This is a genomic window from Veillonellaceae bacterium (assembly GCA_012523975.1).
Lineage (GTDB): Bacteria > Bacillota > Negativicutes > JAAYSF01 > JAAYSF01 > JAAYSF01.
Window position 1 is genome coordinate 1 of sequence record JAAYSF010000065.1, and the last position, 57671, is coordinate 57671.

A 57671-nucleotide genomic window follows, 5' to 3' on the forward strand; every position below is an offset into this window, starting at 1 on the left:
ATAGTAACCTCAGAACCACATCATCATTTAGAAACTGAGTGATGCAAATGCGTAAAAGATTGGAACAATTATTATTACGTAAACCAACTAGTGTCCTTGGCATAGATATCGGTTCTACTTCGGTTAAAATCGTAGAAATCGCCTGGAATAAGGGTAGAGCTCTTCTGAAAAACCTAAATATAGCCGATATTAAACCGGGTATCGTCAGTGAAGGTAAAATTGTCGATGTTGCCGGTATGACGGAAATTCTTAGCAGTGCTGTTGCAAATAGCGGCACTACTTGCCGTGATGTCGTAACTGCCGTTAACGGACAGGCTATCTTTATTCGTGAACTACCCTTCCCTGCAATGGAAGAGGCCGAAATGCGCGAGGCTATTAAATGGGATATGGAAAAGTATGTTCCGTATTCACAAGATAGCTATTATTATGATTTTGCGACAGTTGGCCCCGGTAATAACCTACAAGAAGTAAGGGTTTTAGTTGTAGCTGCTCCTCATGACGCTGTTGATCCCTTAGTAGCGACAGTTAAAGGCTCAGGACTAAGGCCTTTGGCAATTGATATCGAGCCTTTGGCTTTATTTCGTACATTAAAAAAAGAAGAAAATACTCTAATAATTGATATTGGTGCGAATATTACCCAGATAATACTTTATCAAAATGGCTGTCCCGTCGTTACTCGCATTTTGCCGATTGCCGGAAATCGTTTTACAGAAACTATAAGGAGCGCTCTTGATCTTGAATGGAATGAGGCTGAAAATCTAAAATTGCGCCAGCGTAATTTACTGCAGCGTTTAGATTCAAATAGTGAATTTACTACTCTCCATACTCAGCTAAATTTAATAGTCAAAGAATTAGCTAGAGATGTCAGACGAACCGTGGAGTACTATCAAATGCAAAATCGTGATGCAATTATTGAAAACTTCTATTTAACGGGAGGAGGCGCTAATATCGATAATCTGGCGCCTAATCTTGCAGCTTTGTTAGATGACGTTCCAGTATTAGAGCATAACCCTCTTGATTTTATCGATGTTTCATCTTCTTTTGATTTGACCTATATTAAGATGCTGGCGCCGCGTTTGTCGGTAGCTATTGGCCTAGGGTTGCGTGGAGGTGGAGTATAATGCTTCGGATCAACCTTCTACCGCTATCTGAAAGAAGTCCTAAATATCCGATAAAGATAATCATCGGACTGGTAAGTTGTCTTCTCCTTATTAGTTTTACTGCTATATATTGTTATAATTCTTTTATCATTTGGAACCTTGAACGGCAAATAACGGAGACACGAAATCAGTATGAACTGCTAAAACCAACCCAACAGGCAATGATTTATGCCGGAAATAAGCAGCAGACCATAAATGCAAAAAATAATATTTTGACTACCTTAACAAACGAACGTAAGCCTTGGCCGCCGATAATCAATCATTTGGCTGCTATGACTACACCGCGTGTTTGGTTTACTGAAATTAGTGAAGCTGATAAAGAAACCCTAAAGATTATCGGTATTGCAGCCGATTATCAAGAATTGGCAGCCTTCCTCCGAAATCTGGAAAAGGATAAAATGTTTGCAGATCCGATGCTAGTCCACGCTGACAGCAGTCCTAGCCAAGCTATAATAGGAACAAGATACGAAATAACCGTTAAGCTTAGGGGGATGAAATAATGAAATTAGTATTGAGTAAAGTTCCCCCTAGGTATCAGATAACACTAATTGCTATTGGAATAGCAGGGTTTATCTTAGTTATTATATTTTACCTTTTACTTCCTCAACGAGAACGCATTGATATCCTGCAAAATCAGTTCGAACTAGAAAAACAAAAAGTAGCAGTAGTAGAAGCATTTGCAACGGCACATCCGAATTCTGAACAATATTTGCTTCAACTTGATCAACAAGTAGTTCATGTCGATAGGCTGCTGCCCAATCAGCCTGATATCAGCGACTTTTTGTTACAGCTTGATCAGGCCGCTAAAGAATGCGGCGTTGAGATTGTTAATATTAAATTTTCACCATCGGTAAATAAAAAAGGTTATCGTGATATTCCCCTTGAAATACTAATATCAGGCGACTACTTCAAGACATTGAACTTTCTATCCAAAACGGAGAATTTACCGCGCTTTAATTCAATAAATAGTGTTATCACTCAGTCTCGGGACGAAGTTCTGGAAACTAAACTTACCGTAACTATCTATTGCTTTGGAGTTGCGCAAAATCAGAAACCTGCCGAGCCAGCCAAGAAATAAGGTTGGCTTTAATTTTTTAAAGGAGTGTATTTACTTATGTTACGTTTTGTTACCGCCGGTGAATCGCACGGTCCATGCCTTACCGTAATTATCGAAGGCCTACCCGCCGGCCTTAATTTAGATATAGACCAAATCAACGAAGAACTGGCAAGGCGCCAGCAAGGATATGGCAGGGGCGGGCGAATGAAGATTGAAAGCGATAAAGCCGATATTGTTTCGGGAGTACGTTTTGGCCAAACGCTTGGCAGTCCAATAACCATAATCATTAAGAACTGTGATTGGGAAAATTGGCAACAACGAATGTCCGTGGAAGGAGCAAAAACCGGCGAAGCTGTTACTAACGCTCGACCCGGTCATGCCGATTTAACGGGAGTATTAAAATATGACCGTCAAGATATCAGAGATATTCTTGAACGGGCAAGCGCTAGGGAAACCGCGGCCAGAACGGCTGTCGGAGCAATAATGAAACAATTTTTACGGACGGCAGCCAATATTGAAATCGCATCGCATGTAATTAACATCGGCGGTATTAAATTTGACAAGCCGGTAACTTTTTTTGAAATAAAAAATAACAGGTCACACGAAACCGGCTGTGTTGATCTTCAGACTGAAACTGCCATGAAAGCGCTAATTGATACAGCAAAACAAAATGGCGATACTTTGGGCGGCGTATTTGAAATTGTGGCCACAAATTTAATAGTCGGACTTGGCAGCCATATTCAATGGGATCGCCGCTTGGATACCAAGCTAACTGCCGCATTAATGTCGATTCCGGCTGTAAAAGGTGTAGAAATAGGCGATGGCTTTGAGTATGCAAATTTATATGGCAGTCAGGCCCACGACGAAATCTTTTACGAAGCGCAAAAAGGCTATTATCATAAAACTAATCATGCCGGCGGTATCGAAGGCGGCATGAGCAATGGTGAGGACATTAGAGCGCGAGCCGTTATGAAACCAATACCTACCTTAATGAAACCCCTACAATCTGTAAACATCCTTACTAAAGATTCCGTTACCGCTAATACTGAGCGCAGCGATGCCTGCGCCGTTCCGGCCGCTGCTGTTGTTGGTGAGGCCATGATGGCGATTACACTGGCTGAAGCCTTAATCCAAAAATTCAGCAGTGATAACATGACCGATTTATTAAACTCTATCGAAAGTTATAACCTGCGTTTAAGTAGGTGCTAGTCTTGAAAAATGTTGTCTTAATAGGTTTTATGGGAACAGGAAAGAGTAGTATAGGACGTTTGCTAGCCTGTCGGCTGCGGCGGCCATTTATGGACACTGATAAGAAGATTGAACGAGAGTATGGTATGACCATACCTGAGATATTCCAGCAATTTGGTGAAGTTGGTTTTCGCAGCAGAGAATCTGCCGTAGTCGCAAAATTATCACGCTATACTAATGCAGTCATTTCTACCGGCGGAGGTATTGTGCTTTCGGCTGATAACATCAGACGATTACGAGCTAATGGCGTTATTATCGCGCTTAGCGCTTCTCCTCAAACGATATTGGAAAGAACATCCCGTCGCAATAATCGGCCCTTGCTCAATCAGCCTGACCGCGAACAGACAATAATTAAATTGCTAAATGAAAGAGCGCCCCTTTACGCAGTTAGCGACTTTTCTATAGACACAACCAATTATACGCCCCATCAAGTAGTAGACAGGATAATATCTTTTTTACGTGAAGGAGGATTTTTGCGTGGCTGAACTTAAGGTTGACTTAGGTGATAATAGCTATAAAATTCACATTGGAACTGATTGGTTTTGTAATTTATGCAGTTTACTCAAGCAATTTAAATCCAGCTCTAAGGCGCTAATTGTTACAGACAGCAATATTGTGAAGCTTTATAGTGAAAAGGTTGCCAACCTTTTTCGCTCAGCTGGTATAAACGTCAAAGTTTATTCGATCAATGTAGGCGAACAGTCAAAATCAGCTTCTCAAGCCATGGAGCTATATACCAAAGCTATCGAAATGAACCTTGATCGAAAATCGCCGATAGTCGCTCTTGGCGGCGGAGTAGTTGGTGATTTAGCGGGCTTTATCGCAGCTACCTACCTGAGGGGTGTACCATTTATCCAAATTCCTACTAGTTTATTGGCTCAGGTTGACTCAAGTGTCGGCGGTAAGGTAGCTATCAATCACCCGCTAGGAAAAAACCTCATCGGGGCCTTTTATCAGCCTAAGATGGTCTTTATTGATACCAATGTTCTTACTACGCTACCAGATAGAGAACTGTATACCGGGTTAGCCGAAGTTATTAAGTATGGCATTATAGCTGACGCTAGTTTTTTTCAATATTTAAATGAAAAAAAGAATCAAATTTTAAGCAAAGATCCCTCGGTCATGACTAACATCATCCATCGATCGTGTGAGATTAAGGCAAACGTTGTAGCAAACGATGAGCGGGAAACGGGCCAACGAGCTATTTTAAACTTTGGTCATACTATAGGTCATGCTATTGAGGCTTATACTGGATATAATAAATATAACCATGGCGAAGCTGTCGCAATCGGCATGCATGGAGCTGCGTTAATTAGCTATCACATGGGTTTATGCTCAAGCCAAGTCGTTGATAACATAAAAAATGTAATTATGAATTTCCGTTTGCCTTTAAAAGCAGATAACTGCCCGATAAATGAAATAATGCCACTTCTAATCCGGGATAAAAAGGCTATTGATGGCAGAATTAATTGGGTACTTGTTAATGCCCTAGGAAAAGTGTCACTAGTTAATAATGTACCAGAGATAGTTATTAAAACTGCCCTAGATGAAATTACATAAACATTGACTTAAACTAGTAAACTATATTAGTAATGCTATTTGTAATTTTACAAATGCAGTTGGAATGGGGGATAGTTAATAATGCTAGACCGTCGAATATTAGGCGATGTACTGGATAAGGCCTTGCAGTACGGGGGCGATTTTGCCGATATATTTATTGAAAATCGATCAAGCACAATGGTTGCCTGCGAGGAAAACAGAATCGAACGAATCAGATCGGGCACAGACATTGGGGCTGGCATAAGAGTGGTTTATGGTGACACAACGGCTTATGCCTATACTAATAAAGTAACAAAAGACGATTTGTTAAAGGCAGCCAATATTGCCAGTCGAGCTGCTAAGAAAAGTCAAGTCGATGTAAATATTGATTTAAGAAAGATTCAACCTGAGCTAGATTTCAAAATAAAAAAAATGCCGAATGAAATAAAAATCGATGACAAAGTTATGGCGGTTCAAGACGCTAATAAAGCTGCTCGCTCTGTCGATAATCGTATAAAACAAGTTATGGCCGTATATGGCGATGTTGTACAAAACGTAACTATTGCAAATTCCTTAGGCCGACTTGTAGAGGATCAACGTGTACGAACCAGATTGTCAGTCAACGCCATTGCGGCTGGTAATAGTGAAATTCAGACTGGCTTTGAATCAGTTGGCACCAATCAGGGATTTGAGCTCTTAGATAATGACCAAGCCAGTAATGTTGGCAACATCGCCGCAAATAGAGCGATTACATTACTAGAGGCAAAACCGGCCCCGGCTGGAAAAATGCCTGTTGTAATGGCGGCTGACGCTGGTGGAACAATGGTTCATGAGGCGTGTGGGCACGGTCTTGAAGCAGATCTTGTTCAAAAAGGCTTGTCTGTTTATGGCGGTCAGGAGAATAAACAAGTTGCCTCCAATTTAATTACTGTTGTTGATGATGGTACAATACCGAATAAGTACGGTACTTTAAGATTCGATGACGAAGGGTTTCCAACTCAGAAAAGCATATTAATCGAAAATGGCATTCTTAAAGGTTTTATGCATGACTACCTCACGTCTAACCGTGCTGGTGTAAAGCCGACTGGCAACGGCCGACGCGAGTCCTTTGAACATAAACCCATTCCCCGGATGCGTAATACTTACATTGCTCAAGGTCAAGATGACCCTGAAAAAATTATCAAATCAATAAAAAACGGTTTGCTTGTTAAAAAAATGGGCGGCGGTCAGGTCAATACTGTAAACGGCGACTTTGTTTTTGATGTTGCCGAAGGTTTTCTAATTAAAAACGGTTCAATTTCGCATGCTGTCCGCGGGGCGACACTAACAGGTAATGGCCCAGAGGTATTAAAAATGGTCGATATGGTGGGGAAAGACCTCGGTTACACAATCGGTACCTGCGGGAAAGACGGGCAGGGAGCGCCAGTGTCGGACGCACAGCCCACTATTCGTATTCCGGAAATAGTAGTGGGAGGCACATCGCACGACTCGGATTTAAAGTGCTGCACAATACGTAGAATTTAAAGCTAAAGCGGTCAAGTGGCCGCTTTTAATTTTTTTTTATAAACGCTATTAATCTGCAAGACATGGACATAAATCCCATGGCAGCAAAAAAATGCTATTTATTAGCAGGATAGTTAATCTCCTAGTCGAATATTCTACGAGCATACAAACTTGCGGAGGTGTTAATAGATTGGCAACAACTAAGAAAAAAAAGGCAATATTCATTGTTTCTGCTATTGTAATTGCTTTACTCAGTATTATCGCGTTCCGGATCTATTCGAACCTCGCTGCAAATAAACAACGCGCAGCTAAAATGTCGCAGGGCCAGGTGGTAACGGTTGAAGTTGAAAGAGTTTCAAGACAGGATATTAGTCCGGTTTTGACCTTTTCTGCAAGCCTTGAACCTTTCTGGGTTGCAGATATTTCGTCAAAGGTTGATGGACGTATCGACGTATTGAATGTTAACGAGGGCGATATTGTTTCAGAAGGAACAATTATTGCAACTTTAGATACAATCGAGCTTCAGGCTCAAGTTGTCCAAGCAGAAGGCAATCTTTTATCTACCCAAGCAAATTTAGAACAAGCTGAACTTGAATTACGACGAACTCAGTCATTAGCTAAACAAGGTGCTATATCACAGCAGTCGTTAGATAACGCAAGGACAAAGCGCGACTTATATGCTGGTCAGGTCAGATCAGCAGTCGGGAATTTAAACTTGCTGCAGGCACGATTAGATAATGCGAATATATATGCTCCACGTGACGGTGTTGTCGTCAAACGTTATCTTCAATCAGGCGTATATACTAAAGCTGGAACAGCTATTATAAGTTTGGCTGATGTTACTTCACTCTTGGCCAAAGCTACAGTAGGTGAGGCGCAAATAGCCCAGTTGGTGGTCGGTACAAAAGTCAATGTTAATGTAGATGCACTAGGCAAAGAGTTTACCGGCGTAATTACTCGTATTTCCCCGACAGCTTCATTGCCGTCAAGAACATTCACGGCAGAAATAACAATACCGAATGATGAAGGTATATTAAAACCCGGTATGTTTGCCAAAGTCGGTGTTCCTGGACAGATGCGCCTAGGCGCAATTGCTGTTCCTGAAAAGGCGTTGGTGTTGCGTGAAGATCAAAAAACTGTCTATATAGTAACAGATGACAATACGGTCCGGCAGCGTGTTATTAAGATCGGTTTTGTGGGTAACGGCTGGGCAGAGGTTCTCGAAGGTTTACAGGAAGGTGAACAGATTGTTACGGCAGGGCAAAACAAACTGAAGGATGGTTCAGCAATTAGGCCGGCTCAATCTAAGGAAGGTGGCATTTAAATGGGTATAGGCACCTTCATTAGACGGCCGGTATTCACTGTAATGCTGGTAATGCTTTTAGTCGTGTTCGGAATCGGGTCCTATTCTTCATTAGGTATAGATTTGTATCCCGATGTTGACTTTCCCATCGTAAACGTTACCATTACATATAAAGGCACTTCACCCGAAGAGATGGAGAATTTAATTACCAAGCCTGTTGAGGATGCCGTAAGTTCTGTCGCTGGGATAAAAACACTTTCGTCGGTTTCGCGAGAGGGTACCTCGCAGATTACCGTAGAGTTTGAATTTGGTACTGATCCAAAACTCGCGGCAAATGAGGTCCGCGAAAAGGTTGCCAGCGTTCGCCGCAGGCTCCCTGATCAGATTGACGAACCAGTCGTGAAACGTCTTGATATTACTGCCCAATCAATTGTCTATTTTAGCTTGGCATCTGATTTACGCCCTCGCGGTGAAATACGCAAATTGGCTGAAGATATTGTCAAGGATGAACTCCAACGCTTAGATGGTGTGGCCGAAGTTAACGTCTATGGTGCATCATTACGTGAAATTCAGCTTTTAGTTGATCCGCAAAAACTCGAAGCTTATAATATAGGTTTTCAGCAAATTTTAGATGTTGTGAACGCTCATAACATCAATACGCCGGGAGGTAGAGTAAACGAACAAGGTACCGAGCTAACAGTTCGGACCATCGGACGTTATAAGAGCCTTGATGACATTCGAAATATTATAGTTGCCAACAATGGGGGAATGCTGGTCAGAGTCGCCGATGTTGCCACGGTAAATGACGGATGGGCGGAAGAGCGGGACTATGCTAGAACCAACGGCACACCGAGTGTAATAATTGCTGTGCAGAAACAATCTGGCACTAATACGGTTGATGTTGCCGAACGCGTTAAAGCAGAAATGAAGAATATGGAAGCTGCCGTATTGCCGTCGGATATCACAGTTACAACTGTTCGCGACAGTTCCCTTTATATTCACGACAACCTGGAAGATGTTATGATTTCACTAGTCTTCGGCGGGTTGTTGGCAGTTATGATAACATTTCTATTTCTGCAAAATACGAGAGCAACCTTAATAGGTGCAATCGCAATCCCGACATCCATAATAGCTACTTTCTTTCTAATGAAAAGCATGAATTTTACACTAAACAATATGTCTTTGATGGGCTTGAGCCTAGCAGTTGGTATTCTAATTGATGATGCTATAGTAGTAATCGAGAACATATATCGCCATATCGAAAACGGCCAGAAGCCTATGGAAGCTGCTAAAAATGGCACTAGTGAAATTGCGTTGGCTGTATTGGCGACAACGCTTTCCATTCTCGCCGTTTTTGTTCCGGTAGGCAATATGGGTGAGATTGTTGGGCAATTCTTCAAGCAATTTGGCTTAACGGTAGCTTTTGCTGTTGCGTTTTCGCTTTTTGTCGCTTTCACGTTAACGCCAATGCTATCGGCATATTGGCTAAAAGAACGTGTAGAAAGCGGAAAAAAGAAGCTCGTCGGTCCTTTTGCCTGGCTCCAAAAAATTCTTGATGCCTGGGAAAAAGGTTTTCTTATCGTTAGGGATACATACAAAGAGGTTCTTATATGGGCCCTAAAACGGCCAAAAAAGGTAGTAGCAATGGCTGTCTTATCACTCTTTCTAAATGGTCTCCTTGTACCATTCTTAGGGGTTGAGTTTCAACCCACCTATGATTCCGGAGATTTTAATATTTACTTGACGGCTCCTGCCGGCACGTCTATGGATAGAATGAAGGAATTAGCTAGCCCGATTGAGCAAGAGGTGCTTGCCATTCCTGAATTGCAATCCGCGTTTTTTACTATAGGAGCAATGCGTCAGCCTGTTTATAAAGCTACTATCGGTGTTCGTCTAGTTCCTTCGAGTGAGCGTGAACGCAGCATGTCTGAGATAATGGATACTTTGCGCGTTAAATTTAGAAGCGTTGAAGGCTTAAAGGTTTCTGTTCAGAATACTCAGGGGATTGGGCGCGGCGATTCCCGTCCTGTTCAAATAGGCTTACGCGGACCTGAACTCCAGGTTCTTTCGCAAAAGGCTCAAGAATTAGCCGAATTTATAAAAACTATCCCAGGAACCACCGATGTTGATATATCTAGCGAACAGTTCGAACCGGAGATCCATGTAAAACTGGATCCGGCCAGAGCAGGAGATGTCGGAGTTGATGCAACTTCAGTTGGAAATATAATTCAAGCCGCTTTCTTAGGTATAACGACTAATAACGAATATAATGTGGGGGACAGTGATTACAGCATTCGAGTGCAAATGTTTCCCCAAAATCGGTTGAGTTATGATGATGTTGCTAACCTTCGAGTTTCTACTAAATCTGGAAATTTTGTACGGCTTGCCGATATTGCCGACGTTAACATCTCGTCAGGTCCAACACAGATTGATCGGGAATCACGCCAACGCCAGGTAATAGTTTATGCAAATACTGTAGGCGTTTCGTCTGGTGTCGTTCTGCAGGAAATTCGCGATGGAATGCCTAATTTAAACTTACCGTTAGGATATACTTATAAATTTGTCGGCCAAGCGCAAACTATGCAGGATTCTTTTATGCAGATAGCTAAAGCTTTAGTATTGGCTATTGTACTAATCTATATGGTATTAGCGGCACAGTTTGAAAGCTTTGTCCACCCGCTTACAATCATGATTTCCCTGCCTTTTTCACTAATAGGAGCCATTTTAGGACTGCTAATCGCAGCCAAAACAGTTAATATCATGTCATTGATCGGTATGATTATGTTGATGGGTTTAGTTACCAAAAATGCCATCCTCCTGGTTGACTATACAAATCAGCTACGTGAAAGGGGAACGTCACTTACAGAAGCTCTAATTGAGGCCGGTGTAATTAGGTTAAGGCCAATTCTCATGACAACGATGGCCATGATTTTCGGTATGCTGCCTGTAGCTCTCGGGTGGGGCGCTGGAGCCGAGCTAAGATCATCAATGGGGGTCGTCTTAGTAGGCGGGTTAATCACTTCGACTTTTTTGACATTAATTGTCGTTCCACTCGTATATTTACTAATTGATCGACTCCAGCAACGATTTAAGAACCGTACACCTGAAGCATACTCAAAAAACGCTTAAAAGCTAGTAGTCTAGACAATTGGAGGCAAAGTTAAATGGTTAAAAGAATTGCTGTCTTAACTAGTGGCGGTGACGCGCCTGGTATGAATGCTGCTATCCGTGCCGTAGTTCGAACGGCCATTAATAAAGGGTTTGAGGTTTTCGGGGTTGAACGTGGCTATGAAGGAGTGGTAAACGGTCAGTTCATTCTGATGAATTCTCACTCTGTTGGCGGTACGATTCAGCACGGAGGAACCTTTTTACGTACAGCCCGCAGCGAAGCTTTCATGACGGAAGAAGGCTTTAAAACTGCCGTAAAACAGCTCAGGGATAAGTGTATTGATTATCTTGTTGTGGTTGGCGGTGATGGCTCGATGGCAGGAGCAATGAATTTGGCACAAGCGGGAATTCAAACAGTTACTATTCCGGCTACCATTGATAACGATATGTCAGGCACAGATTATACAATAGGATTTGACACTGCATTAAATACTGTACTAGATGCAACTAATAAGATTAGAGATACTGCCGCCTCACATGAACGAGTCGCAATTATAGAAGTTATGGGACGGAGCGCAGGGCACATTGCTTTGATGGCTGGCCTTGCCTGCGGAGCAGAAGTTATATTGCTGCCGGAACAGCCGGTCGATATAGATAACGTTTGTCATGGTCTATTGCGCAGCTATAAGCGCGGCAAGCTATACAGCATTGTGCTTGTTGCAGAGGGAGCCGGTAAAGGCTATGATATCGCTAAACAAATTGCTGAACGAACCAGTTTTAATCCCCATGTTACCGTATTAGGATACATTCAGCGTGGGGGAAGCCCTACAGCTATGGATAACATAATCGGCAGCCGCATGGGTGCAACAGCGGTTGAGACTATCATCAAAGATGAGGCTAACTGTCTGATAGCATATCAACAGGGGCAAATAATTACTATTCCTTATGAAGAGGTTAATAATTATAAACATGGTATTGATCCAGACGTCTATCAGCTAGCAAAGATATTATCTTCGACCTAATAATTAAAACCGTACGTATGAACGTACGGTTTTTTATTGCCTATCTGTCCTATATGTAAACATAAAGTTAGTAACTGAATACAATACAATATATGAAACATATTTAGGAGGTATCATAGTGCATAGCAATGACTTTAGTAATATGCTCACTCTAATGAGAGCTCAGAATACGTATATAAGTCAAGCTGTTAAATATATATTTTCACTATACAGTGACCTTAATCTGGCGGGTAATACTTCGTTTCAGGAGTTTGCCTTACACTTCCACACTTTTATTATAAACCATGCTAGCAGCGAAGGCTTTAGCAAAGCAATTGAAACACAGCAAGTTTGTAACTACGTTTTACTCGATAAATTATTGACAACTCAAGTTCTTACAGCTGCCGAAAACCTGGAAACGGCAATAAGTCATTTAGAACTTGTAGGACGATTAAACAATACAAGAACAAATCCAAAGCTGTTGTTGCTTAATCACAGTATTAGCTTGTTAGAAGAAACAGAACTTAAGATTATTGAGATACTAGAGAGTATTTTAGAAAATTCATGCAAAATACAGTTGCAAAATTAGATACATGACAGGATTTTTATTTATTTTGTAAAATAATAAAGATAGTAGGCAAAAACTATGCTAAGCATTTGGACATAATTTCAAGTAACGGAATTATATCTTTTTCTTAAATTTTGGGAGGCAAAGATGAATGAACTGGATAAAAAACTAGCAGCATTATATAACGAGCTTGCTAATCTAGGAAGTATTGTGATAGCATTCTCCGGTGGCGTTGATAGTACCTTTCTCGCGGCTGCAGCCAAAAATGTTTTAGGCGACAATATTGTTGCTATTACTGCGTGCTCAGATAGCTTTACCGGCCGCGAAATAGCTAGTGCAAAAGCACTAGCAAAACAGCTATCCATTAAACATATATTATTGCCAGCTACAGAATTTGATAATCCTTTATTTATAAATAATACGTCTGACCGCTGCTATTATTGTAAAAAGGAGAGATTTTTAGGCCTCTTGGAATGGGCTAGAATAAATGGCTATTCATGGGTTGCTGAAGGGAGTAATGTCGATGACCTAAAAGACTATCGCCCAGGTATGAAGGCCATTAAAGAGTTAGGTGTCATAAAAAGTCCGTTACTTGATGCAGGATTTACTAAGTCTGATATAAGAGAACTTTCGAGAGAATGGGGACTTCCTACTTGGAATCAACCAAGTGCAGCGTGTCTTGTTTCACGACTGAGCTATGGCCAAACTATTACTCCAGATAAATTAAATCAAATTGAACAATGTGAGGATTTTTTACATCCGTATTGTACCGGACAAGTTCGTGTGCGCCATCACGGTGACTTAGCACGAATTGAAGTTGACATAGCTGATATTACTGTCTTAGCCTCATCAAAACATGCTAATGAAATAACTCGATACTTTCGTAAGCTTGGCTTCAAATATGTAACATTGGATCTTGCTGGATACCGGACAGGCAGCATGAACGATAGCTTGAAGGAGGACTAAAACGTGGATGCAAACACTGTTATTGATGTTCTAAAATTATTTCGCTCCGGTACGATAAGCGAACAAGAGGCTCTTGATAAGCTGAAGATTTTACCTTATGAAGATTTGCATTTCGCTAAAATCGATCACCACCGGGCACTTCGCCAGGGGTTTCCGGAAGTTGTTTATTGCCAGGGTAAAACGGTAGAACAAGTGGTTAAAATCATGGAGGCGCTTACTAAACAAAACAATAATATTTTAGCAACCCGAGCCAATAAAGAAATGTACGCCGCCGTACAAAACATTATCCCAGACGCAGAGTATCACGAAATTGCAAGGCTTATTATTGTTAGAAGAAGCGAGCTGAATATTGATGCTGATCGCTTTATTTTAGTAGTCAGCGCCGGCACAAGCGACATTCCTGTTGCCGAAGAGGCTGCCCTTACTGCTGAAATTATGGGTAATGAGGTGAAACGCGTTTACGACGTAGGTGTTGCTGGAATCCATAGACTATTAGCTCACCAGGATATACTCCAAAAAGCTAATGTCTTAATTGTAGTTGCTGGCATGGAAGGTGCGTTGGCAAGTGTAGTAGGTGGACTAGTTTGTAAACCGGTAATAGCTGTCCCGACTAGCGTAGGCTACGGCGCGAATTTTGGGGGGCTAGCCGCTTTGCTTAGCATGCTTAATAGCTGTGCTGCAGGTATTGCAGTAGTAAATATCGACAATGGGTTCGGAGCAGGCCGCCTAGCTAGTATGATTAATAGTATGAGGTGATAGAATGAAAGCTATATATTTAGATTGTTTTTCCGGGATTAGCGGTAATATGTTACTAGGTGCCCTCATTGACGCAGGAGTTCCCGAAGATAAACTCCGGGCAGAGTTAGCTAAGTTACCAATTGATGGTTATGAATTAGTGATTGACCGAGTAGTGAAAGCCGGTATTAGCGCAGTTTACGTTGATGTACAGCTTGATCATCACCACCACGATCACAACGATGAGTATGATCATCACCATCATCATCATCATGAACATAGGCATTTACCAGATATTATAGACATAATTGATAATTCATCTTTAGACGTTAAAGTAAAAGAAACAAGTAAGAAAGTATTCCGGCGTTTAGCTGAGGCGGAGGCTAAAGTTCATGGTACAACTATTAACCAAGTTCATTTCCATGAAGTCGGCGCTGTTGATACAATCATCGATATTGTAGGCACAATTTGGAGTCTCGACTTTCTCGGGATAGAGCAAGTCTACACTTCTAAAATTCATACCGGGTTTGGCTTCATAAAATGCAGCCACGGCATAATGCCCATACCTGCACCCGCAACAGCCGAACTATTGAAAGGTATTCCTTACTATGAAGGAAGCGTCGAGCGCGAATTAGTTACACCAACCGGCGCCGCAATTATCGCTACCCTAGGTTTAGGCTACGGGTCAATGCCGCCTAACTTCCGCAGTACTAAAATCGCCTACGGTGCAGGTACTTGGGATCTCGATATGCCCAATGTCATAAGATTACATATTGGCGATATAGTTGAAAAAGCCGTTCAAACGGAGCTGATTGTTGTTGAGGCAAATATCGATGACCTTAATCCGCAGGTCTATGAGTATGCAATGGATATGCTATTAAAAATCGGCGCCTGTGATGTATGGCTAACACCAATTGTTATGAAGAAGTCACGACCAGCAACTCTAATATCGGTATTAATAAACAGACAAGATTTAGATAAAGTGTGCTCAATTCTGTTCTCTGAAACCTCTACCATTGGTGTTCGATATTATCCGGTAGAGCGTAAGGTCGCTCAGCGCGAATTTGAAACTATAAATTCACCATGGGGTACAGTCCAAGTCAAGGTGAGCAGCTATGATAGTAAAATCTGCAGCATATCGCCTGAATACAATGATTGTCGGCGATTAGCCGAAGAAAATTTTGTTCCATTAAAGAAGGTTCAACAAGTTGTTATCGATTTAGCGACAAACAAGCTAAATAGTAATTTAACGTGAGACGGTACTTAAAGTGCGTACTTATATCGCTACCCCTAGTTCACTAGTTTCGGCAAAATTAAGCATTAGTATATTGCGTTATCGTCTATATTTATCTTTGTATGAAACTATAAGTTTCAAATCGTAAAAGTCGTATTAGCAAGTAAGCAACAGCTTAAACTACAGTAATGACCGTATTATAAGGAAGTGTTACTACAATGAAAGCAAAAGCAGTAGTGCTGCTATCCGGTGGCCTTGATTCAACCGTTTGTATGGCAGTAGCAAATAGCAAAAGCTATGAATTATATCCAATAAGCTTTAATTACCACCAGCGTCATAACCGCGAATTGTCCTGCGCCCATAAAGTAGCTGAACACTACAAAGTTGCCCGACATTTAGTTATTGAAACAAATATGGAGGCGATTGGCGGTAGCGCGTTAACGGATAAGAATATAAGCGTACCGGCCGGTGATGTCACAAGGCAAGATATCCCTGTAACATATGTACCTGCCCGGAATTTGATTTTTCTTAGCTACGCCTTAGGTTATGCCGAAGTGATTGGTGCAGAGAAAATTTTCATTGGCGTTAATGCCTTAGATTATTCTGGTTACCCCGATTGTCGACCCGAATTTATTAACAAATTTCAAGATTTAGCAAATTACTCGACTACGGCAGCAGTTCAAAATAGCCGTAAAATTGTTATTGAAACGCCATTACTTAATTTATCCAAGAAAGATATTGTCCTGTTAGGCACACAGCTAGGTGCACCGCTCCATTTAACTACTAGCTGCTATAATGGAAAAGATGCTGCCTGCGGTGAATGCGACAGCTGCGTTCTCCGGCTTAAAGGATTTTTAGAGGCAGGCATTCCGGATCCGATTTTATATGAAAAGTAGGAGTGACAAAGGTGAAAGATGTTCAAAACGCAGCAGATGAACGCGGTATAGATATTCAGAAAGTTGGTATTAGCGACGTACATTTGCCTTTTTTTATAAAAACTAAATCTGGCGCAATGCAATCAGTTTTAGCCCGGATTACACTTACTGTTGATTTGCCAAAAGAATATAAGGGTACTCATATGAGCCGGTTTGTTGAAGTCCTAAGTGACTGGAGCCAAAAACCGGTATCAAGCCGGGAAATGGAGTGTATCCTTAGCGATACTATTACAAGGTTAAATGCTAAAAGCGCCCAGCTCGATATCAAGTTTAAGTACTTTATCGAGAAAAAAGCTCCGGTCAGCGGCTTGACAAGTATGCTTGACTTGGATTGTCTATTCTCGGGCACCCTGACACAAGGAGGACGCATGGATTTTACAATGGGTTTGGACGTTCCTTTTACCTCACTATGTCCATGCAGCAAAGAAATATCAGCATATGGAGCACATAATCAGCGGGGGCTGATGAAGGTAAAACTTAAACACTCTCATGGCAAATTTATTTGGATCGAAGATTTAGCACAACTTATGGAATCCCAGGGGAGCTGCCCTGTTTATCCATTGCTAAAGCGCGAAGATGAAAAATACGTCACTGAGAAAGCTTACGAAAATCCCAAATTTGTTGAAGATATACTTAGGGATTTAGTATTAGCGCTTCGCCGATTACCCTACGTGTATTGGTTCGAGATACAATGTGAAAATTTCGAGTCAATCCATAATCACAATGCGTATGCGATGCATGTCGAATTTGTTGAACAGTAAATAAAGGGTTGTGACAGATGAATTGGAAACGCTTTAAAGATCAAGCAGCTACAGTTCAAACTTGGCTCAGAGCCAATAATTATAGCGACAATAGCATTATGTACAAAATTTTTGTGCTAATATTGCGTGGTGCTGAGAATCCTTATGTAATTATGGCAGCTGCGCTTAAAAATACCACTGTGCGTGAGACTGCTAAAGCCAATTTATCTATTATAAGACCTTTAGATTACTTGCCGGATAATATTTATGAGCAAATAGCTCGCTGGGTACTTATCTTGCCTCGTAAACCCGATATCCTTGGCGAAATATACGAAACACTTGCTTTGGATCGCCGAATAAAGGGGCTATATTACACTCCTCAGGCCATTATTGATTTCATTCTTGCTAAGACTGTTAGCCAATGCGATGTTAGACTCACTCCAAAAGTAAAAATCCTGGATCCAGCCTGTGGCTGCGGTAGTTTCTTACTGAAAGCCTACGATTTGCTATTTGCAAAATTTGTTGAAGCGAGAGAGCAAATAGAACTGCCAAACCCAATTACTGATTTGTCTGACCTTGAAATTCATAACCACATACTTAATTATAATTTATGGGGTGCGGATATTGATAGCTTAGCCTGCGATATCACTTTTGCTAGTTTAGTGCTAAAAAACAACTCTCCTGAGGCTAGCGCCGATCCGAATATTATCGTGACTGATAGTTTAAATCAGCGCGATAATATCTCAACGCAGCAAGAACGAAACTTTTGGTCACAGCAATACCATTATGTAATTGGAAATCCACCTTATCTATCATTTGGCTTACGGGGTGCAAAAAAAGCAGACTCAGAATACCTTGACTATCTACGGAGTACTTATTCGACTGCTCAGTATAAACTCAGTATCTATGTATTGTTTATGCAGCGCGGTATCGAAATGCTATCAGCTGGCGGAAAGCTCGGGTTTATTGTTCCCGATAGTTTTTTGCTCGGGCGTTACTTTTCGAAAATTAGAGAATATATCTTAGAAAACACCCAAATCGACTTGATAGCCCATATTTCCTCGCCAATCTTTAAAAAGGCTACTACTGGATATTTGACTATTTGTGTTTTTACAAAACGAAGCAAACCTACCGTTAATGAAGATTCTTTATTTAGTATATATCAGCTGCATGAGTCAGAACTTAACCCTAATACACAGCCACAGTGTCAATACCAACAAACCTATTTTAATTCAATGCCCCATAAGCGATTTCGGATATTTTTTTCTGAACAGGCCAAACAACTAGTAGATCGTTTGGACAGAATGGGAGTTGCTTTAAAAGAATATGCTTCAGGTCATAGTGGAATAAGGGCAATATCCGGACAAAGCAGCATAATATCAACTACACCAATTTCCGAAACTTGGCAGCGTGGCTTAATCTCTGGGAGCCAAGTTCATCGTTACGGCTTAGAATATCAAGGTCACTGGCTTGATATTGATCCAATTAAACTGTACAAAGGCGGTTGGGATGAACGCATTATCAAGCAGCGTAAAATTTTAGCTAGACAAACAGGTTATTATCTTACCTGCTCTATTGATAATCATGGCTACTTTCATTTAAATAACATCCACTCATTCGTAACGACGACGCAGGAAATAAAGTTAGACTATCTCTTGCTGCTCCTTAACTCACGGCTGTTATCATTCTATTATCATATCGTCACCATGGAGTTTGGAAGAACTATGGCTCAATGCGATATTGAAACATTAGAGCTATTGCCGATTGTAGTTGATAAGCAACTTAACCAGCAGGCAGCGAATCTAGTAGCAATCATGGAGACTTGCGTAAGAGAAAGCATAAAAAAAGGCTGCAATGTCTCTCGAAAATCTATTGCTTTTAACGAGTATCTAAATCAGCTTGTATATCATGCTTATAACCTATCCGATGACGATATAAGGTATATAGAGGAATATGAGTTCAAGTTAAGCAAGGACTCAGGCAAAAAACTCGGCAAAAGAAATATTTATTTATAGGGAGCCTTTTGGTTCCTCATTTAGTAAGATAGGCTATCGAGGAGTAATTTGTGATATATAGGTTTTCCTGAAATTGCTATACTTCATTAATTATGGTAGCATATATATATTTGAGTGGTAAATAAAGAGTGTCTACCAGAAAAAAACGAACGTATGTTTTTGCTCTTTGGGGAGTTGACTAATGGCAAAATTTTATCAGCGGCTTGCCTTATTAATCCTTATTGTCGGTTCAATTTCGGCAGCCTTAATATATTTCACCGTAGATATAAATACTCTTCATCACCTAAGTGCATTTCAGCCTTGGTCCTTAGGGTTAGCATTTGTGATGCTAGCAGTTGGACTATTTTTTGACGGAACAAGGCTTACGCATCTGGTGAAAATTTCCGGCGAGCAAATTACCCTGCGGCAAGCTGTTCATGTCGTATTTAGCAACTATTTTCTCGCCTTACTTACGCCTGGAGCGGCTGGGGGAGCTGTTGCTCAAGTTATGTTTTTACGCAAAGCCGGCGTGCCTATCGGTAAGGCTACAGTATTAGTAGTTGTGAGAACTATCTTATCAATTCTATTTTTATTTATCTGCTTGCCGATTGTTTTTTTTAACGACCCTGGCCTCATACCATGGATATCAGAGAAAATCATTATAGTAATCTCAGTATTCATTGCAGTTTTTATTTTAGCTTCGATATGGCTTTTTAGAACAAATGCCTTAAATACACTGCTTGTCCGACTAACCAAGCGCTTGGGCCATAGATATCGCCGTCGAATATTTGCAACCTATCGTGATGTACGCGGCGCGGTTTTCATGCTTTCATCAGCGCCGCTTAGTATGCTTATGGTACTAGTAGAGTCAGCTATAAGCCTACTTGCTTTATATAGTGTTGTTCCTATTCTTTTTATGGGAATGGGCGTAACAGCCGACTGGTTACTAATAATGGGCAGAATGATTTTGCTTAATATTTTACTATATTTTGCGCCGACCCCTGGCGGATCAGGCATTGCTGAAGGCGGCTTTGTTTTGCTGTTCAGTGCCTTTGTTCCGTCGGGAATGGTTGGAATTGCAGCAGTTACATGGCGTATTTTAGTTGAATACTTACCCTTTACAATTGGTCTTTACTATACAGTAAAGGTTTTTGGCCGTGACTTTTTATCAAAACAGATAAAATAGGAGGCTGCTTCTTATGAAGCTGCTTGTAACAGGCGGCGCCGGCTTTATAGGTTCGCATATAGTTGATAAGCTTATAGAGACAAACCACCAAGTTGTAATAGTCGATGACCTAAGTTTAGGAGTCAAGGAAAACCTTAACCCAGGTGCTCAGTTTATAGAGATGGATATTCGCTGTAGATCTCTGAATGATCTCATCGAACAAGAGAAATTTGATATTGTAATTCACCAGGCCGCCCAAACGATGGTTTCTACATCTATTGAAAATCCATTCCTGGATTGTAATATCAATATTACCGGAACAGTAAATCTGCTCGAGGCCTGTCGTAAAAACTGTGTAAAAAGAATAATATATTCCTCGTCAGCCGCTGTTTATGGTGGCGAAAACAGTTTACCAATAAAAGAGACTGCTTCGCTCAATCCTACTTCGTTTTATGGGTTGAGCAAGTTAACTGTAGAAAAATATTTTGAGCTTTACCACAAGTTTTTTGGCTTGCAATATATTATACTTCGCTACGCTAATGTTTACGGTGAACGTCAAGCTGCTTCAGACGCGGGGGGCGTTATTAGTATTTTTACCAGAAAAGTTCAAAATGGTGAAAAAGTTTACATAAACGGTGACGGCAGCCAAACTCGCGACTTTATCTATGTCGGAGACGTAGCGTGGGCCAATATACAGGCATTACTCACTCCTTATGTAAATCGTGTATATAATATTAGTACTCAGACAGAAACTAGCCTCAATACTTTATTTGACCTAATAGCTAAAATTTCCGGCAGAACAGTTGAACGACAATACCTTAGCCCTCGTGCTGGCGATATCTACCGTTCCTCACTCTTAAACAAATCAGCACGCAAATATCTATGCTGGTATCCTACGACTACATTAACGGACGGATTAACTCGCACTTATAATTTTTTCAAGAGTAGACGAATAGACAAAGATACCTTGCAAGGTTACAAATAAGAGATTCATTAAACAACACTGAGAAATAAAAGCATGATTTATTTACCTTACTGAAAAACATTGATATAATGTAAAGGGATCTAAGATTCGTGGGCATCATCCAAGTGCCAAAGGAGGAATGGTTATGGCATTAACAATTAATACTAAACACTGCAAAGGTTGTAATATTTGTGTAGCACTTTGTCCTAAACAAGTTTTAGAACTAGATGAAGTAGGCAAAGTTTATGTCAAGAATCCTGAAAAGTGTATCACTTGCGGACAATGTGAACTACGTTGCCCTGATTATGTAATCAAAGTGACTAAAGATGCTAGGAAGGTGGAAAGCAAATGACCAAAGCACGTTTGATGCAAGGAAATCAGGCTTGCGCCGAAGGTGCTATTGCTGCCGGCGTAACTTTTTTTGCCGGTTACCCAATAACACCTAGTACTGAAATAGCTGAAATCTTAGCTGAAAAACTACCGCAAATCGGTGGTAAATTCATTCAAATGGAAGATGAAATTGCCAGTATGGGCGCAGTATGCGGTGCCTCTTTAACTGGTACTAAAGCAATAACTGCAACAAGCGGTCCCGGGTTTTCTTTAAAGCAGGAGTTAATTGGATATGCGGCTATGGCCGAGCTGCCGGTGGTTATTGTTAACGTTCAACGTTCCGGTCCGAGTACTGGATTGCCGACTTCTCCAGCCCAAGGTGACGTTATGCAAGCTCGCTGGGGCACTCATGGAGACCATGGCGTTATTGCATTGTCACCCGGTTCGGTTAGAGAAGCTTTTGACATAACAGTTAAGGCTTTTAATTTTGCAGAAAAATTCCGTGTTCCGGTAATTCTTCTACTTGACGAAGTAATCGGTCACATGAGAGAACGTGTCGAATTGCCAGAGGCAAAAGACATAGAAATAATTAGCCGAAAAAAACCAACCGTTTCACCGGAAGAATATCAAGCTTATAAGCCCGATGCTGATGGTGTACCGCCTATGGCGTCCTTTGGCGAGGGATATTATTATCATGTAACTGGTCTCATGCATGATTACAATGGTCTGCCCACTCAAAATGCGGCGATGACGACTGAAGTTATTAATCGATTCCATACAAAACTAGAAAATGCTAAAGATGAAATTACGCTCTATACCGAAGACTATATGGAAGACGCCAAAGTAATTGTAATCGCTTATGGGGGAACAGCACGCGCGGCCATTGCAGCAGTCAAAGCGGCAAGATCGCAAGGTATTAAAGCCGGTTTGCTTAAACTGATTACAATCTGGCCATTCCCTGGGCATATTATCCAAAAAGCGACTGAAAAGGCTCACACTATTATCGTACCGGAAATGAACTACGGACAGCTAGTCGGTGAAGTTCAACGTTATATCGGTATGGACAAAGTTGTGCCTGTTAACAGATACGATGGGCTGTTCTTTAAACCTGAGGAAATCCTTGAGCCTATTAAAAAAGCCGTAGGAGGTGCTAAATAATGGCCGAGATTGAAAAGTATTTGCGTCAATCGGCTTTACCGCATATTTGGTGTCCAGGCTGCGGCAACGGCATAGTATTGGCTTCAATTTTACGCGCGATTGATAAGCTACAATTAGATCAAACCAAAACAGTAATCGTTTCGGGTATCGGATGTTCATCACGAGCGTCAGGATATATGAATTTTAACACCATACATACCGCGCATGGTCGCGCTCTTACTTTCGCAACAGGTATTAAGCTTGCGAATCCTGAACTAAATGTCATTGTTATTACCGGTGATGGTGATTCTACCGCTATCGGTGGCAATCATTTTATCCATGCGGCTCGTCGCAATATCGATATTACTACAATTATCTTTAACAACAACATTTACGGTATGACCGGCGGTCAGTATTCACCTCTAACCCCGACCAACAGCAAGGCTACAACGTCTCCATTTGGACATATTGAACGTCCATTTGATATTCCTGCGCTGGCAAAAGCGGCAGGAGCAACCTATGTTGCCCGTGGTACGGCCTACCATGCAACTCTACTTACCGACGTGATTGTAAAAGGCATTCAAAATAAAGGTTTCTCAGTAATTGATGCTATAACTCAGTGTCCAATATCATTTGGACGCAAGAACAAAATGGGCTCGCCGGCTAAGATGCTAGAATGGCAGCGTGACAATGCTGTTATGATTCAAGCTGCTGCTAAGCTAAAACCGGAAGATCTTAAAGGTAAATTCATTATCGGCGAACTTCACCATGAAGAAGCACCTGAGTATACTGCCGAATATGCAAAATTAATTGAGCGAGTGCAGCAGAAAGGGGGAAATCGCTAATGTGGCAAATAAGCCTTAGTGGAACAGGCGGACAAGGTTTAATCCTTGCCGGTATCATTTTAGCCGAAGCTGCTATTTTAGACGGTAAAGAGGCTATCCAGACTCAATCTTACGGACCGGAAGCCCGGGGCGGAGCAAGTAAGTCTGAAGTAATAATCAGCAGCGAAACCATCGACTACCCCAAAGTTCTTTCGGCTGATTTGCTTCTTGCTATGAGTCAAGAAGCCTGCGTTAAATATATTAACGTTTTGAAAAAGAACGGAAAACTAATCATAGATACTACCTATGTAAAAGAGCTACCTTCGGTTGATGCACAACTATTACAATTGCCCATTACCAAAGCCGCTCGCGAGCAGCTTGGCAACGCAATGTTCGCAAATATTATTGCTCTCGGGGCCTTGGTAGGAGCAACGAGTCTTGTTAGCGAAGAGTCTTTAGTTGCTGCAGTGCTTCACCGTGTTCCTAAAGGTACAGAAGATATTAACCAGAAAGCTCTACAAATCGGCCTTGATATGGGGAAATGTGAGGCTTAATCTATGTATGAAGTCGCTCATATTGGTGTTGTCGTTAAAGACGCCCAGCTATCGAGTAAGTTCTATTGTGATGTCTTAGGGTGCGAAGTTTATGAAATTATAGAGAGTACTGAACTCAAGCTAATAATGCTGAAATCCGGTAGCCAGATAATTGAGTTGGTTCAATACTTCCATGACAAAGAATGTGAACGTGGTGCAGGAATAGTCGATCATATTGCATTTATCGTTCCCAACATGGATTTGGCTGTGAAACAATTAGCACGCCATAACGTTCCACTCCTTCAAGATAAGCCTAAGGTTCTGCCTGATAAGAAAATAATGTTCTTTAGCGGGCCAGATGGAGAACGCTTGGAATTCATTGAAATTCTATCTAATTAGCTAAATAAAGAAAAGGATATCTCAATCACTGAGATATCCTTTTCTTTACCATCATAATAGTTGAGAAACAAGCACAATTAAAACCTAGCCAGTAATGGCTAGGTTTTAATTTATTAATCTTTAATGTTTTCTGCAAGAATCTGAGCGACGTGTTTAATCTTGATATTAGGAGCCTGCTTATCAAGACCGCCTTGTATTTGCATCATACAAGCCGGGCAGCCAACAGCAATTACTTCAGCGCCGCTATCTTTAATATTAGTAATTTTTTGTTTAAGCATCGGCATTGACAATTCAGTATATTTAATACCGAATGCACCAGCCATACCACAACACTTATCGCAATCTTTCATTTCAGTAAACTCATAGCCCTTAGCAGCTTCTAAAAGTTTACGAGGTTCTTCGTAAATGCCAAGTCCCCGTTTCATGTGGCAAGAGTCATGATAAGTAACTTTAGTGCCACCTGTTGTTTTGGTCAAGCGGCCGGCCTTAGCATACTGTTCAGCCACAAAGCTTGAAAACTCGCGGACTTTATGAGCAAACTTTTCAACCCTGGCTTTCATAGCCGGTTCATCAGCGAAGATCTCTGCATAAGTTTGATGTAATGTTTCAGCACAAGTAGGACAAGCCGATATAATAACATCAACATTTGCATCTTCAAAGGCTTTGATATTGCGTTTTGCAATATTCTTTGCAGTTTCACGGTCACCCATACCGAGAACAGGCTTACCGCAGCAGCTTTGATCTTCAGGGAATACTACTTCCATCTTAAGGTCTTGTAGGACTTTGAATACTGATTCACCGGTTTCGGGGAATACAAAGTCAGTATTACAGCCTGCAAAGAATGCGACCCGTTTAACTGGCTTATCAATTTTTTTAGTAATTTTTGAAATACGGTCGCGTAACGGAGTGTCAGCAACTGCTGGCAGACTGCGTTCTTTAGTCATCCCAGCTAAGAAGAGCGGTAAGTGACGGATTACTTTACCGGATTGGAATGGCTTTTGTCCGACAGAGGCAAGACGAAGGAGGGTGTGGAATACCTTACGGTTAGATAGAACATTTTCGAATACAACTTTTGCTGCAAAAGGTAAGCCATTTTCTTTGACTGTTCTAGCCCTTAATTCTTCAATAAGACCTGGAATATTTATTTTTCCTGGACATACTTCAGTACACTTTCGACAGCCTATACACATTTCGTTGATTTTTTCAAAGTCGCCCATGCTGTGTAGGAAAGCGGTTAGAATTGCGCCAATACCACCGGCATAAATATGTCCATAAACGTGTCCGCCTACTAAGGTATAAACAGGGCATACGTTGAGGCAAGAAGCGCAACGGAGACAGTTATAAATTTCCTTAAACTTATCATCATGCGCTGCTTTTAAACGACCATTATCGAGTATGATAATATGAACTTCTCTATCTTCTTCAACCCATTTGCCATCTTTCTTAACCATAGTCGGAGTTACACCGTCTACCATGGTCATATAACTTGTCATCTGCTGGCCTGTAGCACTACGCGGCAACTGCCTTAGTATGCTGGATGCATCTTGTATTGTCGGAATGAGTTTTTCATAACCCATAATTACAACATGAATACGCGGTAAGGTAGTTACCAGGCGTGCATTACCTTCATTCGTTACCAGGCCGATGGCGCCATTTTCAGCAATACCAAAATTCGCGCCTGAAATACCCATGTCAGCCTGAAGGAACTCTTCACGTAAATTCTGACGGGCGACTTGGACCATGTAAGGAATATCAGTAGGAATATCTTCTTTGAGTTCTTTGGAGAAATATTCGGCAACTTGTTGACGATTAAGGTGAATAGCAGGCATAACCATGTGAGACGGTTTATGTCCAGCTATAGCAATAATCCATTCACCAAGGTCAGTCTCTTTTACATGAAGACCTTCTGCCTCAAGGCTGTGATTTAAATGAATCTCTTCGGAAGCCATTGATTTGGATTTTACAATGCGTTTGACGCCTTTTTCCTTGCATAGCTTGATAAGATATTCTTTAAGAGCATCACCGTCTTTAGCCCGGAACACTTTTGCCCCGCGCTTTGTTGCTTCAGCTTCAAATTTATCAGCAATTTCTTCAATATGCTCAACAGTGCGAGACTTCATGTTTTTGAATTGCTCGCGTAAAGCATCAAGGTTTTCAACATTTTCGTAGGCTTTTGCCCTCGAAACAGGATAAGCTTCAGCGAAGCGGCTTAAAGCACCACGAAGTACTTCGTCATTGAGTTTCTCCTCAATCTCTTTTCTTATATTACGATTTTTGGTTTCCATTTAAATACACCTCCTCAGTTAATCTCTTCGTCAACGGCAATAATAACAAATCGGCAAGGGCCATGTACCCCAATTGAAAGCACACGTTCTATATCAGCTGTACGGCTTGGCCCAGTAATAAAGCTGATATAACCCCGGTTAAATACCTTTGAAAGTACCTCTAAGGCTTCATTAACCCCCGGTACAATATAACTGCTATTCATAAATACAATATGTAATGGGGGAAGCATGGAAACTAAACGATGCTCAATAGCATATCCATCCATACAGACGCTGCCGGTTTCGGCTATTCCAAATTCTACAGCTGATATACCTATATCAGCTGTGTCGACATGTTCTGCAATATCAGTAGTAGAAGTGTATACTTCAAGACCCATATTTTTAAGTTCATCAATAATTCCTGAAGCATCCTGCAGCGGACCATCGACAGCCACTATTTTTTTCGCGCCAGTTGTTTCGGCGAGCTCAGCAATAATTTGTTTACCTTCGGCAGCAGTTTTAACACGAAAAATTTCGGCTGAAGCGGCTTTGCCTCTTGCTTCAAATTCAGAAAAATACTGTTCGCCAAATTTGCCGGCCGGGAAACTCTGTTTCCAGTTTTCACAGACTTTTTTCAATTATTTCACTCCTTTTAAATTTATGAAAAAATAGTATTGGAAAATATAATCAAGTACATATTCGCACTCTGTTCAAAAAATCCTTTCATGTTCGTAAGAAAAATCCTACGATTTCAGTAATATAATCCTACAAAACAGCAAATAGTGTTATAATAACTGGGTTCAGAGGCATTTTAAATTTAAATATTTTCACAAATAATTTAGAAGGAAATTTATTTTATTGATGGAATATATATTAATTAGCATTTTGGTAATATATATTTGCTAGACCGCAATTTTATGTCCTAGCTAATTCAAGAACTAAATATTATAAGGGAATAGGTGCTAATGCTTAAAATGGGAAGCCGGTGAAAATCCAGCGCGGTCCCGCCACTGTAATGGTGAGTTCCTTACGTATACCACTGGACTATTCTGGGAAGGTGTAAGGAATGATGAGCCAGAGTCAGGAGACCTGCCTATTCTAACACACACCGTTATGACCTACGGTAGATAGGCAGGTGGGTAGAATAATCTTATTGTGTTTATTTTTACCCCCCTGCAGTAGAGGGGTTTTTATTTTGAAAAAACTGCGATCAGGAATTACAACTGGTACCTGTGCCGCTGCAGCTACAAAGGCGGCTTTGTTTGCGTGGCGGGGTGAAAGCCGAGATGAAGTGGAGGTAACAACACCACAAGGTATTGTTCTAAGTGTAAAAGTTGCGTCCTCTGTTGGTTATTCTAACGGCGGACAGGCCTCGGTAATTAAAGACGCCGGTGACGATCCTGACATAACGAATGGCTTAGAAATTACAGTCTCAGTTGAGGTTGTAACTAATCAAGCGATAATTATTAAAGCGGGTACTGGGGTAGGTATAGTAACTAAACCGGGATTATCAGTACCTGTAGGGCAACCGGCCATTAATCCGGGACCTCAAAAAATGATTATTCAGGCAGTTCGCGATGTGCTTAATGATAATCTGGGAGCAATTGTTACAGTATCAATTCCTGATGGTGAAACGCTCGCTAAGCGAACACTTAATCCTATATTAGGAGTTGTCGGTGGCATCTCTATAATCGGGACAACAGGTATTGTTGAACCAATGTCAGAAGATGCCTTTAAAAATTCTTTAACACCACAAATTAGTGTCGTAAAAGCAGCCGGTTTTGATGATATTATCTTTGTCCCCGGAAAAATTGGTCATGATATAGCTGTTAAGTACAAACTACCAAAAGAACAAATAGTACAAACAAGCAATTTTATTGGTCATATGCTGGAGAGCGCAGCTCATTTCAAAATCAAGCGAGTTCTTTTATTCGGGCATTTAGGTAAACTGGTCAAAGTAGCAGCAGGTATATTCCACACCCATAACAGAGTAGCTGACGGAAGATTAGAGACACTGGCGGCTTATATGGCAGCAAACGGAGCCCCGCGTGCAGCAATCCAGGAAATACTTAACTGCGTTACAACAGAGGCAGCTATACCAATTGTCGATAAATATTCAATGAACTATGTATATAATGTTTTAGCATCTCGGGCTAGCATGAGGGCCGAGCGTTATGTTTTTGGTGACTTTAAAGTTGGAACGGTAATTGTAACATTAGCCGGCGAAATACTCGGAATAGACGATACAGCACGAGAAATTGGAGGTAGCCTTGGATGGAGCATATAATATCAATAGTGGGAATTGGACCTGGTTCGCCCGAATACATGCTGCCCATAGCTCGCCGCACAATAGAAAAAGCTCGTGTACTAGTCGGCAGCAAACGAGCTTTGGAAACATATTCAAATGTTGACACTGTAACTAAAATAATTGATAGAGATATATGCAGTGTTATCGACTTTATAAAAAAGCAACTAGTATCGAACGATGTCGTGGTTATGGTATCAGGAGACCCCGGGTTTTACAGTATGCTTGGGGCCTTGCGGGAAACCTTTCCAACTGAACAATTGATAGTTATCCCTGGATTAAGTTCTGCTCAACTAGCTTTCGCCCGAATTGCAGAACTTTGGCAAGATGCAGTATTAACCAGTATGCATGGCCGAGATCAAGATGCTGAAATTTTAAAATACGTACCCAAGAAAAAACTAGGCATTTTAACTGATAGCATAAACAATCCGCAAAAAATAGCCCAAAAACTTATCGCACTTGGCTGGCCAGAGCAAACTAGGGTTTGGCTATGTGAAAATCTATCATATGAAAGTGAAAAGATTGTACCAACAAAACTCAAAGAGACAGTTACGATTGAAGGCTTTGCACATTGCGTGATGGTGGTGAAGGCATGACTCAACTAGGCATTAAAGACGAACTTTTTATCAGGGGAAAAATCCCGATGACAAAGCAAGAAATACGTATCCTAGTCATGGCCAAGGCAATGATTAAGCCTGACGATATAATAATTGATATCGGGGCCGGTACTGGCTCAATATCAATAGAAGCGGCTCTACAGGCTAGTAGTGGACATGTATATGCTATTGAGCGAAATTCAGAGGGCGTTGCCTTAATCAGCGCGAACGCCGATAATTTTAAAGTCAAAAATATTACTGTTATATCTGGAAACGCACCAATTGCTCTCAACGGTCTACCACAAGCAGACGTCATTTTTATTGGCGGCAGCGGCGGACATTTAAAGGATATTTTAGCTAAGACTGATGAACTGCTGAAACAAGGTGGACGACTTATCGTTACGGCAGTAACAATAGAAACACTTTACCAAGCATTAACAATTATGCAAAGTAATGGTAACTATGAAATATCAGCTTCAGGAGTTCAAGTAACAAGAATAAAACAAGTAGCGGCAGTCAACATGCTTGAAGCACTTAATCCAATTTATATAATTGCGTGTATTAAAGGAGGTCACAATGATACAACAAGGTAAGTTCTATGGTATCGGGGTAGGCCCCGGAGCGCCTGATTTATTAACTGTTCGGGCGGCTAATATATTGAAGACTGTTGACATTGTCTGCGTGCCGCGGTCTAGCAAAGAGAATGACAGTGTTGCCTTAAAGGTCGCTGGCTCCTATATATCAGATAAAACAGAAATTCTTGAGATTTCAACGCCTATGACTCGTGATACAGCTGTTTTAAATGCAGAATGGGAAAGCGGAGCCGCAGTAATTGCAAAAAAATTATATGAAGGAAAGAGCGTTGCCTTTATAACCATCGGTGATGCAATGCTTTTTAGTACCTATACCTATATTCTCAAAAAACTAAAAAGTTTACTACCAGGCGTTTATACCGAAAGCATTCCAGGAATTACATCGTTCTCGGCAACTGCTGCTTTTATCAATACAGCTTTGGCCGAAGGAAGTGAAAAGTTGGCCATTATTCCAGCTATCGAAGACCCCAACGAGCTTAGGTCTATTCTTGCCAAATTCCCCAACGCCGTCTTAATGAAGGTAGCCGGGAAGTTTAATGAAATTGTTGAGGTTCTTGATGAGCTTCAGTTGAAAAACAAAGCTGTCTATGTCAGTAAACTAGGCTACCCAGATCAGTTTATAACCTATGATTTAGATAGTCTCAAGAATACAAAGCGCGATTATCTATCCTTAATATTAGTTAAGCGGGAGGGCTTTTAGTGCAAGTTTACTTTATTGGAGCGGGTCCAGGAGACCCTGAACTTATCACTGTGAAGGGACAGCGATTACTTAATGAGGCCGATGTAATAATATATGCCGGTTCTCTCGTAAATCCAGCTTTATTATCGCTAGCAAAACCCGGAACTGCAATTTACAATAGTGCAACAATGACATTAGACGAAGTTATAGATGTAATGGAGCAAGCAGTTAAAGCTGATAAAAAAGTCGCTCGTTTACATACTGGCGATCCAAGTATTTACGGCGCTATTCAAGAACAAATGGATATCCTAAGTCAGAAAAACATTTCCTTTGAGGTAGTTCCAGGTGTTAGTTCGTTCTTGGCTACCGCTGCAGCTTTAAAGCGTGAATATACTTTGCCAGAAGTATCACAAACAGTTATTATCACACGTTTGGAAGGCCGTACACCGGTTCCCCCAAAAGAGAAATTGAAAACTTTAGCTAGTCATGAAGCAACTATGTGCATTTTCTTGAGCGTACATATGCTTGAAAATGTTATAACCGAACTAATTGAGGGAGGTTATCCGGACGACACACCAGTTGCAATTGTTCAAAAAGCCTCCTGGCCCGAGCAAAAAATCTTCCAAGGAACATTAAAAACAATTTCAGCAATTATACAAGATGCGGGGATAGACAGGACAGCTATGATAGTTGTCGGACGCTGCTTAGACACTGAGTATGCCTTATCCCGTCTATACGCTCCTGAATTTACGCATATGTATCGAGATGCTAAGGCATGAAAATCGCTATCATCACAGTGACTAATAACGGCGCTATTCTTGCCGATAAGTTAGTTCGCAATTTTGATGGAGATATAACGCTTTTCCAAAAAGTGGGGCGTAACCCTACACTTACTGGCTTTGTTTATACTAGTCTTAGTTCGCTAATGAACGATATTTTTAATAAATATGATGCTCTCATTTTTATCATGGCAGCGGGGATCGTCGTTCGGGTCATAGCCCCATTTGTAAACGACAAACGATTTGATCCTGCCGTCGTAGTGATGGATGATCAAGGCCAGCACGTAATCAGTTTACTGTCTGGGCACATTGGCGGCGCAAATGAATTAACGCTAAAAATTAGCCGAATATTAGGAGCAGAAGCTGTAATCACTACTGCAACAGACGTAGCCGATAAGCCCGCCGCAGATTTGCTTGCCGCTAAACTTGGACTGGCCATCGAACCCTTCGATAGTCTAAAAGATATCAATGCTGCAATTGCCAACAATGATACAGTTGAATTTTTTGCCGACTTTGATTCACCTGAATATGAGCATTATAAACTTGCAACAAACACATTAGGAATTAAAATGGAAAATATCGCCATGCTTAGTAAAATTGAATTTTCTGCTGCTGTTCTTATTACCAGCAAGCACTATACTCTCAAAAAACCCCACATTTACTTAAGAAAACCAAATCTTGCTGTCGGCATTGGTTGCCGCAGAGGCACATCACAGACGGCAATTTGGCGAGCAGTCGAAGATGCCTGTAGCAAAATTGGGCGCAGTCTTCAAAGTATTACAATGCTTGGCAGCACCGTTTTAAAAAGCGATGAAGACGGCCTGCTTGAATTTGCGGCCAAAATAGATGTTCCAATAAAGTTTTTTAATAATCAGGAACTTAAGTCTTGCATTGAAATAAATAACCTTGAAGTGTCCAGATTCGTGGAAAAAGAGATAGGAGTTGGAAATGTATGCGAAGCGGCAGCGCTTTTAATGGGACAAACAAACAACCTGCTGTTGACCAAAGCCAAATATCCGGGTGTGACTGTAGCAATAGCCGAGGTCAATTAGCCGTCATCGGCATTGGTCCTGGTTCGGCTCTTGATATGAGTCCCCGGGCCAGAAACAGCATTGTTGGAGCCGATGTGGTAGTCGGTTATAATACCTACCTCAAATTAGTAGAAGAGCTAATTACTACACAAGAGATTATCGGGACGGGAATGATGCAAGAGGTTGATCGCTGTAGTGCCGCTGTAGAAGAAGCCATGAAAGGCAAAAAAGTTGCCGTTGTCTCAAGCGGTGATCCAGGCATCTACGGAATGGCCGGACTAGTCCTGGAACTTGTCCAACAATATCCTGAAGGCCAGCGGCCGGAGGTTGTTATTATTCCAGGTATAAGTGCCGTCGGGGCCGCCGCTGCTATACTTGGGGCGCCTCTAATGCATGACTTTTCCGTAATCAGTCTAAGTGACCTGTTAACACCTTGGGAATTAATAAAAAAGCGCGTTGAAATGGCTGCTGCCGGAGACTTTGTAATTGCGCTCTATAATCCCAAAAGCCATCGTCGCGTAAATCAAATCGAAGAGGTTAGAGAAATTGTCTTAAACCACCGTTCAGCTGCAACGCCGGTTGGCATCGTGAACAGTGCAAGCCGTCCAAGTGAGAGTATGACGATTGCTACACTTGATAATTTTACTAAAGAACACATTGATATGTTCTCGTTGGTCATAATCGGCAATAGCCAGACTTACGTAAAAGATGGACGCATGATTACCCCGCGAGGCTATAAACTATGATTCTGGTTTTGGCCGGTACTAAGGACGGAAGACAGTTAGCAGCTAATCTCGCTCAAGCCGGCCATCAGGTTGTAGTTTCAGTAGTAAGCAAGCATGGCAGGGACTTAGCCGCGCAGAATAATCTCGTCGTTAATACAGACAAGCTAGACGCGAACGCTATGGTGCAATTCATTCAATTTAATCATATCAAACTAGTGATTGATGGGAGTCACCCTTACGCTGTCAACGTGTCCCAAAATGCTATAAAGGCTTGTCAAATTACTAACACAAAGTATTTGCGTTACGAGAGGCCTGCACTTGATTTACCATATTATGATAAGCTTCATATTGTGACAAGCTATCACCAAGCAGCCCGCCAAGCAGCTAATCTTGGGCAAGTAATTTTTTTGACAACGGGCAGCCGAATGCTTGGAATTTTTACGGCGGAGCCAAAGCTAAAAAACCATCGGTTAATTGCTAGGGTACTGCCTGATCCTCAAGTAATAACGCAGTGTGTCGAGCTTGGATTCGGTCTTAACGATATAATTGCTTTACAAGGGCCATTCTCCCATCAGTTGAATTACGCGATGTTCAAGGATTTCGGCGCTGAAGTCCTTATCATGAAGAATAGCGGACAGATAGGGGGCAGTGATACTAAGCTTTCTGCCGCCATGGAACTAAACCTGTCAATTATCGTAATTGACAGGCCAAAAATTAACTACGACAAAGTTGTTTTCAACTACGATCAGATATTAGAGTACGTTCAGGAGGTTTTTAAATGAGTTTAGGAATAGTAGTACTTGGTCACGGCAGCCGTGCTAGCGTAGCGGAGGCTAATCAGGTTGCCTTTGAAGTAGCATCATTAGTCAAATTAAAATCAGGAGAACAACTCGTTGAGACGGCAATTATGAACCGTGAATCTGGATTAGCCGGTATCGATGAAGCCGTTGAAAAACTAATCAATAACGGCGCAACCAAAATAATAATCGCGCCGATGTTCTTGGCTAACGGGGTTCACATTCAATCGGATATTCCGGAAGAAATCGCTGTTTTAGAAACCAAATTTCCCGGCGTGCCTATTAAAATGGCCGCTCATATCGGTCCCGATCCTCGCATTGCTGACATACTGTTAGAACGTATTCGGGAGGCAATGTAATGGATTACATAACTCAACCTGCTGTCATTGAAGCCCGCAGCATGGAGATAATAAGGCCATATTTGGCAGGTTATAATCTATCACCGCAGGAAATAAAAGTTTTCTCACGCATAATTCATGCATCTGGTGATCCGGATTATGCAAAAGTTATTAAGATTCACCCCGAAGCGATAGCCGCAGGTTGTAAGGCACTCAAAGCAGGTTGCCAAATCTACTGCGACGTGGAAATGGTACGCACTGGCATTAACAAACGGCGCCTTGCCGAATTAGGCGGCGCTGTAAATTGCTTAATAAATGATGAAGCCATTGCCATTACAGCGAAAAAGCTTGGTATAACACGTTCTATGGCAGCTATGAGATCTTTCGGACAGCAGCTGGATGGTTCAATAATTGCTATCGGTAATGCTCCTACCGCACTCTTTGAAGTCCTTAATATGATGAAAGAAACAGGTATCCGGCCAGCGTTAATTATCGGTGTTCCGGTAGGCTTTGTCGGAGCCGCTGAATCCAAAGACTTGTTAGCGGTTACCTCCGATGTTCCCTATATCACAGTATTAGGGAATAAGGGTGGCAGTCCGATTGCTGCTGCAACCACCAACGCTTTACTCTATATGTTGGAGTAATTATGGATAAAAAAGGCTTATTACGTATTTTTACTGGCGACGGTAAAGGCAAAACCACTGCAGCTTTAGGCTCGGCTGTTCGAGCAGCCGGACTAAATCGCCGAGTCTCGGTTGTTCAGTTTCTAAAAGGAACCGGATATACCGGAGAACTCTTTGCTGTTAATTTAATCAAACCGCCAATTGAAATTAAACAATTTGGATTTGGTTGTCCTATCTCGGCTCAAATTAAAGCCGGAACAGCTGTTTGCAATAAATGCGGACGTTGTTTTCGAGAAAACCGTAATCCGCTAAATAACTTTGCACCCCAGGCTTTAGCTTACGTCCGTGAAGTTCTTAGTAACGATAACATCGACCTGCTAATTATGGACGAAATCAGCCATGCCCTTAAACACGGATTAATAAAAATTGATGATGTTCTTGAGATTGTCAAGTCAAGATCTTACCATGTCGAAATAATTTTAACGGGTCGCAATATGCCGCCTGAGTTAATGAGTATTGCTGATGAAATAACAATTTGCTACCCAGTTAAGCACCCAATGACAAGCGGCCTGGATGCGCGAAGGGGAATTGAATACTAATGGAGACAGAAATGCAAGCAATTAAACTGCCGCGTATTGTAATTGCCGGCACTTCGAGCGGGGTTGGCAAAACTACAATAGTTACCGGACTATTGGGTGCGCTTAAGCAAAGTGGCCGTAATGTCCAGTCTTATAAAGTCGGACCGGACTATATTGACCCGGGTTATCATTTTCTCGCCAGCGGCAAACCCTCTCACAATTTGGACACTTGGCTGATACCTGAAGAAAAACTGACTGCAATTTTCACTCAAACAGCGAAGAACAGTGACTTAGCCCTAATTGAGGGCGTAATGGGCCTCTACGATGGCGGCCGAAAAGGTATTAGCAGTACGGCGTCAATTGCTAAATTATTAAAAGCTCCAGTAGTACTGGTTATTGATGCTAAGTCAATGGGAGAAAGTGCTGCTGCCATTGCTTTAGGCTATAAGATGTATGATTCTAATATAAATCTAGCTGGTGTCATTCTAAATCGACTAGGCTCACTTGCCCATCGCGATATGATCTGCCAAGCCATGGACAAATTAGGTATTGAAGTATTGGGCTGTATTTTCCGTAACGATGCTTTGTCTATGCCTGAGCGTCATCTAGGTTTGACACCGATTACTGAAAACTGTGCGACTAATACTGTAAATGCCATGACAGAGCAAATAGGCGCTCAGGTTAATCTCGCTCGCATTGTTGAAATTTCCGAAAATACAGATCCAATTGTATATTCGTCTAAAAGCAGGCCTGTAACCATTGCGAAAACTGTTCGTATTGGTGTAGCCCAAGATGAGGCTTTTTCCTTCTACTATCCAGAAAGTCTCGAGACTTTAGAATCCTTAGGAGCAGAATTAGTGCCATTTAGCCCTCTAAATGATACTGTTCTGCCTAATGTTGATGGTCTTATCCTTGGCGGCGGCTTTCCAGAAATGTTTGTTAAGCAATTAACACAAAATAACCAGATGCGTTCTGCAATCTTAGAAGCCAGTAAATGTGATATGCCTATTTATGCTGAATGCGGCGGACTGATGTATTTAACTCGGCAAGTTATTGATTTTGACGGAAATGTTTACGACATGGTCGGTGCTATACCGGCAATATGCACTATGGAATCAAAACTTCAGACAGTTGGTTATATCGAAGCAAGCCCATTGAAAACAAATGTCCTTGCTAATCCGGGAAATGTCTTGAGAGGACATGAGTTCCATTTTTCCCGCATGATTCCAGATTGTCCTGACAGTTTTCCATGGGCTTTTGAAATTAAAAAAATGAGAACTGGCGCAATTTATAATGCTGGATACAGTGATAATAACCTTCTAGCTTCTTATTTACATATACATTTTGCTGGAAATTTAGATGCAGCTGCTCAGTTCATAAGACAATGTCAGCAATATCGAAAGACTCATAAATGATTTTTTCAACTTCCATCAGGTTACGGAGGGAGGGACGGCTATGTCAGGTAAAATAATTCTTGTAACAGGGGGGGCCAGAAGCGGAAAAAGTACCTTTGCTGAACAATACGCTTCAGAACAGAGAAAAACTGTTGCTTATATTGCTACCGCCCAAATATATGACACAGAAATGCAAGAACGTGTTACCATGCACCGCGAACGGCGGCCAAACAACTGGCTTACTTATGAAGCTCCTTATGCAGATGCTGATACTATTAAAGCGGCTGCGGCATCCGCTGATGTAATCTTATTTGACTGCTTAACCCTTTATACTTCAAACCTGTTACTTTCAAGTGAAGCACATAAGCACCGTGAAGAACGAGTGAGCTATATATTAAACAGGGTAGAACAGCTAATTGAAGCTGCCCGTCAAAGCACAGCAACTGTTATTTTTGTTACTAACGAGGTCGGCCTTGGTATTGTGCCTGACAACGCGCTAGCACGGGAATATCGTGATATGGCTGGTTGGGTCAACCAGAAAGTGGCAGCCTCTGCAGAAGAGGTCTACCTCGTAGTCAGCGGCTTGCCTGTCGAATTAAAGAAACTAGCTGTAAAACTTGGAGAAGGAGGCGTTAGACATGGCTAAATCGATAATGCTCCAAGGGACAAGTTCTCATGTCGGTAAAAGCATTCTGACTACAGCTTTATGTCGAATCCTATATCAAGATGGCTATAAAGTGGTGCCTTTCAAAGCCCAAAATATGGCCTTAAATTCATATGTAACAAAAACAGGGGAAGAGATGGGACGGGCCCAGGTTGCCCAAGCCGAGGCCGCTTGCTTAGAACCGATGGTTGAAATGAATCCCGTTCTTTTAAAACCCACCGGAAATTCATGCTCGCAGGTTGTTTTAATGGGTAAGCCTATCGGCAACATGTCAGCAAAAGAATACCATCAAGGTTATAGTTTAAAGGCCTTAAGTACAGTTAAAGAATGCTTGAATAAACTAATGGCTAGTTTTGATGCTATCGTAATTGAGGGAGCCGGAAGTCCTGCTGAAGTAAACTTAAAGGCCAATGATATTGTAAATATGCGGGTTGCTAAAATGATATCAGCGCCAGTTCTGTTAGTTGCCGATATTGATAGGGGCGGAGCATTAGCGTCGGTTGTAGGGACACTTGAATTGCTTGATCCTGATGAGCGTGACCTTGTAAAAGGAATTATTATCAATAAGTTCCGCGGTGATATTGCTCTTTTAAAACCTGCTTTAGATTTTTTAGAGCAAAAAACTGGTAAGCCTATCCTTGGTGTAATCCCTCATATTGAAGATATAGGTATCGATGACGAGGATTCAGTATCATTAGACGATAAAGCAAATAATCCCCAACGTGACATTGAGATAGCTGTAATTCGTACACCTAAAATATCAAATTTCACCGATTTTGACGCACTTGCCAATGAAAAAGACGTTACAGTACGGTTTATCCGCAAGGGCGAATCAATCGGCAAGCCCGACCTAGTGATTCTGCCAGGCAGTAAAAATACCACCGAGGACCTTATTTATCTTCGCGAAAATGGTTATGATCAAGAACTACTCAGTCTAGCGGAAAGAGGTACGCCAATAGTTGGTATCTGCGGCGGTTACCAGATGCTGGGCAAAGAGATCCGCGACCCTTACCATACCGAGTCTGACCTAGACCGTATAGATGGTTTAGGTTTACTAGATATCATTACGACTTTTGCAGCACAAAAAACTACTCATCAGGTATTGGCAAAATGTTATCATCACAAATTCCTAAACCTGGATATTTCTGAAGCTAATTTGAATGGTTATGAAATTCATATGGGAAAAACTGATTTTATTGCGCCCGTCACCCATGCATTTGCAATTACTGCCAGGTCAGGTGAACCAGTATCGGTAAACGATGGGGCAATTAGAAATGATGGATTAGTTATGGGTACTTATATTCATGGAATATTTGATAATAATAACTATCGCAGAGCCATAATTGACGCCCTGCGAATTCGAAAAGGACTCAACCCGTTAATTTCCTTTAATGATGTTCAAGCCCGTAAAGAAAAAAGCTATGACAACTTAGCAGCTACTGTAAGAAATCATCTTAACATGAAACTTCTATACCAAATTATAGGTGGATAACATGGATAACTATTTACCGGTTGCCGCCCTAATTTTGGATACTGCAATCGGCGATCCACGCTCGCGGTTTCACCCTGTAGTATTGATTGGAAATCTGATTGCTTTCTTTGAGAGCATCTTGCTTAAGCCTGCTAAGTCGTCGAGGTATAAAATCATAACAGGCGTATTGCTTGTCTGCCTGGTGCTATCAATAACATATACGTCAGTATGGTTAATTATGTTCGCCTTGAGTTTATTAGGGCCAATTTATGCCTTCATCGGAGGAGCATTAGCTCTAAGCTTTACAATATCACCTCGCAGCTTAGCGGAAGCTGGCAACGAAATTAAAAACTACATGCTTAACGGCGATTTAACACAAGCTCGCTTTAAAGTTGGTTGGATTGTAGGCCGTGATACTGACAAACTGGATACCGGTGAAATCACGCGGGCTACAGTTGAAACGGTAGCAGAGAATATAGTAGACGGTATAATATCGCCCCTCTTTTATTTTCTGATCGGCGGCGTACCACTAGCTTTTCTATATCGTGCCGTTAATACTCTAGATTCTATGGTCGGGTACAGAAATGCCAAATATCTTGATTTTGGCATGCCGGCAGCACGACTTGATGATATATTTAATTACATTCCAGCCCGTATAACAGGTGTGCTTATTATCATAATATCCTTTGTGTTGCGTTATAATGCAACCTCTGCTCTAAAATCAATCATGAGAGATGCACCTAAGCATCCTAGCCCAAATAGCGGGATTACCGAGGCAGGAGTTGCGGGGGCGCTCGGTATTCGACTAGGCGGATTAAATTATTATGGTGGAGTGCCTTCTTTAAGAGCCTATATGGGAGTAGAAATTAATAAGTTGGAACCGCTACACATTGAAAAAACAATTAAGTTAATGTATGGTACCACCTTACTTTTCATTATCTTAACATTATAATCAGTCGCATATGGAGGCTGGCACATGAAATGCCAGAAAATACATGAATGATTTTATAACTGGTCTACAGTTCTTAACTCGAATAAAAATCGCAGATCAGTCTGACTGGATGCCGGATAGTTTTGGACGCAGTGTGAAATTTTTCCCGGTAATTGGTGCAATTATCGGAATGATTCTTGTAGCAGTGAATTACATTATTGATGGTTGGTTACCGGCTATAGGATTTTATATGCCGCCTCACGTATTGGCCACAATATTGACCGCTGTCCCTATTTTGCTTACAGGCGGCCTACATTGCGACGGTTTCATGGATACCATGGATGGCATATTTTCCGGACGCTCAAAGGAGCGTAAGTTGGAAATAATGAAAGATAGCAGAGTTGGAGCAAACGGCGTAACTACTTTTATCTTATTAATATTGCTGAAGTGGTCATTAATCACCGATATTGCTCCTTCGTTACTGCCTTTGGCCTTGTTTTCCATGCCTGTTTTAGGCAGATTCGCTATGGTTATTGGTATAACTGCCTTTCCGTATGCTAAACCAGATGGGATTGGTAAGGCCTTTGCTCAGCATGCTAATTCAAGATCGCTTATTATTGCAGCGATCTTCACTATCTTGCTGCTTATTCCGCTTGGCAAGCAAGCTTTACTAAGCTTCGCTGCCGTTGTGGTTTTTACTGTTGTGTTTGCAAAATACTTGACAAAGATTTTAGGTGGTCTAACTGGTGACGTATATGGAGCAGTAACCGAATTAACCGAGGTCATTGTATTGCTAATGTTTTTATTTTTATAGTGTGAGGCGCTTAATGTGGATAAATTACAACAATTTATCGAAAATATTAGACCGCTGGATGAAGCTGCTATGGAAAAAGCACAAATTCGGTTGAATAGTCTTACAAAACCATTAGGCAGCTTAGGAGACCTTGAATCTGTAGTTATTCAGACTGCCGGAGCCTTAAAAGTCATTCCCGATTCACTGAAAAAAGCCGTAGTTTTGATGGCTGCAGACCATGGTGTAGCCTGCGAGCAAGTGAGCGCCTACCCACAAGAAGTCACAGCTCAAATGGTTTTTAATTTTGTAAATGGCGGCGCTGGAATTAATGTATTAACTAAACATGCACAATCTGAACTGGTGTTGGTCGATGTTGGTGTAAAAATAGACTTACCGGCCAGCTTACCCATTCGCCATAACAAAATTCGCTACGGCACAAACAATATAAAATTTGGACCAGCTATGAACAGGGCGGACGCAATCGCCGCAATCCAAACCGGTATCAGTGTCGCCATGTCACTAATAGATGAGGGAACTCAAATTATCGGACTTGGCGAAATGGGTATCGGAAATACCGCCGTTAGTTCAGCAGTAACCAGCGTTCTTACCGGATATTCTTCTGCCGAAGTCACTGGTAAAGGTACTGGTCTTAGTGATAATCTATTGATGCATAAGATTAACATCATTCAGCAGGCCATCAACGTCAATCGTCCTAATCCCGATGATGTTATTGATGTTCTGACAAAAATCGGCGGACTAGAAATAGCCGCCCTTACTGGCGTCGCGTTGGCAGGAGCTTATCGGCGCGTCTTAATTGTGATGGATGGTTTTATTGCCTCGACTGCGGCATATGCTGCTTATCGTCTTTGCCCGATTGTAAAAGACTATCTAATAGCAGCTCATCAATCGCCCGAACCCGGTCATAAAATAATTCTTCAGGAACTTGGCTTAAAGCCAATGCTTAATCTCCATATGTGTTTGGGTGAAGGAACTGGAGCAGCACTAGGTATGACATTACTTGATGCCGGACTAAAAGTTTTTAATGGAATGTCTACATTCGATCAAGCGAAGATTTCTTATATTACCGATTAAGGTAATCTCTTCAATCAAAAAATGGATTTCCTAAGACAGGGGAGAGCAAATGGTAACAGTAAAAGCTCCTGGTTCTTGCGGAGAACTGGTACAAGGAACAATAGATGGCGAAAATTTTTTAATAACCTGCCCTGTTAACATATTTTCTGAAGTTACAGTAATACCGTCAACACGACCTTCAGAGAAATATGATTATATTAAAGTGCGTACAGCTATTGCAAAAACATTACAATATCTCAATATTACGAATGTCCACTTCGATTTTCATATTAGTTCTCAATTACCAATTGGAAAAGGTATGGCATCAAGCAGTGCCGACATAAGCTCAGCTTGCCAGGCTGTTGCTCTCTACCATGGTAAAACTCTAACACCTGCAGAATTAGCTGACATCGCGTTAGAAATCGAGCCAACTGACGCCATTTTTTACCCTGGGATACTCATGTTTGACCATGTAACAGGTCATACTCGGAAGTATTTAGGTACTCCGCCCGATATAGATATAGCTGTTTTTGATGTAGGTGGTGAAATAGACACCTTACACTTCAACCAACGCAATGATTTGCCGGTATTAAACAGGGAAAAGGAAAAAGATGTTAGACTCGCACTTGATTTGGTAACAAAAGGTTTTGCTACCCATGATGTCAAACTAATCGGCCAAGGTGCGACAATTAGTGCTCTAGCTAACCAAAGTATCTTAATTAAGCCAAATCTCGAAGGTATTATAGATTTAAGTAAACATTTTAACGCTGCTGGGGTTAACGTTGCTCATAGCGGCTCAGTCTTAGGCGTGCTTTTTGATAGGAATAGTAATAAAGATCTTATACCCTGTATTTCAGCTATCTGTAAAACTTACCCTGACGCAAAATATCTAAAAACAGTTAAAATTATCTCAGGCGGACTACAAATATGGGAAGGTGATAGCAATAGGTGGGCTAAATGCTTTTGAACATGGCGGTAATATCTATAATGCAGTCCGACGTGGTAGCAATGTAGCTAATATTCTCGACTTCAGTGCTAATATTAATCCGCTGGGTTTATCGGACAGCTTGCGTCAATCTCTGTTGGCTAATTTGGACAGAATAACAGCCTATCCTGATGCTGATGCTCATGATCTCAAAACAGCCATAAGCAGGTACTATGATGTCGATCGACGCTCAATCACAGCCGGGAATGGGGCAGTTGAATTATTATATGTATTATGCAATACGGTACGGCCGCGGCAAGTTTTAGTGCCCGCTCCTACCTTTAGTGAGTATGAACGTGCTGCCCGCTCTTCCGGATCAGAAGTCAAACACTTATATCTAAATTCCCAAAATGACTTTCAAATTAACATTTATAATCTTATTTACGAGATACAGACTAATCCAGTCGATATTTTGTTTATTGGTAACCCGAATAACCCTACAGGCACCATTATGAAAACCCAGGAGCTTGAGCCTATTATTCGAGCTGCACAGTTACGTAATACTTTTGTTGTTGTTGATGAATCCTTCCTTGATTTTTTAGTCGATGACACTCATTATACATGCCGCCGTTTACTACCGCTTTATCAAAATTTAATAATACTTCACTCGTTGACGAAGTTCTATGCCATTCCTGGACTAAGGCTAGGATTTGCCCTAGCGTCGCCCAAACTGACAAATCTCATGCATAAGGGAAAAGACCCTTGGAATGTCAATTCTCTAGCGCAGTGTGCAGGTGTAGCGGCACTGGCAGACCATGATTTTCGCCGTACCACTAAACAATTAATTAATCAGGCAAAAGATGATTTTTACGACCAAATTAAATTAATTTCATCACTTAGGCCTTACCAGCCTTCGGTAAACTTTATACTAGTCGATATTAGTAATACAAAGATGAAATCATATCAGTTACGTACACAATTGGCACAGCAAGATATCCTAATTCGTGATTGCAGCAATTACCCTGGCCTTTCAGACTGCTATATCCGTCTAGCGGTGAAAAAATCTGATCAGAATAACCATTTACTAAGAGCCTTACAAAATATATGTAGGTGATTATATGACAAAAATAATCTTAGTACGGCACGGACAAACGCTGTGGAATGTAGAAATGAAATATCAAGGGCAAACCGATATAGCGCTAACTGAAAAAGGCCTGGAACAGGCACAAATGGTTGCAAAAAGACTGGCTAACGAATCTATTTCGGCGATATACTCAAGTGACTTAAGTCGCGCTTTCGCGACCGCTGAAATAATAGCCGCGAAGCACAATCTGCAAGTAATCGGTGTACCAGAGCTGCGTGAAATTAGTTTCGGCGACTGGGAAGGCCTTACCTATACTAATATAAATTCAGGATGGCCGCAGATTATGGATAAGCTTTTTACCTGTCCGGATGAAGTGACTATTCCCGGAGGAGAATCTTTCCCGCAGCTGAGAGAACGTGCCTCAAAAGCATTAGCTAAAATAGCCGCAAATCACAAAGACCAAAATATTGTAGTAGTTGCCCATGGTGGTACCATCCGTACCCTCATCTGTGCTGCCCTTAATATCCATCTTAACTATGTTTGGAATATCAGGCAGGATAATACAGCAGTCAGCATTCTTGACTACTACGATAATCGTATCATGGTTTCTTTACTCAACGATACTAGTCACTTAAACGATAGATAACCACTTTAAGCCTTGGACAAATTTTCGGCTAAATTGGCGTAAATACTCGTTACAGAATAAAAATGTCATTTTTCCCTGTTTAACTCATATACTATAAAGTACTGCAAAAATAGGGAAGGTGATATTCTTGACTCTGCTGGAAATAATACTTTCGATGGCGACTATAGTGCTTGCTATACAGATACTTATCTTACAGCATCATTATACTAACAAACTATCTGAGTTAACGATTTTATTAAATGATATGTTGGACGTGCTAGATGGCGGAAAGCTTAGTCCGGAGCATTTGGATAAAATAAGGCTGAAAATATTCAACAGCTCACAGTAAAGTGGGCTGTTGCTCTAACTGGAGTGAAAACTATTGTCTTGGAATCTAAAAGAGAAACTGCAACAAATTCTTTCGCAGGAAAGCGGTACTACCGTGTATGCCCCTGGAGCGCGCAATCGGTTTGCTTTCGTTTATCCAAATACGTACCATGTTGGCATGTCAAATCTCGGCCTGCATATTGTCTACCAGCAGATTAATTCACGCAGTGATACAGCTTGTGAGCGCGTCTTCATGCCGGAAAAAAAACTTGAACAAGAGTATCGGCGCACCAATACTCCGCTTATGTCTATTGAAAACCAGCTTCCGCTTTATGAGTTTCCGCTTATCGGCTTTTCTCTGACCTTTGAAATGGATTACTTTAATTTTCTCGCTATTTTAGAACTTGGTAAGGTTACCTTAAAATCCGCTGATCGTGGTGAAGGCGACCCAATTATTATTGCTGGAGGGCCTTGCGCAACTTTTAATCCCGAGCCAATGGCAGATTTTGTCGACGTGTTTGTAATAGGGGAAGGTGAGGAGGTCATTCACGACCTCTTAGATACATACTATGACTGCCAAAATCGGGGAATAACCCGTGAAAGCACTCTGCTTGAACTCGCCAATATTGCCGGACTTTATGTTCCAAGGTTTTATCAGCCAGTTTACAAAGATGACGGTTCTATTCAAGAAATACACCGGATGGCCGATGTACCCAAAACAATTCGCCGTCGTTGGGTAGCCGACCTAAATAAATACGAGGCTCATTCCGTTATTGTTACATCCCATACTGAGTTTAAAAATATGTTTTTAATTGAAGTTGCCCGCGGCTGCGGTAGACATTGTCGTTTTTGTATGGCGGGCTACTGTTTTCGCGAACCCCGAGTTAGATCCCTCGAAAGGCTTAAAAAATCAATCTTATTAGCTAAGCACTATCATGCTAAGATTGGGCTTATGGGAGCGGCAATCTCGGATTACCCTGAGATTGATAAGCTATGCACATCAATTATCAGCCAAAATATGGGCTTTTCAGTTGCATCACTCCGTGCCGATTCATTGACGCAAAGCTTGGTAGACGGCTTAGCAAAAAGCGGACAAAAGACTGTTACGCTTGCCCCAGAGGCCGGAAGTATCAGAATGCGCCATATCATTAACAAAACCATCTCTGATGAAGACTTATTCAATTCGGTTGAAATGTCTATCAAGGCTGGCATTCCAAACATTCGCCTTTATATTATGGTCGGACTTCCATTTGAACAGCAGGAAGATATTGATGCCATTGTAGTAATGGCCGACAATATAAAAAAACATATGGAACTGCAAGGCAGCAAAGGTAAGTTAACACTAAGTGTTAACCCTTTTATTCCAAAGCCTTTTACGCCCTTTCAATGGCTTCCAATGGCAACCCCTGCCGAAGTCGAGGACAAGTTTAAATATCTTACAGCACAGTTTAAAGCTAGAAAAAACATAGAGTTACTTCTAGAGTCTACCAAGGAATCGTATATTCAAGGCATTCTAGCGCGTGGTGATAGAAGATTAGCCCAGGTTTTGCTTGAAGCCCATAAAAATGGCGGCAGTAAGGCTTTTAAAAAAGCTTTGCGAAACTACGGACTGTCCGAAGAGTTTTATTTGTCAGGCAGATTAGATCGAACCGATACGTTACTGCCTTGGCAGCACCTTGATATGGCTTTTGATTCCAAATATCTATTGCATGAACTTGACAAAGCCCGCCAAGAACAGTTTACTGCCCCTTGTACTAAAGGCTGCACTCGTTGTGGTGTTTGTAAAAACTCGTAAGGAGGAATTATGAACGATTTTTTTATCGATAAATCTGAGAACGGCGTTAAGTATGGCTTGTTTAGTCATTTTTGCCGCCTCCACGTCAAGCATGGCATATCAACTCGGATTGGGGGCATGAGCCGTCCACCATATTCAGAGCTTAATTTAGGTCTGCATACCGGCGATAACCAGCATGATGTTATTTACAACAGACTGCTTTTCTGCGAGGCAGCGGGAGTTGTTTTTGACAAAGTAGTTACCGCACAGCAAACTCATGGCGATAATATTGCGATAGTTTCGCATGTTGATATGGGTAAAGGACATGCATCTTATGACCAGTCAATAGAAGATACTGACGCTTTGATTACTAATATTCCGAATATACCACTGATGTTGTTTTATGCTGATTGTGTACCAGTACTAATTGTTGACCCAATCCGAAATGTTGTAGCTGTATGTCATGCTGGCTGGAAAGGGACAGTGGCAAAGATTGCCCAAAAAACTATTCTGAAGATGGCCTCCCAATTCCAAACAATTCCCTCGGATTGCTTAGTTGGCATAGGTCCTTCGATTGGAGCCTGCTGTTACGAAGTCGACCAAAATGTAATTATTAAACTTATGCAAAATTTTAAATCTTGGAAGCAGCTTGTAAAACAAACAAGCGAAACTCATTGGAAACTTGATTTATGGATGGCTAATAAAATTCAGCTTGAAGAGATAGGTGTAAAAAGCCCCAATATTGTTATCAGCGGTATGTGTACATCCTGTAATACTAGCTTGTTTTACTCCCACCGCGCCGAACATGGCCTGACTGGTCGATTAGGCGCTGTTATCTCATTATAAAACGTTATTTTTGAATAAGGCCGGAAGGGTCTTATTTTTTTAGGACCAATTATATATTTTTTGCCATGAAGGAAAGACTACTAGAGGAAAATTATGTTTATTCGCGAATAGAAAATGTGGAGGATTGACTTATAGTGATAACGAACACATTACAAAACGTTTTACATAATATCAATGCCGCTATAAATAGGAGAGTCGGCGATTTTATAACAGGTCAGCACGTAAAACTGGTCGCTGTAACTAAAAATCACCCAGTTTCTACTATTAAGCAAGCTGTTGTAGCTGGAGTTTCATCAATCGGCGAAAACCGTGTCCAAGAGGCATTAAGCAAGCACCCCTTGCTAGACCAAAGCCTTGAATGGCACTTAATTGGTCATTTACAGACAAATAAGGTAAGACAAGCTGTCCCACTATTTGATTTAATCCATTCAGTTGATAGTGAGCGCTTAGCTGTAGAAATTAATCGGGTAGCCCAAAAGTCAAACAAGATACAGAATGTTCTGATTCAAGTTAATGTTGCTAATGAAGAAACAAAATTTGGCCTGCCAACTGAAAAAACCCATGAGATGGCAAGATTAATTTCTACTTTAGAGAATTTGAAACTCTGCGGCCTTATGACAATAGCGCCGTTTTATGAAAATGCCGAATCCGCTCGGCCTATTTTTCGGGAAATGTACAATTTATATAAGGAACTTGCCCTTCTTAATCTGCCAAATACTGAAATTAAATGGCTTTCAATGGGAATGACCAATGATTATACCATTGCTATTGAGGAAGGGGCCAATCTTGTTAGAATTGGAACCGCAATATTTGGAAATCGTGAATACTAAGGGAGGACGATGAAAAGTGAAATTTATGGAAAAGGTTTGGGGCAGCTTAGGTCTCTTTGAATCTGTAGAGGTAGAAGAAGAGCAAAAACCTAGAGTTGAAGAAATAGACACTAAATCCAAGAAAGGCAATGCCACTAGTCTGAATAATGTAGTCAACTTGGCCACATCGCAGAAGCAGATGAAGGTCATGGTTGTAGAGCCGCTATCCTTTGATGATGCTCAGCATATAGCGGATTATCTAAAAAGCCGTAAGCCAGCAGTAGTTAACTTTGAAAATACTGAAAAAGAAGTTGCCAAACGAATGATTGATTTTATCAGTGGTACAACCTATGCACTGGGTGGAACCATTCAAAAGATCGGGAATAATATTTTTTTATGCGCACCAAACAATGTTGATGTCGCCTACAGTCCGCATGAAGAAGGAACCGACAAGGCTATATTGCCTTGGAATTCCAAGTAGGCGAAGCTCAGGAGGAAGACGATGCTTAACAGTAAACGAATTGGGTTCATTGGCGGAGGAGCAATGGCTGAAGCAATTATTACAGGCCTATTAAACTCCGGTTTAGGCAAATCCGCTAATATTATGGTAAGTGACATATCACATTCTAGGCTTGAGTATTTGAGTAAAAAATTTAGCATAACCACCGCTTATGATAATCAACAAATTGCAGAACAGTCAGAAATTCTATTTTTAGCAGTAAAACCCCAGGTTTTAGATAGTGTTATTACTCCGCTAAAATCGGCTGTATCACAATCAACACTAGTCTTATCAATCGCCGCTGGTGTAAGTATTGCAAAGCTTGAGAAATACCTACCCAGCATACCTATTATTCGTGTGATGCCTAATACTCCCCTTGCCGTTGGCGAGGGCATGTCCGCCATTTCCCTTGGCAAACATGCCTCTACAGCTGATGGTGAGGTTGCAATGCAAATCTTTTCGGCATCAGGCAAAGCTGTTGTTGTTGATGAATCACTGTTGGACGCTGTTACAGGCTTGTCCGGAAGCGGTCCTGGTTACGGCTTTGTTATTATTGATGCGTTGGCTGACGCAGGTGTAAAAGTAGGTCTTTCACGTCAAGCTGCCATAATGTTGGCGGCACAGACTCTTTTAGGGACAGCCAAAATGGTGCTTGAAACAGGCGAGCATCCGGCTAAACTGCGTGACATGGTTGCATCGCCAGCCGGAACAACTATTTCCGGCATCCATGTTTTGGAGCAACGTGGCGTTAGAGCTGCGCTTATTGATGCTGTCATAGCAGCATCTGAACGCTCAGCTGAAATGGGGAAACGCTAGCATGACTGATAGAGAAAAAATTTTGCGTTTTTATCGCTCTCAAGGTGATGGGGATTTAGCGGCTAGATTGCTTGATCTCGTTGAATATGCTATTAAATATCGCCGTTATAAAGTGACTGACTTTTTAGATCCACACGGGTTCAGTATTGTTGATACTATAGGTGCCCACTACAATCAGATATCTATAGTAAGCGATGGAGGATATCAAGGAGCTGAAAGAGTTAGGGCAGCCTTTGTTGCTGAAGACTATTCCGGAAATGTCAATTTCAACATAGCAGCTATTTTGATCAGCTGGGACTCTCTTCATTACCACATAACGCACCGGGATGTTTTAGGTAGCCTTATGGGGTTAGGTTTAAAGCGCGAGGTATTAGGTGATATCGTACTAAGACATGGGGCCTGTCACGTTATTGTCGATGACTCGTTGATAGAATACCTCCTCCAAAATCTCGTATCAATTGGCGCAGCTCCAGTAACCGCTACTACAGCGGATCTTAGTGCCATTCCGCCGCGCGAAGAGAGAGTAAAAGAAATAAGAACTACCGTTCCGTCGCTGCGCCTTGATGTAATAGCAGCAGCGGGGTACGGGGTGTCCCGAACTAGAATGTCTGATGAAATTGCTGCGGATAAAATAAAGGTAAATTGGCAAAATGCCAAGAATAGTTCCCAATTAATAAAAGCAGGCGATATTATTTCAATGCGCGGCCGCGGACGTGTTGAAGTGTGCGAAATTATCGGCCAAACTAAAAAAGGCAGAATAAGCATTTTGCTTAAACGCTTTATATAATACAGGAGGCGAGTATATGCTGACACCACTCGACATCCATAATAAAGAGTTTAAAAAATCCTTTAGGGGTTATAGCGAAGAAGAAGTCGATGAATTCCTTGATCGCGTAATCAAGGATTATGAACAGCTATATCGTGAGAATGTCGACTTAAAGGAAACTATTGACCGCATGAACAGCAAGCTTGAACATTATCAACATATGGAAAACACCCTGCATAACACGCTGGTAATTGCACAAGAAACCGCTGAAGAAGTCAAACTAAACGCAAAAAAACAAACGGATCTCTTGCTAAAAGAAGCTGAAATCAAATCACAGCAGCTTATCGATGAGGCAATGACTAAAGTTCGCAGAATGACTGGAGAGTATGAAGAGTTAAAGAAACAGATTCAGGTTTATCGTACAAGAATGAGGACGCTCGTCCAAGCTCAGCTTGAAATTCTTGAAGCAGAAGAAGATTAGTTAACTTCGTGCAATTTGCAATTGAAATATTTGACTAAATTAATCTCTTTTTGTATAATACACTTATCAACTTTACATTCTCGATTGTGATGATGGAGACATAATCAGGAAATGTGGTTTGTCAGCGAGTCAGGATATGGTGTGAGCCTGACCAAATCAATCTTGTTTTATATCACTCCTGAACTGCGAACCGAACTTAGGGTAGAGGATTCGCCGTGTGACGAACGTTACATCGTTCTAAGTGGCTCAATGAGTCATTAGGGTGGTACCACGGGAATATCAAGCCTCTCGTCCCTTTGGGATTGGGAGGCTTTAATTTTTTTGGAGGTGTAGTTTTTTGGACTATAGTAAAACACTTAATCTACCGCAGACAGATTTCCCTATGCGCGGCAACCTGCCTGAACGGGAACCGCAAATGCTTGAATACTGGGAGAAAAATCAAACTTATCAAAAACGGGTAGCTCATTCTAAAGGAAAACCTAAATTCGTTTGGCATGACGGCCCTCCCTACGCAAACGGTAATATTCACATAGGCACGGCATTAAACAAGATCATTAAAGATATAATTGTTAAATACAAATCACATCGTGGCTATGATGCGCCTTTCGTACCAGGCTGGGATACCCATGGTATGCCAATCGAACATGCAGCTATCAAGATATTAGGTCTTAACAGGCATGAACTTGACCCGCTTGATTTAAGACGCGAGTGCAGAAATTATGCTCTCAAATGTCTTGATATGCAGCGTGAAGATTTTAAACGTTTAGGGGTAAGCGGTGATTGGGATAATCCTTACATAACCCTTAACCCCGAATACGAGGCCGAACAAATTGGAGTTTTCGGCGAAATGGCTAAAAAGGGCTATATTTATAAGGGACTTAAAAGCGTTTATTGGTGTACAACATGTGAGACCGCTTTGGCCGAGGCTGAGATTGAGTATGCTGAAAAGAAGTCACATGCAATATTCGTTAAATTTCAACTAGTTGATGATAAAGGTACCCTTCCTGTAGGTGTAGATTTCCAAAATGTCTATGCAGTAATTTGGACAACAACACCTTGGACAATTCCTGCAAACGTCGCTATTGCCGCTCATCCCGAGTTTGAATATGCATGGGTAGAGGCTAAAGGCGAAATCTATTTAATGGCCGTTGAGCTTATTCCGACAGTAGCAAAAGAAAACGATTTAGGCGATTATACCATCCTTGCCAAATGCAAAGGTGCTGACCTTGAAGGAGCAGTTTTCGCCCACCCGCTGATTGACCGTGACTCCACGATTGTTCTAGCGGATTACGTTACACTGGAACAAGGTACAGGCTGCGTCCACACCGCTCCCGGTCATGGCCAGGAGGACTTTGAAACAGGGATGAAATACAACTTGCCGGTTATCAATCCTGTCGACCAAGCTGGTCGTTTTACAGCCGAAGCCGGACAATTCGAAGGCTTATTGGTGCATGATGCTAACGTTCCTATTATAAAAGCTCTTGCGGGCGCTAATGCTCTGCTTGGCAAAAGTTCAATCCGCCATCAATACGCACACTGCTGGCGCTGCAAAAGCCCAATAATTTATCGTGCAACGGAACAGTGGTTCGCCTCAGTTGACGGGTTCCGTGAACAAGCTCTTAAAGCAATCGAGGATGTAAGATGGATACCGGCATGGGGCGAAAGCCGCATCCACAATATGGTTGCAGACCGACATGACTGGTGTATTTCCCGTCAACGTACTTGGGGTGTTCCAATACCAATCTTCTACTGCAAAAAATGTAACGAGCATATCATCACTGATGAAACAATAAATACCGTTAAGGAATTATTCCGTAAAGAAGGTTCTGATTCATGGTGGGCAAAATCAGCCGCTGAAATTTTACCGGCAGGGTTTAAATGCCCACATTGCAACCATGAAGAATTCCGTAAAGAAACTGATATCATGGACGTTTGGTTTGACAGCGGCTCCAGTCATGCAGCCGTACTCAGACAACGTGAAGAATTAAAATGGCCTGCTGATCTATACTTAGAAGGGAGCGATCAGCATCGCGGCTGGTTCCAGTCATCGCTTCTGACCTCAGTAGCTACAACGGGCCGTGCTCCTTATGATGCTGTCCTCACCCATGGGTTCGTCGTTGACGGCGAAGGACGCAAAATGTCTAAATCGATTGGCAACGTAATATACCCGCAAGAGGTTATTAAGAAATATGGTGCCGATATATTGCGGTTGTGGGTTGCATCTGCTGATTATCAAGCTGATATTCGAATATCCAACGATATTTTAAAACAGATGTCTGAAGTTTACCGAAAAATTCGCAATACCTTCCGTTATATACTCGGTAATATCAACGACTTCAACCCCGAAACTGACCAAGTATGCTATGATAAATTGCTTGAGATCGATAAATGGGCCTTGCTCCGCCTAGAACAAGTACGGGAAAAAGCAACTACTGCATATGAAAACTATGAGTTCCACTCGCTATACCATACAATTCATAACTTCTGTGCCGTAGATCTTAGCTCGATTTATCTGGATATTCTTAAAGACAGAATCTATACGGCAACACCTGATTCGCTCGAGCGGCGTGCCGCTCAAACTACTATGTATCAAATTTTAAATACTCTAGTAGTATTACTTGCGCCTGTACTAACCTTCACAGCAGAAGAGGTTTGGCAGTACATGCCTAAGACGACAAATATGCCTGAAAGCGTACAATTAGCTGAATGGCCTGCCTCTAATAAAGAAGCCCTTAATGTACAGCTAGAAGAAAAGTGGAACCGCATTTTATCAATCCGCGGCGAAATTACTAAGGTGCTGGAAAATTCACGCCGTAACAAAGTAATTGGCCACTCACTCGACGCATCAGTAACGATATTTGCCGAAGGGGATGAATATCGGGATCTTAAGGCCGTTGAGGCTGATTTACCTAATATCCTTATAGTTTCATCCGCAATACTAATTGAAGGACTAGCTAAAGCCCCAACTGATACTTATTGTTCCGAAGATGTGAAGATCGCTGTAACAGTAACACCTGCACAAGGCCAAAAATGCGAACGGTGCTGGATTTACAGTGATACTGTCGGCCACGATACTGAACACCAAGCTTTGTGTAAACGTTGTGCAGATGTCGTTAAAAGTTTAAACAGCTAATTTTATTCTAAACCGGGTTAATCCCGGTTTTTTTTCTTTTAACCGGAGATACTATTTTATGGAGGAATGCTAATGAATAAAGAGCCAAAACCTGACTTCGTGGCCGCACAACTTCAAAAGTTAGTTCATCATTTAGAGGCTCTTAAAATAGCGGAGTATGTTGAATTATTTCAGCGGCCCTACAAGTTAATATTATTGAATTTTGTTGCAGGTTTAGCTCGTGGTCTAGGAATAGCAATTGGTGCAACATTAATTTTTGCCATTATGCTGGAGTTTCTGCGAAGATTAATTATGCTCAATATTCCAGGAATAGGAAGCTTCATAGCTGAAATAATCCGCATTGTTGAAATGAAACATACCCAATTTTGAAAAGGAGTGTTCGACTTGACTAAGGACGTTTTTGATTGTATGCGAGAGACACAAAGCGTTCGTTTGTTTCAAACTAATGAAATACCTGAGCCTACTCTGACACGGATTCTTGAAGCCGGATGCTGGGCACCGAGCGCTGGAAATTTGCAGCCATGGTATTTTTATGTCGTTAAAAATGCTGATGTTAAGCAAAAAATAGCAGATGCTTGTTACGAGCAAAACCAAGTTCTTGAAGCTCCTGTTAGTATTGTGATTATGGCAGACCCGGCTCGTTCGAATGAATTATACGGTGAGCGCGGAGCCCAGTTATACTGTATTCAGGATACTGCGGCAGCAACTGAAAATATGATTTTGGCAGCAAATGGGCTAGGGATTGCCTCTTGCTGGGTGGGTGCATTTGACGAGCGCAAAGTTCAGGAAGCAGTAGAGGCGCCGCCTAGGCTGCGGGCTGTCGCCATTCTATGTCTTGGTTATAGTAACGAACTATCACCAAGGCCAAAAGAAAGATTGCGAGTAGCTGAAGTAGCCAAGTTTATTAATTAGGGAGTGTTCTACTTGAATCCTGAAACTCTCAAAAAACTTGAACAAAAGTTAATTAGTGAGAAAAAACTTATCCTTGAGCAAATTTCCCGGCTAGAAGAAACAGGAATTGGCAATATCATGTCTGATTCTGTAGGTGAGTTGTCGGCTTATGACAATCATCCTGCCGACCTAGGCGATGAGCTATTTGAACGGAGTAAGGATACTGCATTGCGTGATAATGCCCATTTGATATTAGAGAATATTGAAAAAGCCTTGCAAAGAATTAGCGAAGGCGTCTATGGGATATGCGAAAAGTGCGGAAAACCTATTGCTATAGAGCGGCTTGATACCATTCCGTGGGTCAGCAATTGCATAGAATGCCAAAAAGGAACGGAAGTTGTAGACCCTACGCCTCGGCCGGTAGAAGAAGAAATTCTGGAACCACCATTTCATCGTACTTTCTTAGATTCAGCGGCATTTGATTTTGTCGGATTTGACGGTGAAGATGCCTTGCAGAGTGTCTTACGGTATGGGAGTTCCGATACTCCTCAAGACATCCCAGGATCATACGATTACAAAGCATTATTCCCTAATAGTAATGAGCATAGCGGCATAGTAGATCATTCAGATGCTATTCCCAGCCAACTAACCACCAACACTTCAAAAAGAAATAAAGCTGATAAAACCGAGCGTCAATAGGGGCTCGGTTTTACACTTCTACTGCGATCCTAATCAGTAAAATCTCTTCCTGAAAGCGCAACTAAATAATGTAATTAAGGGGGTTAATCATTGCCCGAACCTGCGAATAAAAGAATATGTATTTTAAAAGTATCGATCTTGTTTATAGCTTTTTTAGCATATTTTTCTTGCCCAGGTCTTCAAGAATTTATCAAAATTTCAGCAGATCATCTGCAAAGCGGCGACTTCGATAATTTACGTCAGTTCATTTTATCATATGGGATATGGGCGCCGTTAACCAGTGTTGCAGTAATGTCTTTGCAGTCACTTATTCCTTTTGTCCCAGGATTGATAATAACAATCGCCAACGCGTGGATCTTTGGGTGGATATATGGAGCACTTTACTCTTGGCTTGGCTCGCTCGCCGGCGCAATGATTGATTTCAGCATTGCCCGGTGGTATGGCAGACCATTTGCCGAACGCATAGTTAAGCCAAAATACCTTAATTACACCGATTCTTTTTTTACAAAGCATGGTATGATGGCTGTCTTTATCACCAGATTAACACCGTTAGTACCGTTTAAGGTAATTAGCTATGGGGCCGGATTAACTGCTATATCAGCATCTAAATTTGCGTCGGCGACCGGGATTGGCCAAATACCGGCAATTATTTTATACTCAATTTTAGGGCAGAATATGACTAACAGTATACATGCCATAGTAGCGGTTACAACTGCATTATTAGGGCTCAGTATACTTGCCTTCTATTGTCGCGAGATAATTGAACGCCGCTTTTTCCCCGGGAAAGATTGATTGTATTTAAGTCTTGTATAAGTTAAAGATAATATAGTAATGCTAAATATATGCTTGTTTAATTTTTTACTTATACAACTCCATAGGCATTGTAGTATAATTGGATAGATAGTAGGAGGTGATAGTGGTGTATAAAATTAGTAGTGAATGTATTAAATGCGGAGCATGCGCCTCAGTTTGTCCGGTTGGTGCAATCTCAGAAGGTGAAGATCAATATAATATTGATGAGCAATGTATTGATTGCGGATCGTGTGCATCCGTTTGTCCAGTTGGCGCTATAAGTCCTGGCGAATAATAGCTTTATCCGTTAAAGAAGCGTAACCTAATTGTTACGCTTCTTTACGTTTTAAAAAATTTTGGTTATTATATAGTAGCGATAGAACTTAATTCGATGCAATGGATAGGGGAGAACTTTAGTGCCGATATTATTATTAACACTAACAATTATTATTGTTGATCAATGGACTAAGTACTATATTGAGGACACTATGACATTAGGAATGTCGATTCCCATTGTCCCAAATATTTTTCATATAACCTATATTTTAAACCCTGGCGCAGCTTTTGGTATACTAGAGCATCAAACTGAGCTTTTGATATTTATTGCTTTAATTATGATTGCTGCTTTAATTTACTTCTACAATCGTATTCCCCGCACTTTAAAACTCCTGCATTTTGGTCTGGGCCTGCTAGCGGGTGGATCGCTAGGCAATGTTATTGATAGAGTGAGAACCGGCTATGTTGTTGATTTCTTTGACTTTAGGATCTGGCCGGTATTTAACATTGCCGATATAGCGATTGTTTGTGGGGTTAGTGCTATTATCTGGACGCTTTTATTCATTGATAAAGAGGTCGACAAAAATGACTGAAACTATGTACTATCAGACCACTGAAGATGATAAAAATATCCGTCTTGATGTTTATCTTTCAAATCAAATGGAGGGCACATCACGATCTTTTATCCAAAAGTTAATCGCGTCGTCCCAGATTACAGTCAATGATAAGTCAGTGAAAGCTAATTATAAACTTACACCTAATGATATCATTAAGGTACACGTGCCACCGCCGCAAATACTAGAGTTAGTTCCAGAAGATATTCCCTTAGACATAATTTATGAGGACCAATATA

General features: G+C 41.4%; 61 protein-coding genes and 1 riboswitch (1 of these 62 running past the window's edge). Of the genes, 59 read left to right on the top strand and 2 right to left on the bottom strand.

Features of this window, described 5'->3' with window-relative positions:
• The first annotated feature begins 47 nt into the window (after nt 1-47).
• The 24 genes from pilM (at nt 48) to GX348_08420 (ending at nt 24443) form a co-directional block, all read left to right on the top strand.
• Entirely contained in the window at nt 48-1121 is a 1074-nt protein-coding gene (gene pilM, locus GX348_08305; protein ID NLP42179.1) for a type IV pilus assembly protein PilM, read from the top strand.
• A complete protein-coding gene (locus tag GX348_08310; GenBank protein ID NLP42180.1) occupies nt 1121-1660 on the top strand; it encodes a PilN domain-containing protein in 540 nt (179 codons plus the stop codon). Before pilM ends, GX348_08310 begins: the two co-directional genes overlap by 1 nt.
• Nucleotides 1660-2238 (top strand): type 4a pilus biogenesis protein PilO, encoded by a 579-nt coding sequence (gene pilO, locus GX348_08315; GenBank protein ID NLP42181.1) that lies wholly within the window; start codon nt 1660-1662, stop codon nt 2236-2238. Before GX348_08310 ends, pilO begins: the two co-directional genes overlap by 1 nt.
• A 36-nt stretch (nt 2239-2274) precedes the next feature.
• Nucleotides 2275-3426, top strand: coding sequence for a chorismate synthase (gene aroC, locus GX348_08320; protein ID NLP42182.1), 1152 nt, complete (start codon nt 2275-2277; stop codon nt 3424-3426).
• Nucleotides 3427-3428: 2 nt separating this feature from the next.
• Entirely contained in the window at nt 3429-3950 is a 522-nt protein-coding gene (locus GX348_08325) for a shikimate kinase (protein ID NLP42183.1), read from the top strand.
• The gene (locus GX348_08330) at nt 3943-5025 is read left to right on the top strand and encodes a 3-dehydroquinate synthase (GenBank protein NLP42184.1); all 1083 of its coding nucleotides are present in this window, start codon (nt 3943-3945) and stop codon (nt 5023-5025) included. The genes GX348_08325 and GX348_08330 overlap by 8 nt, the downstream gene beginning before the upstream one ends.
• Nucleotides 5026-5106: 81 nt before the next feature.
• Nucleotides 5107-6528 (top strand): TldD/PmbA family protein, encoded by a 1422-nt coding sequence (locus tag GX348_08335; protein ID NLP42185.1) that lies wholly within the window; start codon nt 5107-5109, stop codon nt 6526-6528.
• A gap of 91 nt (nt 6529-6619) precedes the next feature.
• Nucleotides 6620-7831, top strand: a complete 1212-nt coding sequence (locus GX348_08340; protein ID NLP42186.1) for an efflux RND transporter periplasmic adaptor subunit — start codon at nt 6620-6622, stop codon at nt 7829-7831.
• Entirely contained in the window at nt 7832-10939 is a 3108-nt protein-coding gene (locus GX348_08345) for an efflux RND transporter permease subunit (protein ID NLP42187.1), read from the top strand. It begins immediately after the preceding gene.
• A gap of 35 nt (nt 10940-10974) precedes the next feature.
• Nucleotides 10975-11940, top strand: a complete 966-nt coding sequence (gene pfkA, locus GX348_08350; GenBank protein NLP42188.1) for a 6-phosphofructokinase — start codon at nt 10975-10977, stop codon at nt 11938-11940.
• A gap of 118 nt (nt 11941-12058) precedes the next feature.
• Nucleotides 12059-12508 (top strand): hypothetical protein, encoded by a 450-nt coding sequence (locus tag GX348_08355; GenBank protein ID NLP42189.1) that lies wholly within the window; start codon nt 12059-12061, stop codon nt 12506-12508.
• Between the two features lie 126 nt (nt 12509-12634).
• Nucleotides 12635-13453, top strand: a complete 819-nt coding sequence (gene larE, locus GX348_08360) for an ATP-dependent sacrificial sulfur transferase LarE (protein NLP42190.1) — start codon at nt 12635-12637, stop codon at nt 13451-13453.
• A 3-nt stretch (nt 13454-13456) separates the two neighbouring features.
• On the top strand, nt 13457-14209 hold the full coding sequence (gene larB / locus GX348_08365; GenBank protein NLP42191.1) for a nickel pincer cofactor biosynthesis protein LarB: 753 nt from the start codon (nt 13457-13459) through the stop codon (nt 14207-14209).
• 4 nt (nt 14210-14213) lie between these two features.
• Entirely contained in the window at nt 14214-15443 is a 1230-nt protein-coding gene (gene larC / locus GX348_08370) for a nickel pincer cofactor biosynthesis protein LarC (protein ID NLP42192.1), read from the top strand.
• A 197-nt stretch (nt 15444-15640) separates the two neighbouring features.
• Nucleotides 15641-16318: a 7-cyano-7-deazaguanine synthase QueC gene (gene queC / locus GX348_08375; GenBank protein ID NLP42193.1), complete on the top strand. Its 678-nt coding sequence runs from the start codon at nt 15641-15643 to the stop codon at nt 16316-16318.
• An 11-nt stretch (nt 16319-16329) separates the two neighbouring features.
• Nucleotides 16330-17118, top strand: coding sequence for a GTP cyclohydrolase I FolE2 (locus GX348_08380; protein NLP42194.1), 789 nt, complete (start codon nt 16330-16332; stop codon nt 17116-17118).
• A gap of 17 nt (nt 17119-17135) precedes the next feature.
• Nucleotides 17136-19112 carry an N-6 DNA methylase gene (locus GX348_08385; GenBank protein NLP42195.1) on the top strand — a complete coding sequence of 659 codons (1977 nt, stop codon included), beginning with the start codon at nt 17136-17138 and terminating at the stop codon, nt 19110-19112.
• Between the two features lie 181 nt (nt 19113-19293).
• Entirely contained in the window at nt 19294-20277 is a 984-nt protein-coding gene (locus tag GX348_08390) for a flippase-like domain-containing protein (GenBank protein NLP42196.1), read from the top strand.
• A gap of 13 nt (nt 20278-20290) precedes the next feature.
• Nucleotides 20291-21241 carry an NAD-dependent epimerase/dehydratase family protein gene (locus GX348_08395; protein ID NLP42197.1) on the top strand — a complete coding sequence of 317 codons (951 nt, stop codon included), beginning with the start codon at nt 20291-20293 and terminating at the stop codon, nt 21239-21241.
• 124 nt (nt 21242-21365) lie between these two features.
• Entirely contained in the window at nt 21366-21572 is a 207-nt protein-coding gene (locus GX348_08400; GenBank protein ID NLP42198.1) for a 4Fe-4S binding protein, read from the top strand.
• A complete protein-coding gene (locus GX348_08405; GenBank protein NLP42199.1) occupies nt 21569-22708 on the top strand; it encodes a 2-oxoacid:acceptor oxidoreductase subunit alpha in 1140 nt (379 codons plus the stop codon). The genes GX348_08400 and GX348_08405 overlap by 4 nt, the downstream gene beginning before the upstream one ends.
• On the top strand, nt 22705-23532 hold the full coding sequence (locus tag GX348_08410; GenBank protein NLP42200.1) for a 2-oxoacid:ferredoxin oxidoreductase subunit beta: 828 nt from the start codon (nt 22705-22707) through the stop codon (nt 23530-23532). Before GX348_08405 ends, GX348_08410 begins: the two co-directional genes overlap by 4 nt.
• Entirely contained in the window at nt 23532-24065 is a 534-nt protein-coding gene (locus GX348_08415) for a 2-oxoacid:ferredoxin oxidoreductase subunit gamma (GenBank protein ID NLP42201.1), read from the top strand. Before GX348_08410 ends, GX348_08415 begins: the two co-directional genes overlap by 1 nt.
• Before the next feature lie 3 nt (nt 24066-24068).
• Nucleotides 24069-24443, top strand: a complete 375-nt coding sequence (locus GX348_08420) for a hypothetical protein (protein ID NLP42202.1) — start codon at nt 24069-24071, stop codon at nt 24441-24443.
• Between the two features lie 113 nt (nt 24444-24556).
• On the opposite strand, the gene GX348_08425 is transcribed toward GX348_08420, so the two are convergent.
• Nucleotides 24557-26728 (bottom strand): LUD domain-containing protein, encoded by a 2172-nt coding sequence (locus tag GX348_08425; GenBank protein NLP42203.1) that lies wholly within the window; start codon nt 26726-26728, stop codon nt 24557-24559.
• Nucleotides 26729-26742: 14 nt separating this feature from the next.
• Nucleotides 26743-27345, bottom strand: coding sequence for an LUD domain-containing protein (locus GX348_08430; GenBank protein ID NLP42204.1), 603 nt, complete (start codon nt 27343-27345; stop codon nt 26743-26745).
• Nucleotides 27346-27647: 302 nt separating this feature from the next.
• A riboswitch (cobalamin riboswitch) is annotated at nt 27648-27819 on the top strand.
• Nucleotides 27820-27899: 80 nt separating this feature from the next.
• On the opposite strand from GX348_08430, the gene cbiD reads away from it, so the two are divergent.
• From cbiD to GX348_08605, 35 genes are all read left to right on the top strand, one after another.
• A complete protein-coding gene (gene cbiD / locus GX348_08435) occupies nt 27900-28994 on the top strand; it encodes a cobalamin biosynthesis protein CbiD (GenBank protein NLP42205.1) in 1095 nt (364 codons plus the stop codon).
• Nucleotides 28982-29608, top strand: a complete 627-nt coding sequence (gene cbiE, locus GX348_08440; protein ID NLP42206.1) for a precorrin-6y C5,15-methyltransferase (decarboxylating) subunit CbiE — start codon at nt 28982-28984, stop codon at nt 29606-29608. The genes cbiD and cbiE overlap by 13 nt, the downstream gene beginning before the upstream one ends.
• Nucleotides 29605-30201, top strand: coding sequence for a precorrin-6Y C5,15-methyltransferase (decarboxylating) subunit CbiT (cbiT, locus tag GX348_08445; protein NLP42207.1), 597 nt, complete (start codon nt 29605-29607; stop codon nt 30199-30201). Before cbiE ends, cbiT begins: the two co-directional genes overlap by 4 nt.
• On the top strand, nt 30185-30901 hold the full coding sequence (gene cobI, locus GX348_08450; protein NLP42208.1) for a precorrin-2 C(20)-methyltransferase: 717 nt from the start codon (nt 30185-30187) through the stop codon (nt 30899-30901). The genes cbiT and cobI overlap by 17 nt, the downstream gene beginning before the upstream one ends.
• Nucleotides 30901-31659: a precorrin-4 C(11)-methyltransferase gene (cobM, locus tag GX348_08455; protein NLP42209.1), complete on the top strand. Its 759-nt coding sequence runs from the start codon at nt 30901-30903 to the stop codon at nt 31657-31659. Before cobI ends, cobM begins: the two co-directional genes overlap by 1 nt.
• Nucleotides 31656-32711, top strand: a complete 1056-nt coding sequence (locus GX348_08460; GenBank protein ID NLP42210.1) for a cobalt-precorrin 5A hydrolase — start codon at nt 31656-31658, stop codon at nt 32709-32711. Before cobM ends, GX348_08460 begins: the two co-directional genes overlap by 4 nt.
• A complete protein-coding gene (cobJ, locus tag GX348_08465; protein NLP42211.1) occupies nt 32612-33436 on the top strand; it encodes a precorrin-3B C(17)-methyltransferase in 825 nt (274 codons plus the stop codon). Before GX348_08460 ends, cobJ begins: the two co-directional genes overlap by 100 nt.
• Entirely contained in the window at nt 33433-34197 is a 765-nt protein-coding gene (gene cobK / locus GX348_08470; GenBank protein NLP42212.1) for a precorrin-6A reductase, read from the top strand. Before cobJ ends, cobK begins: the two co-directional genes overlap by 4 nt.
• Nucleotides 34194-34571 carry a cobalamin biosynthesis protein CbiX gene (locus GX348_08475; protein NLP42213.1) on the top strand — a complete coding sequence of 126 codons (378 nt, stop codon included), beginning with the start codon at nt 34194-34196 and terminating at the stop codon, nt 34569-34571. The genes cobK and GX348_08475 overlap by 4 nt, the downstream gene beginning before the upstream one ends.
• Complete coding sequence (locus GX348_08480; protein ID NLP42214.1) at nt 34571-35194, top strand: precorrin-8X methylmutase; 624 nt, start codon at nt 34571-34573, stop codon at nt 35192-35194. Before GX348_08475 ends, GX348_08480 begins: the two co-directional genes overlap by 1 nt.
• A gap of 2 nt (nt 35195-35196) precedes the next feature.
• Nucleotides 35197-35772 (top strand): cob(I)yrinic acid a,c-diamide adenosyltransferase, encoded by a 576-nt coding sequence (locus tag GX348_08485; GenBank protein ID NLP42215.1) that lies wholly within the window; start codon nt 35197-35199, stop codon nt 35770-35772.
• Between the two features lie 11 nt (nt 35773-35783).
• Nucleotides 35784-37166: a cobyrinate a,c-diamide synthase gene (locus GX348_08490; GenBank protein NLP42216.1), complete on the top strand. Its 1383-nt coding sequence runs from the start codon at nt 35784-35786 to the stop codon at nt 37164-37166.
• 40 nt (nt 37167-37206) lie between these two features.
• Nucleotides 37207-37791, top strand: a complete 585-nt coding sequence (gene cobU, locus GX348_08495; GenBank protein NLP42217.1) for a bifunctional adenosylcobinamide kinase/adenosylcobinamide-phosphate guanylyltransferase — start codon at nt 37207-37209, stop codon at nt 37789-37791.
• Nucleotides 37784-39301 carry a cobyric acid synthase gene (locus GX348_08500; protein ID NLP42218.1) on the top strand — a complete coding sequence of 506 codons (1518 nt, stop codon included), beginning with the start codon at nt 37784-37786 and terminating at the stop codon, nt 39299-39301. The genes cobU and GX348_08500 overlap by 8 nt, the downstream gene beginning before the upstream one ends.
• Before the next feature lies 1 nt (nt 39302).
• Complete coding sequence (cobD, locus tag GX348_08505; GenBank protein ID NLP42219.1) at nt 39303-40232, top strand: cobalamin biosynthesis protein CobD; 930 nt, start codon at nt 39303-39305, stop codon at nt 40230-40232.
• Between the two features lie 43 nt (nt 40233-40275).
• Nucleotides 40276-41025: an adenosylcobinamide-GDP ribazoletransferase gene (cobS, locus tag GX348_08510; protein NLP42220.1), complete on the top strand. Its 750-nt coding sequence runs from the start codon at nt 40276-40278 to the stop codon at nt 41023-41025.
• Between the two features lie 15 nt (nt 41026-41040).
• Entirely contained in the window at nt 41041-42096 is a 1056-nt protein-coding gene (gene cobT, locus GX348_08515) for a nicotinate-nucleotide--dimethylbenzimidazole phosphoribosyltransferase (GenBank protein ID NLP42221.1), read from the top strand.
• Nucleotides 42097-42145: 49 nt separating this feature from the next.
• Nucleotides 42146-43042 carry a GHMP kinase gene (locus GX348_08520; protein NLP42222.1) on the top strand — a complete coding sequence of 299 codons (897 nt, stop codon included), beginning with the start codon at nt 42146-42148 and terminating at the stop codon, nt 43040-43042.
• Nucleotides 43020-44114, top strand: a complete 1095-nt coding sequence (locus GX348_08525; protein NLP42223.1) for a threonine-phosphate decarboxylase — start codon at nt 43020-43022, stop codon at nt 44112-44114. Before GX348_08520 ends, GX348_08525 begins: the two co-directional genes overlap by 23 nt.
• 4 nt (nt 44115-44118) lie before the next feature.
• A complete protein-coding gene (cobC, locus tag GX348_08530; protein ID NLP42224.1) occupies nt 44119-44730 on the top strand; it encodes an alpha-ribazole phosphatase in 612 nt (203 codons plus the stop codon).
• Nucleotides 44731-45091: 361 nt separating this feature from the next.
• Nucleotides 45092-46831, top strand: coding sequence for a TIGR03960 family B12-binding radical SAM protein (locus GX348_08535; GenBank protein ID NLP42225.1), 1740 nt, complete (start codon nt 45092-45094; stop codon nt 46829-46831).
• A gap of 9 nt (nt 46832-46840) precedes the next feature.
• Nucleotides 46841-47656, top strand: a complete 816-nt coding sequence (gene pgeF, locus GX348_08540; GenBank protein NLP42226.1) for a peptidoglycan editing factor PgeF — start codon at nt 46841-46843, stop codon at nt 47654-47656.
• 134 nt (nt 47657-47790) lie between these two features.
• Nucleotides 47791-48486, top strand: coding sequence for a YggS family pyridoxal phosphate-dependent enzyme (locus GX348_08545; protein NLP42227.1), 696 nt, complete (start codon nt 47791-47793; stop codon nt 48484-48486).
• A gap of 16 nt (nt 48487-48502) precedes the next feature.
• Nucleotides 48503-48946 (top strand): cell division protein SepF, encoded by a 444-nt coding sequence (locus GX348_08550; protein ID NLP42228.1) that lies wholly within the window; start codon nt 48503-48505, stop codon nt 48944-48946.
• Between the two features lie 21 nt (nt 48947-48967).
• Nucleotides 48968-49780, top strand: a complete 813-nt coding sequence (proC, locus tag GX348_08555; protein ID NLP42229.1) for a pyrroline-5-carboxylate reductase — start codon at nt 48968-48970, stop codon at nt 49778-49780.
• 1 nt (nt 49781) lies between these two features.
• Entirely contained in the window at nt 49782-50567 is a 786-nt protein-coding gene (locus GX348_08560; protein NLP42230.1) for an RNA-binding protein, read from the top strand.
• Between the two features lie 16 nt (nt 50568-50583).
• Nucleotides 50584-51027 carry a DivIVA domain-containing protein gene (locus tag GX348_08565; protein ID NLP42231.1) on the top strand — a complete coding sequence of 148 codons (444 nt, stop codon included), beginning with the start codon at nt 50584-50586 and terminating at the stop codon, nt 51025-51027.
• A 337-nt stretch (nt 51028-51364) separates the two neighbouring features.
• Complete coding sequence (gene ileS, locus GX348_08570; protein ID NLP42232.1) at nt 51365-54160, top strand: isoleucine--tRNA ligase; 2796 nt, start codon at nt 51365-51367, stop codon at nt 54158-54160.
• 72 nt (nt 54161-54232) lie between these two features.
• The gene (locus GX348_08575) at nt 54233-54529 is read left to right on the top strand and encodes a hypothetical protein (protein NLP42233.1); all 297 of its coding nucleotides are present in this window, start codon (nt 54233-54235) and stop codon (nt 54527-54529) included.
• A 15-nt stretch (nt 54530-54544) separates the two neighbouring features.
• A complete protein-coding gene (locus GX348_08580) occupies nt 54545-55072 on the top strand; it encodes a nitroreductase family protein (protein NLP42234.1) in 528 nt (175 codons plus the stop codon).
• A 12-nt stretch (nt 55073-55084) separates the two neighbouring features.
• Nucleotides 55085-55750, top strand: coding sequence for a transcriptional regulator (locus GX348_08585; GenBank protein NLP42235.1), 666 nt, complete (start codon nt 55085-55087; stop codon nt 55748-55750).
• A 114-nt stretch (nt 55751-55864) separates the two neighbouring features.
• Nucleotides 55865-56542, top strand: a complete 678-nt coding sequence (locus GX348_08590; protein NLP42236.1) for a TVP38/TMEM64 family protein — start codon at nt 55865-55867, stop codon at nt 56540-56542.
• Nucleotides 56543-56669: 127 nt separating this feature from the next.
• The gene (locus tag GX348_08595) at nt 56670-56837 is read left to right on the top strand and encodes a 4Fe-4S binding protein (protein ID NLP42237.1); all 168 of its coding nucleotides are present in this window, start codon (nt 56670-56672) and stop codon (nt 56835-56837) included.
• 121 nt (nt 56838-56958) lie between these two features.
• Nucleotides 56959-57411 (top strand): signal peptidase II, encoded by a 453-nt coding sequence (gene lspA, locus GX348_08600; protein NLP42238.1) that lies wholly within the window; start codon nt 56959-56961, stop codon nt 57409-57411.
• A protein-coding gene (locus GX348_08605) for an RluA family pseudouridine synthase (protein NLP42239.1) crosses the window boundary here: on the top strand, nt 57404-57671 show its start. It continues 656 nt past the right edge of the window; only the first 268 of its 924 coding nucleotides appear in the window; the start codon lies at nt 57404-57406; its stop codon lies off the right edge, out of view. The genes lspA and GX348_08605 overlap by 8 nt, the downstream gene beginning before the upstream one ends.

Excerpts from the sequence above, each read along its gene's own strand:
- pilM (NLP42179.1), top strand. The coding sequence starts at position 48 with ATGCGTAAAAGATTGGAACAATTATTATTACGTAAACCAACTAGTGTC.
- GX348_08310 (NLP42180.1), top strand. The coding sequence starts at position 1,121 with ATGCTTCGGATCAACCTTCTACCGCTATCTGAAAGAAGTCCTAAATAT.
- pilO (NLP42181.1), top strand. The coding sequence starts at position 1,660 with ATGAAATTAGTATTGAGTAAAGTTCCCCCTAGGTATCAGATAACACTA.
- aroC (NLP42182.1), top strand. The coding sequence starts at position 2,275 with ATGTTACGTTTTGTTACCGCCGGTGAATCGCACGGTCCATGCCTTACC.
- GX348_08335 (NLP42185.1), top strand. The coding sequence starts at position 5,107 with ATGCTAGACCGTCGAATATTAGGCGATGTACTGGATAAGGCCTTGCAG.
- GX348_08340 (NLP42186.1), top strand. The coding sequence starts at position 6,620 with ATGCTATTTATTAGCAGGATAGTTAATCTCCTAGTCGAATATTCTACG.
- GX348_08345 (NLP42187.1), top strand. The coding sequence starts at position 7,832 with ATGGGTATAGGCACCTTCATTAGACGGCCGGTATTCACTGTAATGCTG.
- pfkA (NLP42188.1), top strand. The coding sequence starts at position 10,975 with ATGGTTAAAAGAATTGCTGTCTTAACTAGTGGCGGTGACGCGCCTGGT.
- larE (NLP42190.1), top strand. The coding sequence starts at position 12,635 with ATGAATGAACTGGATAAAAAACTAGCAGCATTATATAACGAGCTTGCT.
- larC (NLP42192.1), top strand. The coding sequence starts at position 14,214 with ATGAAAGCTATATATTTAGATTGTTTTTCCGGGATTAGCGGTAATATG.
- queC (NLP42193.1), top strand. The coding sequence starts at position 15,641 with ATGAAAGCAAAAGCAGTAGTGCTGCTATCCGGTGGCCTTGATTCAACC.
- GX348_08385 (NLP42195.1), top strand. The coding sequence starts at position 17,136 with ATGAATTGGAAACGCTTTAAAGATCAAGCAGCTACAGTTCAAACTTGG.
- GX348_08390 (NLP42196.1), top strand. The coding sequence starts at position 19,294 with ATGGCAAAATTTTATCAGCGGCTTGCCTTATTAATCCTTATTGTCGGT.
- GX348_08395 (NLP42197.1), top strand. The coding sequence starts at position 20,291 with ATGAAGCTGCTTGTAACAGGCGGCGCCGGCTTTATAGGTTCGCATATA.
- GX348_08400 (NLP42198.1), top strand. The coding sequence starts at position 21,366 with ATGGCATTAACAATTAATACTAAACACTGCAAAGGTTGTAATATTTGT.
- GX348_08405 (NLP42199.1), top strand. The coding sequence starts at position 21,569 with ATGACCAAAGCACGTTTGATGCAAGGAAATCAGGCTTGCGCCGAAGGT.
- GX348_08415 (NLP42201.1), top strand. The coding sequence starts at position 23,532 with ATGTGGCAAATAAGCCTTAGTGGAACAGGCGGACAAGGTTTAATCCTT.
- GX348_08420 (NLP42202.1), top strand. The coding sequence starts at position 24,069 with ATGTATGAAGTCGCTCATATTGGTGTTGTCGTTAAAGACGCCCAGCTA.
- GX348_08425 (NLP42203.1), bottom strand. The coding sequence starts at position 26,728 with ATGGAAACCAAAAATCGTAATATAAGAAAAGAGATTGAGGAGAAACTC.
- cbiE (NLP42206.1), top strand. The coding sequence starts at position 28,982 with ATGGAGCATATAATATCAATAGTGGGAATTGGACCTGGTTCGCCCGAA.
- cbiT (NLP42207.1), top strand. The coding sequence starts at position 29,605 with ATGACTCAACTAGGCATTAAAGACGAACTTTTTATCAGGGGAAAAATC.
- cobI (NLP42208.1), top strand. The coding sequence starts at position 30,185 with ATGATACAACAAGGTAAGTTCTATGGTATCGGGGTAGGCCCCGGAGCG.
- GX348_08460 (NLP42210.1), top strand. The coding sequence starts at position 31,656 with ATGAAAATCGCTATCATCACAGTGACTAATAACGGCGCTATTCTTGCC.
- cobJ (NLP42211.1), top strand. The coding sequence starts at position 32,612 with ATGCGAAGCGGCAGCGCTTTTAATGGGACAAACAAACAACCTGCTGTT.
- cobK (NLP42212.1), top strand. The coding sequence starts at position 33,433 with ATGATTCTGGTTTTGGCCGGTACTAAGGACGGAAGACAGTTAGCAGCT.
- GX348_08475 (NLP42213.1), top strand. The coding sequence starts at position 34,194 with ATGAGTTTAGGAATAGTAGTACTTGGTCACGGCAGCCGTGCTAGCGTA.
- GX348_08480 (NLP42214.1), top strand. The coding sequence starts at position 34,571 with ATGGATTACATAACTCAACCTGCTGTCATTGAAGCCCGCAGCATGGAG.
- GX348_08485 (NLP42215.1), top strand. The coding sequence starts at position 35,197 with ATGGATAAAAAAGGCTTATTACGTATTTTTACTGGCGACGGTAAAGGC.
- GX348_08490 (NLP42216.1), top strand. The coding sequence starts at position 35,784 with ATGCAAGCAATTAAACTGCCGCGTATTGTAATTGCCGGCACTTCGAGC.
- cobU (NLP42217.1), top strand. The coding sequence starts at position 37,207 with ATGTCAGGTAAAATAATTCTTGTAACAGGGGGGGCCAGAAGCGGAAAA.
- GX348_08500 (NLP42218.1), top strand. The coding sequence starts at position 37,784 with ATGGCTAAATCGATAATGCTCCAAGGGACAAGTTCTCATGTCGGTAAA.
- cobD (NLP42219.1), top strand. The coding sequence starts at position 39,303 with ATGGATAACTATTTACCGGTTGCCGCCCTAATTTTGGATACTGCAATC.
- cobS (NLP42220.1), top strand. The coding sequence starts at position 40,276 with ATGAATGATTTTATAACTGGTCTACAGTTCTTAACTCGAATAAAAATC.
- GX348_08520 (NLP42222.1), top strand. The coding sequence starts at position 42,146 with ATGGTAACAGTAAAAGCTCCTGGTTCTTGCGGAGAACTGGTACAAGGA.
- cobC (NLP42224.1), top strand. The coding sequence starts at position 44,119 with ATGACAAAAATAATCTTAGTACGGCACGGACAAACGCTGTGGAATGTA.
- pgeF (NLP42226.1), top strand. The coding sequence starts at position 46,841 with ATGAACGATTTTTTTATCGATAAATCTGAGAACGGCGTTAAGTATGGC.
- proC (NLP42229.1), top strand. The coding sequence starts at position 48,968 with ATGCTTAACAGTAAACGAATTGGGTTCATTGGCGGAGGAGCAATGGCT.
- GX348_08560 (NLP42230.1), top strand. The coding sequence starts at position 49,782 with ATGACTGATAGAGAAAAAATTTTGCGTTTTTATCGCTCTCAAGGTGAT.
- GX348_08565 (NLP42231.1), top strand. The coding sequence starts at position 50,584 with ATGCTGACACCACTCGACATCCATAATAAAGAGTTTAAAAAATCCTTT.
- GX348_08575 (NLP42233.1), top strand. The coding sequence starts at position 54,233 with ATGAATAAAGAGCCAAAACCTGACTTCGTGGCCGCACAACTTCAAAAG.